At 51.7% G+C, this 56,194-nt stretch carries 58 protein-coding genes (1 of these 58 cut by a window edge); 25 read left to right on the forward strand and 33 right to left on the reverse strand.

Annotation, left to right across the window (positions count from 1 at the left end):
- The 5 genes from UNDYM_RS22715 to UNDYM_RS22735 all read left to right on the forward strand — a co-directional run.
- Positions 1–1,336: the 3' portion of a diguanylate cyclase gene (locus UNDYM_RS22715; RefSeq protein WP_370529364.1), read on the forward strand. The gene continues 215 nt to the left of window position 1, outside the view; the window shows 1,336 of its 1,551 coding nt (coding positions 216–1,551); its start codon lies off the left edge, out of view; its stop codon occupies positions 1,334–1,336.
- A 73-nt stretch (positions 1,337–1,409) separates the two neighbouring features.
- Positions 1,410–1,811, forward strand: coding sequence for a hypothetical protein (locus tag UNDYM_RS22720; RefSeq protein WP_162043147.1), 402 nt, complete (start codon positions 1,410–1,412; stop codon positions 1,809–1,811).
- 179 nt (positions 1,812–1,990) lie between these two features.
- The gene (locus UNDYM_RS22725) at positions 1,991–3,187 is read left to right on the forward strand and encodes a TolC family protein (protein ID WP_232063568.1); all 1,197 of its coding nucleotides are present in this window, start codon (positions 1,991–1,993) and stop codon (positions 3,185–3,187) included.
- 2 nt (positions 3,188–3,189) lie between these two features.
- Positions 3,190–4,551 (forward strand): efflux RND transporter periplasmic adaptor subunit, encoded by a 1,362-nt coding sequence (locus UNDYM_RS22730; protein ID WP_162043149.1) that lies wholly within the window; start codon positions 3,190–3,192, stop codon positions 4,549–4,551.
- Positions 4,548–7,673, forward strand: a complete 3,126-nt coding sequence (locus UNDYM_RS22735; protein WP_162043150.1) for an efflux RND transporter permease subunit — start codon at positions 4,548–4,550, stop codon at positions 7,671–7,673. Before UNDYM_RS22730 ends, UNDYM_RS22735 begins: the two co-directional genes overlap by 4 nt.
- Before the next feature lie 4 nt (positions 7,674–7,677).
- Here the strand turns inward: UNDYM_RS22735 and UNDYM_RS22740 are convergent, their stop codons facing one another.
- Positions 7,678–8,091, reverse strand: coding sequence for a hypothetical protein (locus UNDYM_RS22740; RefSeq protein ID WP_162043151.1), 414 nt, complete (start codon positions 8,089–8,091; stop codon positions 7,678–7,680).
- Between the two features lie 133 nt (positions 8,092–8,224).
- Positions 8,225–10,153, reverse strand: a complete 1,929-nt coding sequence (locus UNDYM_RS22745) for a phosphatase PAP2 family protein (protein ID WP_370529491.1) — start codon at positions 10,151–10,153, stop codon at positions 8,225–8,227.
- Positions 10,154–10,411: 258 nt separating this feature from the next.
- Here UNDYM_RS22745 and UNDYM_RS22750 point away from each other — a divergent pair, with 258 nt between their 5' ends.
- The 4 genes from UNDYM_RS22750 to UNDYM_RS22765 all read left to right on the forward strand — a co-directional run bounded on the left by UNDYM_RS22750 (position 10,412) and on the right by UNDYM_RS22765 (position 14,013).
- Positions 10,412–11,491: an endo-1,4-beta-xylanase gene (locus tag UNDYM_RS22750; RefSeq protein ID WP_197740945.1), complete on the forward strand. Its 1,080-nt coding sequence runs from the start codon at positions 10,412–10,414 to the stop codon at positions 11,489–11,491.
- Between the two features lie 168 nt (positions 11,492–11,659).
- Positions 11,660–12,463, forward strand: coding sequence for a DUF4019 domain-containing protein (locus UNDYM_RS22755; RefSeq protein ID WP_162043153.1), 804 nt, complete (start codon positions 11,660–11,662; stop codon positions 12,461–12,463).
- 13 nt (positions 12,464–12,476) lie between these two features.
- A complete protein-coding gene (locus UNDYM_RS22760; protein WP_162043154.1) occupies positions 12,477–12,986 on the forward strand; it encodes a hypothetical protein in 510 nt (169 codons plus the stop codon).
- 67 nt (positions 12,987–13,053) lie between these two features.
- Positions 13,054–14,013 (forward strand): hypothetical protein, encoded by a 960-nt coding sequence (locus UNDYM_RS22765; protein WP_162043155.1) that lies wholly within the window; start codon positions 13,054–13,056, stop codon positions 14,011–14,013.
- 276 nt (positions 14,014–14,289) lie between these two features.
- Here UNDYM_RS22765 and UNDYM_RS22770 read toward each other — a convergent pair whose 3' ends face one another.
- Positions 14,290–15,441, reverse strand: a complete 1,152-nt coding sequence (locus UNDYM_RS22770) for a hypothetical protein (protein WP_162043156.1) — start codon at positions 15,439–15,441, stop codon at positions 14,290–14,292.
- A 214-nt stretch (positions 15,442–15,655) separates the two neighbouring features.
- Complete coding sequence (locus UNDYM_RS22775; protein ID WP_162043157.1) at positions 15,656–16,684, reverse strand: saccharopine dehydrogenase NADP-binding domain-containing protein; 1,029 nt, start codon at positions 16,682–16,684, stop codon at positions 15,656–15,658.
- A 107-nt stretch (positions 16,685–16,791) separates the two neighbouring features.
- On the opposite strand from UNDYM_RS22775, the gene UNDYM_RS22780 reads away from it, so the two are divergent.
- From UNDYM_RS22780 to UNDYM_RS22790, 3 genes are all read left to right on the forward strand, one after another.
- A complete protein-coding gene (locus UNDYM_RS22780; RefSeq protein WP_162043158.1) occupies positions 16,792–17,385 on the forward strand; it encodes a TetR/AcrR family transcriptional regulator in 594 nt (197 codons plus the stop codon).
- The gene (locus tag UNDYM_RS22785; protein WP_162043159.1) at positions 17,385–17,837 is read left to right on the forward strand and encodes a hypothetical protein; all 453 of its coding nucleotides are present in this window, start codon (positions 17,385–17,387) and stop codon (positions 17,835–17,837) included. Before UNDYM_RS22780 ends, UNDYM_RS22785 begins: the two co-directional genes overlap by 1 nt.
- Before the next feature lie 120 nt (positions 17,838–17,957).
- Positions 17,958–18,404, forward strand: a complete 447-nt coding sequence (locus UNDYM_RS22790) for an NIF family HAD-type phosphatase (protein WP_162043160.1) — start codon at positions 17,958–17,960, stop codon at positions 18,402–18,404.
- Between the two features lie 72 nt (positions 18,405–18,476).
- Here the strand turns inward: UNDYM_RS22790 and UNDYM_RS22795 are convergent, their stop codons facing one another.
- From UNDYM_RS22795 to UNDYM_RS22820, 6 genes are all read right to left on the reverse strand, one after another.
- Entirely contained in the window at positions 18,477–18,713 is a 237-nt protein-coding gene (locus UNDYM_RS22795) for a hypothetical protein (RefSeq protein ID WP_162043161.1), read from the reverse strand.
- A 27-nt stretch (positions 18,714–18,740) separates the two neighbouring features.
- Positions 18,741–19,391 (reverse strand): YdcF family protein, encoded by a 651-nt coding sequence (locus tag UNDYM_RS22800; RefSeq protein WP_162043162.1) that lies wholly within the window; start codon positions 19,389–19,391, stop codon positions 18,741–18,743.
- 6 nt (positions 19,392–19,397) lie between these two features.
- Positions 19,398–20,093 (reverse strand): hypothetical protein, encoded by a 696-nt coding sequence (locus UNDYM_RS22805; RefSeq protein WP_162043163.1) that lies wholly within the window; start codon positions 20,091–20,093, stop codon positions 19,398–19,400.
- 91 nt (positions 20,094–20,184) lie between these two features.
- Entirely contained in the window at positions 20,185–20,325 is a 141-nt protein-coding gene (locus UNDYM_RS22810) for a hypothetical protein (RefSeq protein ID WP_162043164.1), read from the reverse strand.
- Positions 20,326–20,447: 122 nt separating this feature from the next.
- Entirely contained in the window at positions 20,448–21,449 is a 1,002-nt protein-coding gene (locus tag UNDYM_RS22815) for a M56 family metallopeptidase (RefSeq protein WP_162043165.1), read from the reverse strand.
- Positions 21,439–21,816: a BlaI/MecI/CopY family transcriptional regulator gene (locus UNDYM_RS22820; RefSeq protein WP_197740946.1), complete on the reverse strand. Its 378-nt coding sequence runs from the start codon at positions 21,814–21,816 to the stop codon at positions 21,439–21,441. The genes UNDYM_RS22815 and UNDYM_RS22820 overlap by 11 nt, the downstream gene beginning before the upstream one ends.
- Before the next feature lie 231 nt (positions 21,817–22,047).
- On the opposite strand from UNDYM_RS22820, the gene UNDYM_RS22825 reads away from it, so the two are divergent.
- On the forward strand, positions 22,048–23,700 hold the full coding sequence (locus UNDYM_RS22825; RefSeq protein WP_162043166.1) for a glycoside hydrolase 43 family protein: 1,653 nt from the start codon (positions 22,048–22,050) through the stop codon (positions 23,698–23,700).
- A gap of 120 nt (positions 23,701–23,820) precedes the next feature.
- On the opposite strand, the gene UNDYM_RS22830 is transcribed toward UNDYM_RS22825, so the two are convergent.
- A complete protein-coding gene (locus tag UNDYM_RS22830; protein WP_162043167.1) occupies positions 23,821–24,180 on the reverse strand; it encodes a hypothetical protein in 360 nt (119 codons plus the stop codon).
- A gap of 390 nt (positions 24,181–24,570) precedes the next feature.
- Between UNDYM_RS22830 and UNDYM_RS22835 the strand changes: the two genes are divergently transcribed.
- Genes UNDYM_RS22835 through UNDYM_RS22850 form a run of 4 tightly spaced genes read left to right on the forward strand, consistent with a single transcriptional unit; the run spans position 24,571 to position 29,126 of the window.
- Positions 24,571–25,293: a response regulator transcription factor gene (locus UNDYM_RS22835; protein WP_162043168.1), complete on the forward strand. Its 723-nt coding sequence runs from the start codon at positions 24,571–24,573 to the stop codon at positions 25,291–25,293.
- A complete protein-coding gene (locus UNDYM_RS22840) occupies positions 25,290–26,822 on the forward strand; it encodes a sensor histidine kinase (RefSeq protein ID WP_162043169.1) in 1,533 nt (510 codons plus the stop codon). Before UNDYM_RS22835 ends, UNDYM_RS22840 begins: the two co-directional genes overlap by 4 nt.
- The gene (locus UNDYM_RS22845; protein WP_162043170.1) at positions 26,819–27,085 is read left to right on the forward strand and encodes a DUF4212 domain-containing protein; all 267 of its coding nucleotides are present in this window, start codon (positions 26,819–26,821) and stop codon (positions 27,083–27,085) included. Before UNDYM_RS22840 ends, UNDYM_RS22845 begins: the two co-directional genes overlap by 4 nt.
- A gap of 4 nt (positions 27,086–27,089) precedes the next feature.
- A complete protein-coding gene (locus tag UNDYM_RS22850; RefSeq protein WP_162043171.1) occupies positions 27,090–29,126 on the forward strand; it encodes a sodium:solute symporter family protein in 2,037 nt (678 codons plus the stop codon).
- A gap of 123 nt (positions 29,127–29,249) precedes the next feature.
- Here UNDYM_RS22850 and UNDYM_RS22855 read toward each other — a convergent pair whose 3' ends face one another.
- Positions 29,250–30,110, reverse strand: coding sequence for a GlxA family transcriptional regulator (locus UNDYM_RS22855; RefSeq protein WP_370529492.1), 861 nt, complete (start codon positions 30,108–30,110; stop codon positions 29,250–29,252).
- A 27-nt stretch (positions 30,111–30,137) separates the two neighbouring features.
- Entirely contained in the window at positions 30,138–30,272 is a 135-nt protein-coding gene (locus UNDYM_RS31165) for a hypothetical protein (protein ID WP_255456498.1), read from the reverse strand.
- Between the two features lie 95 nt (positions 30,273–30,367).
- Between UNDYM_RS31165 and UNDYM_RS22860 the strand changes: the two genes are divergently transcribed.
- A complete protein-coding gene (locus UNDYM_RS22860; protein ID WP_162044754.1) occupies positions 30,368–30,979 on the forward strand; it encodes a LysE family translocator in 612 nt (203 codons plus the stop codon).
- Positions 30,980–31,061: 82 nt separating this feature from the next.
- Here UNDYM_RS22860 and UNDYM_RS22865 read toward each other — a convergent pair whose 3' ends face one another.
- Entirely contained in the window at positions 31,062–32,159 is a 1,098-nt protein-coding gene (locus UNDYM_RS22865) for an MBL fold metallo-hydrolase (RefSeq protein ID WP_174244962.1), read from the reverse strand.
- A 226-nt stretch (positions 32,160–32,385) separates the two neighbouring features.
- On the opposite strand from UNDYM_RS22865, the gene UNDYM_RS22870 reads away from it, so the two are divergent.
- Complete coding sequence (locus UNDYM_RS22870) at positions 32,386–33,021, forward strand: TetR/AcrR family transcriptional regulator (protein ID WP_162043172.1); 636 nt, start codon at positions 32,386–32,388, stop codon at positions 33,019–33,021.
- A gap of 740 nt (positions 33,022–33,761) precedes the next feature.
- Positions 33,762–34,028, forward strand: a complete 267-nt coding sequence (locus UNDYM_RS22875; RefSeq protein ID WP_162043173.1) for a hypothetical protein — start codon at positions 33,762–33,764, stop codon at positions 34,026–34,028.
- 18 nt (positions 34,029–34,046) lie between these two features.
- Here the strand turns inward: UNDYM_RS22875 and UNDYM_RS22880 are convergent, their stop codons facing one another.
- Both UNDYM_RS22880 and UNDYM_RS22885 read right to left on the reverse strand, forming a co-directional pair.
- The gene (locus tag UNDYM_RS22880; protein WP_162043174.1) at positions 34,047–34,502 is read right to left on the reverse strand and encodes a hypothetical protein; all 456 of its coding nucleotides are present in this window, start codon (positions 34,500–34,502) and stop codon (positions 34,047–34,049) included.
- A 77-nt stretch (positions 34,503–34,579) separates the two neighbouring features.
- The gene (locus UNDYM_RS22885) at positions 34,580–35,095 is read right to left on the reverse strand and encodes a MarR family winged helix-turn-helix transcriptional regulator (RefSeq protein WP_162043175.1); all 516 of its coding nucleotides are present in this window, start codon (positions 35,093–35,095) and stop codon (positions 34,580–34,582) included.
- A gap of 204 nt (positions 35,096–35,299) precedes the next feature.
- Here UNDYM_RS22885 and UNDYM_RS22890 point away from each other — a divergent pair, with 204 nt between their 5' ends.
- Together UNDYM_RS22890 and UNDYM_RS22895 are read left to right on the forward strand one after the other, a co-directional pair.
- Entirely contained in the window at positions 35,300–36,181 is an 882-nt protein-coding gene (locus tag UNDYM_RS22890; RefSeq protein WP_162043176.1) for an EamA family transporter, read from the forward strand.
- 36 nt (positions 36,182–36,217) lie between these two features.
- Positions 36,218–36,835 (forward strand): nitroreductase family protein, encoded by a 618-nt coding sequence (locus tag UNDYM_RS22895; protein ID WP_162043177.1) that lies wholly within the window; start codon positions 36,218–36,220, stop codon positions 36,833–36,835.
- Positions 36,836–36,850: 15 nt separating this feature from the next.
- Here UNDYM_RS22895 and UNDYM_RS22900 read toward each other — a convergent pair whose 3' ends face one another.
- The 5 genes from UNDYM_RS22900 to can form a co-directional block, all read right to left on the reverse strand.
- The gene (locus UNDYM_RS22900; RefSeq protein WP_370529366.1) at positions 36,851–37,561 is read right to left on the reverse strand and encodes an SDR family NAD(P)-dependent oxidoreductase; all 711 of its coding nucleotides are present in this window, start codon (positions 37,559–37,561) and stop codon (positions 36,851–36,853) included.
- A complete protein-coding gene (locus UNDYM_RS22905; RefSeq protein ID WP_162043179.1) occupies positions 37,561–37,800 on the reverse strand; it encodes a TIGR02450 family Trp-rich protein in 240 nt (79 codons plus the stop codon). Before UNDYM_RS22905 ends, UNDYM_RS22900 begins: the two co-directional genes overlap by 1 nt.
- A gap of 30 nt (positions 37,801–37,830) precedes the next feature.
- A complete protein-coding gene (locus tag UNDYM_RS22910) occupies positions 37,831–39,378 on the reverse strand; it encodes a cryptochrome/photolyase family protein (RefSeq protein WP_162043180.1) in 1,548 nt (515 codons plus the stop codon).
- 26 nt (positions 39,379–39,404) lie between these two features.
- On the reverse strand, positions 39,405–39,572 hold the full coding sequence (locus UNDYM_RS22915; protein ID WP_162043181.1) for a DUF2256 domain-containing protein: 168 nt from the start codon (positions 39,570–39,572) through the stop codon (positions 39,405–39,407).
- 115 nt (positions 39,573–39,687) lie between these two features.
- Positions 39,688–40,356 (reverse strand): carbonate dehydratase, encoded by a 669-nt coding sequence (can, locus tag UNDYM_RS22920; protein ID WP_162043182.1) that lies wholly within the window; start codon positions 40,354–40,356, stop codon positions 39,688–39,690.
- Between the two features lie 198 nt (positions 40,357–40,554).
- On the opposite strand from can, the gene UNDYM_RS22925 reads away from it, so the two are divergent.
- Positions 40,555–41,250, forward strand: a complete 696-nt coding sequence (locus UNDYM_RS22925; protein ID WP_162043183.1) for a transporter substrate-binding domain-containing protein — start codon at positions 40,555–40,557, stop codon at positions 41,248–41,250.
- A 38-nt stretch (positions 41,251–41,288) separates the two neighbouring features.
- Here UNDYM_RS22925 and UNDYM_RS22930 read toward each other — a convergent pair whose 3' ends face one another.
- From UNDYM_RS22930 to UNDYM_RS22940, 3 genes are read right to left on the reverse strand one after another with little or no spacing between them, the layout of a single operon-like run.
- A complete protein-coding gene (locus tag UNDYM_RS22930) occupies positions 41,289–41,861 on the reverse strand; it encodes a hypothetical protein (protein ID WP_162043184.1) in 573 nt (190 codons plus the stop codon).
- A 39-nt stretch (positions 41,862–41,900) separates the two neighbouring features.
- On the reverse strand, positions 41,901–43,040 hold the full coding sequence (locus UNDYM_RS22935) for a hypothetical protein (RefSeq protein WP_232063569.1): 1,140 nt from the start codon (positions 43,038–43,040) through the stop codon (positions 41,901–41,903).
- A complete protein-coding gene (locus UNDYM_RS22940) occupies positions 43,037–43,747 on the reverse strand; it encodes a glutathione S-transferase N-terminal domain-containing protein (RefSeq protein ID WP_162043186.1) in 711 nt (236 codons plus the stop codon). Before UNDYM_RS22940 ends, UNDYM_RS22935 begins: the two co-directional genes overlap by 4 nt.
- A gap of 165 nt (positions 43,748–43,912) precedes the next feature.
- Between UNDYM_RS22940 and UNDYM_RS22945 the strand changes: the two genes are divergently transcribed.
- The gene (locus UNDYM_RS22945) at positions 43,913–46,075 is read left to right on the forward strand and encodes a gluconolaconase (protein WP_162043187.1); all 2,163 of its coding nucleotides are present in this window, start codon (positions 43,913–43,915) and stop codon (positions 46,073–46,075) included.
- Positions 46,076–46,327: 252 nt separating this feature from the next.
- The gene (locus UNDYM_RS22950; RefSeq protein ID WP_162043188.1) at positions 46,328–47,041 is read left to right on the forward strand and encodes a hypothetical protein; all 714 of its coding nucleotides are present in this window, start codon (positions 46,328–46,330) and stop codon (positions 47,039–47,041) included.
- A 37-nt stretch (positions 47,042–47,078) separates the two neighbouring features.
- Here UNDYM_RS22950 and UNDYM_RS22955 read toward each other — a convergent pair whose 3' ends face one another.
- From UNDYM_RS22955 to UNDYM_RS22995, 9 genes are all read right to left on the reverse strand, one after another.
- Positions 47,079–47,891: a TOBE domain-containing protein gene (locus tag UNDYM_RS22955; RefSeq protein WP_162043189.1), complete on the reverse strand. Its 813-nt coding sequence runs from the start codon at positions 47,889–47,891 to the stop codon at positions 47,079–47,081.
- 22 nt (positions 47,892–47,913) lie between these two features.
- A complete protein-coding gene (locus UNDYM_RS22960; RefSeq protein ID WP_162043190.1) occupies positions 47,914–48,597 on the reverse strand; it encodes an ABC transporter ATP-binding protein in 684 nt (227 codons plus the stop codon).
- 24 nt (positions 48,598–48,621) lie between these two features.
- Entirely contained in the window at positions 48,622–49,296 is a 675-nt protein-coding gene (gene modB / locus UNDYM_RS22965; RefSeq protein WP_162043191.1) for a molybdate ABC transporter permease subunit, read from the reverse strand.
- Between the two features lie 14 nt (positions 49,297–49,310).
- The gene (gene modA, locus UNDYM_RS22970; RefSeq protein WP_162043192.1) at positions 49,311–50,069 is read right to left on the reverse strand and encodes a molybdate ABC transporter substrate-binding protein; all 759 of its coding nucleotides are present in this window, start codon (positions 50,067–50,069) and stop codon (positions 49,311–49,313) included.
- A gap of 385 nt (positions 50,070–50,454) precedes the next feature.
- Positions 50,455–51,078, reverse strand: a complete 624-nt coding sequence (locus UNDYM_RS22975) for a hypothetical protein (protein WP_162043193.1) — start codon at positions 51,076–51,078, stop codon at positions 50,455–50,457.
- 7 nt (positions 51,079–51,085) lie between these two features.
- Positions 51,086–51,721, reverse strand: coding sequence for a hypothetical protein (locus UNDYM_RS22980; protein ID WP_162043194.1), 636 nt, complete (start codon positions 51,719–51,721; stop codon positions 51,086–51,088).
- Between the two features lie 71 nt (positions 51,722–51,792).
- A complete protein-coding gene (locus UNDYM_RS22985; protein ID WP_162043195.1) occupies positions 51,793–52,092 on the reverse strand; it encodes a hypothetical protein in 300 nt (99 codons plus the stop codon).
- A 176-nt stretch (positions 52,093–52,268) separates the two neighbouring features.
- Positions 52,269–52,871, reverse strand: a complete 603-nt coding sequence (locus UNDYM_RS22990) for a chalcone isomerase family protein (RefSeq protein WP_162043196.1) — start codon at positions 52,869–52,871, stop codon at positions 52,269–52,271.
- Positions 52,872–52,941: 70 nt separating this feature from the next.
- On the reverse strand, positions 52,942–55,920 hold the full coding sequence (locus UNDYM_RS22995) for an EAL domain-containing protein (protein WP_162043197.1): 2,979 nt from the start codon (positions 55,918–55,920) through the stop codon (positions 52,942–52,944).
- Positions 55,921–56,194 lie beyond the last annotated feature (274 nt).

Consider the following 56,194-nt stretch of genomic DNA (forward strand, 5'->3'; position numbering starts at 1 on the left):
CACTATCCTGGTCGGCCTGGTTGAAAGACTGGAAGTAGATGGCATGGCAGAATCCACTCTGCCGCGCATGCATGCCCTGCTGGTAAAGCGGGTAGAAGAGCTGCCGCAATTGCACGGCCTTTTTGTGTATGACCAGAACGGCGACTGGGTAGTCAACTCCCAGCCGTCACTCAAGAAATCTGCGAATAATTCTGACCGCGAATATTTTATGTATCACCGTGACCATACTGAACGCGGTGTCCACATAAGCCCGCCAGTCAAAAGCAAATCGACAGGTGAATGGATAATCCCGGTTTCCCGCCGCGTTAATAAAAGCGACGGCAGCTTTGGTGGCGTGGTGTTGGCCACGATACACATGGATTATTTCAAGAAATTCTATGAGCAGTTCGACATAGGCGAGACTGGCGCGATTTTCGTTGCGCTCAGCAATGGCACAGTGCTGTTGCGGCGGCCTTTCGAAGAAAAGTCCCTGGGCAGGGATATATCGCAATTCCCCATATTCAAAGACTACCTCCCGGTAGCCAAAGTTGGCACCCAAACCTTTACTTCCGGCCAGGACGGCATCACACGCATCAACAGCTACCGGCAGCTCGACAACTACCCTCTGGTGGTTTCTGCCGCACTCTCCAGAGACGAGGCACTGGAAGAATGGAAGTCGAATGCCATCATCCATGCGACCGGCGTAGCATGTCTGGCACTGGGCCTGGCCATCATAGGATCACGCCTGATCAGGCAGATTTCCCTGCGCGTACAGGCAGAAGCCGAATTGCAAAGGGCGCGCAACTCGCTCGAACAATTAAACCGTACACTGGAAAAACTCGCCATGCAGGATGGCCTGACGGGTCTGGCCAACCGGCGTCAGTTTGATATTGCCCTGAAAGATGAATTCAGCCGCGCCATGCGCAATGCCAGCTCACTGGCACTGATCATGATCGATGTCGATTGCTTCAAACAATATAACGATATCTATGGTCATGCCGCTGGTGATGAATGCCTGCGCGCTATCAGCAAGGTGGTAGCCGCTGGCAAGCACAGGCCTGGCGATCTCAGTGCCCGCTACGGCGGCGAAGAAATGGCCATACTGTTACCCGGTACCGATGTTGCCGGAGCCATGAAGGTCGCTGAAAACATCAGGCAGGCAATTTACCAGCTGGAACTCAAGCATTCAGGCAATGCCACCGGCGTGGTCACTGTCAGTGCCGGGATAGATGCCTTCGTCCCCGTCAGGGAAAACAACCAGCCGCTGGAACTGATAGAAGCCGCCGACAAGGCACTGTATTGCGCCAAATCTCAGGGGCGCAATTGCATCCGTGTTGGCAACGGACATTCAATATGAACGATATGGATCAAGGCACGTCAATGAACTTGCGTTTATAATCGGTACTGTAAAACGTAAATCCTGTTTCTTCATGAAAATGTCCCGACCATCCCGTATCCTTGCGGTGTTTGTCATGCTGTGGAGCCTGCTATTCATGCAGTTCGCCATGGCAGCATACGTTTGCCCGGGAATGGCCACGTCCAGCACTACCGAAGTTTCCATTACTGCCAGTGTGGCAATGCCAAATTGTGCAGACATGGATCAGGATCAGCCTGCACTTTGTCATACCCATGCAGAAGATCCGTTTGGCAAGCAATCCGCCGATAAACCAGCATTGCCCGATGTATCCGCTTTTGTCAGTGCCAGCCTGCTGCTGATACTGCCTGCTTTTGATACGCTTCAAGCATCTGTTTCTACATCTCCTTCTCCAATCGCGCTGGCACACTCCACCGCCCCGCCGCTTGCCATACGCAACTGCTGTTTCCGCATTTAATTTCCTGAACGCCTGATTCATCGTCACCAGCTTTTGCTGGTGTACGTCCTGTTTCATCGTCTGGAGGTTTTATGATTTTGTTTTCTACATTGCCCTGTCGCGGGCACTTATGTCTTGCGCGCATTTCCCTTGCCATGTGCGCCTTACTCTCTATGCAAGCATACTCAGTTGAGCTGAGTATGTCGCAAGCCCAGCAACTTGCTCTGGCGCGCTCCAGACAGCTGTCTGCACAAGACTTCGCCATCAGCGCCGCGCGTGACATGGCCGTGGCGGCCAGCCAGTTACCTGATCCCGTACTCAAGGCAGGTATCGACAACCTGCCCGTCAGTGGCCCTGACCGCGGCAGCCTCACGAATGACTTCATGACCATGCGCCGCGTAGGTCTGATGCAAGAAATCACCCGCAGCGATAAACGCCAGCTACGCGCCGAACGCTATGAACGCGTCATCAATAAGTCGCAAGCAGAAAAAATGCAGACCACGTTCGGTATAGTGCGCGACACAAGCATCGCCTGGTTGGAGCGTTACTACAGCGAGAAAATGCTGGCGCTAGTCAGGGAACAGCTAAACCAGGCGAGGCTGGAAATCCAGGCTGCCGAGCTGGCCTACCGCAGTGGCCGCGGCAGCCAGGCAGATTTGCTGACCGCCCGCAGTGCACTGGCTCTAATGGAAGACCGCAACAGTGAACTGACAAGACGCGCACGCAATGCCAGCATCATGCTGACGCGCTGGACCGGCGAAACCAGCACTGACAGCCTGGGTGCATTACCTGCGATGGACCAGGTGGGGCTGGATATATCTGCACTGGAATCCACTCTGGAGCACCATCCACAAATCAACATCATGAACAGGCAAGTTGAGCTGGCGGATACAGAAGCAAAACTGGCCGAGGCAAACAAGAAGCCAGACTGGAGCATAGAAGTCGCCTACCAGCAACGCGGCCCTGCCTACTCCAACATGGTATCGGTTGGCCTGTCGCTGCCGTTGCAATGGGATCAGAAAAATCGTCAGCAACGCGAACTGTCATCACGTCTGGCCATGGCAGATCAGGCCAGGGCAGAACGTGATGAAGCCCTGCGCAGCCATATTGCCGAAGTCAGCAGCTTGCTCAATGAATGGCAAAGTAAACGCAGCCGCGTAGACCGGTATGGCAATGAATTACTGCCCCTGGCCGCGCAAAAAGTGCAAGCAATCCTGGCTGCCTATCGCGGTGGCAAATCCAGTCTGGGTGACTTGCTGGCAGCACAACGCAATCAAACCGACATGCATCTGCAAGCGCTGCAACTGCAGGCAGAAACAGCAAGCGTCTGGGCGCAGCTGCGCTACCTGACGCCGCTCAATCAAACAAGAATCACGCCAGACATGAACAGGGACTAAACATGAAAACCAGACAGATATTACTTATTACAGTCACCACCGGGTTCTTGGCTGGTGCTGCTTATGCCCTGTATCAACTGGGTAAACATGAAGGCATGCAGAATTCCTTATCAGATAAAAATGCCTGCCTGCAAGATACTGGCGCCAGTAAAAAAGTCTTGTACTGGCATGACCCCATGGTGCCCGGTCAAAAATTCGACAAACCGGGTAAATCTCCCTTCATGGATATGCAACTGGTGCCGGTGTATGCAGACAATGCTGATCCGGCAAGTGGAAATTCCGTCAGCATCAATCCGCGCATACAGCAAAATCTCGGCATACGCACAGCCAGCGTGGTAGTCGGCAAACTCAATGCCGTAGTGCAAGCGGTTGGCAGTGTTGCCTATAACGAGCGCGATGTCGCTGTGCTGCAAGCCAGGAGCAATGGCTTTGTTGAAAAACTTTATGCGCGCGCGCCACTGGACCTGGTGCGCAAAGGGCAGCCGCTGGCAGAACTATATGTGCCCGACTGGATCGCTGCGCAAGAAGAATTTCTGGCGGCGAAACGCATGCAAGGCCAGGCTATCGTTGGCTTGCTGGACGCAACCCGTCAGCGCATGCGTCTGGTTGGCATGACAGATGAGCAGATACACACAGTGGAGAGCAGTGGCCAGCTGCATGCACGCATCACCATTACTGCCCCGCTAAGCGGCGTAATGACAGAATTGTCTGTACGCGAAGGCATGAGCGTAAGCATGGGCACACCCATGTTCCGCATCAATGGTGTGGATACAATCTGGGTAAATGCCGACATCCCTGAAAACATGGCGCATAAAGTGCAGGTTGGCAACAGGATTGAAGCCAGGACAGCTTCACTGCCGGGCACAGTTTTCCATGGCAAGGTCGCAGCCATCCTGCCGCAAGTCGATAACAATATCCGCACGATGAAAGCGCGGATAGAACTCGCCAACCCAGCCAGCCCTGATGCGCGACTGCTGCCTGGCATGTTTGCCACCTTGAGCTTTACCGGCACAACGCCCAAGGACAGGTTGCTGGTGCCGAGTGAGGCCGTGATCAGTACCGGTGTCCGCAACGTCGTGATCCTGGCGCAAGATGACGGCAGGTTCCTGCCTGTCGAAGTCGAAGTTGGTGCAGAAAGCAACAATCAGACAGAAATACTCAAGGGCTTGCAAGCAGGACAAAAAATCGTGGCATCCGGCCAGTTCCTCATCGATTCAGAAGCGAGTCTGAAAGCGAGCATCACGCGCATGGAGGGTGCTGCTGTTTCTATTTCTGCTGCGGCTTCTGCTCCCGCTACCAGCGCCGCCGCCTCAGCCTCAAATTCAAAGTTGCCTGAGACTGTACTTGCTGGAGCAAAAAAATGATTGCACAAGTCATACGCTGGTCCATCTGCAACCGTTTTCTGGTCTTGCTGGCCACACTGATGCTGGCGGCATGGGGCATTTGGGCTGTGGTACGTGCGCCTGTTGATGCCATTCCCGACCTGTCCGATGTGCAGGTCATCATACGCACCAGCCTGCCCGGCCAGGCACCGCAGATTGTAGAAAACCAGGTCACTTACCCACTGACAACGACCATGCTGTCAGTGCCCGGTGCCAAGACCGTGCGCGGCTATTCTTTCTTTGGAGATTCCTTTGTCTATGTCTTGTTTGAAGATGGCACGGATTTGTACTGGGCACGTTCACGCGTGCTGGAATACCTGAACCAGGTACAGACCAGATTGCCAGCACAGGCTAAAACTTCATTGGGCCCGGATGCTACAGGGGTAGGCTGGGTCTATGAATATGCACTGGTTGATCGTAGCGGCAAAATGGATTTATCACAACTGCGCGCCTACCAGGACTGGTTCCTGAAATTTGAATTGAAGTCGCTGCCGAATGTGTCAGAAGTTGCCAGCATAGGCGGCATGGTGCGCCAGTATCAAATCCAGCTGTCCCCGGACAAGATGCGAGCCTATAACATCACCCATGGAAAAATCACGGATGCCGTACAAAAAGCCAATCAGGAAAGCGGTGGCTCTGTGCTGGAGCTGGGTGAAGCCGAATACATGGTGCGCGCTTCTGGTTACTTGAAGAATCTTGACGATTTTCGCAAGATACCGCTGATCACAACAAATGCCGGTGTGGTCGTAAGCCTAGGTGATGTTGCGCGCATACAGGTGGGGCCAGAAATGCGGCGCGGCATCGCTGAACTGAATGGCGAAGGTGAAGTCGCCGGTGGTGTGGTCATCATGCGCTCAGGTAAAAATGCCCTGGCAACCATAGCTGCCGTCAAGGACAAGCTGAATCAGCTCAAGCCCAGTCTGCCAGTTGGCGTGGAAATCATTCCCGTGTATGACCGCTCTGGCCTGATCACGCGGGCAGTCGATAACCTGCAGCATAAACTGCTGGAAGAATTCATCGTCGTGACCTTGGTCTGTGTCGCATTTTTATTCCACCTGCGCTCGGCTCTGGTGGCGATAGTATCGCTGCCTCTGGGTATACTCGCAGCTTATATCATCATGCATTACCAGGGCGTGAATGCCAATATCATGTCGCTGGGTGGCATTGCCATTGCGATTGGTGCCATGGTCGATGCTGCAGTCGTCATGATAGAAAATGCCCACAAGCATATCGAAACCTGGCAGCGTGCACACCCGCATGACAAACTGACAGGTGAACAGCATTGGCAAGTCATTGCAGAAGCCGCCGCAGAAGTGGGGCCAGCACTGTTCTTTTCTTTACTGATCATCGTCCTTTCCTTCGTCCCGGTGTTTACGCTGGAAGCACAGGAAGGGCGTCTGTTTGCCCCGCTGGCGCTGACAAAAACCTATGCAATGGCGGCAGCGGCCGGACTGGCAGTGACGCTAGTCCCTGTACTGATGGGATATCTGATACGCGGCAAGATACCGCCTGAGCACAAAAATCCCTTGAATCGCTTGTTGATTGCAATATACCGCCCCTTGCTGGAAAAGGTTTTGCAATTCCCCAGAATCACCCTGCTGCTGGCCGCACTGATAGCCGTACTGACAGCCTGGCCGCTGGCTCGCCTTGGCGGTGAATTCATGCCGCCGCTGGATGAGGGTGATCTGCTCTACATGCCTACTGCACTGCCTGGCCTGAGCGCGGGCAAGGTCAGTGAGCTCTTGCAACAGACCGACAGGCTGATAAAGAGCGTGCCTGAAGTACAAACCGTGTTTGGCAAGGCTGGACGAGCTGAAAGTGCAACCGACCCGGCACCGCTGGAAATGTTTGAAACTACCATACAGTTCAAACCACGTGATCAATGGCGCGCAGGCATGACACCGGCAAGGCTGCTGGAAGAACTCGACCGCAGCGTCAAGGTGCCTGGCCTGTCAAACATCTGGGTACCGCCCATACGCAACCGCATCGACATGCTGGCGACGGGCATCAAAAGTCCGGTAGGCATCAAGGTCGCTGGTGCAGACTTGAAGGAAATCGACAAGATCACCAGCGAGATAGAGCGCGTCGTCAAGAGCGTGCCGGGTGTCAGCTCTGCCCTGGCAGAACGCCTGAACGGTGGCAGGTATATTGATGTAGATATCAACCGTGACCTCGCTGCACGCTATGACTTGAATATCGCCGATGTGCAGAGCATCATCGCGGCGGCCATAGGAGGTGACAATATCGGTGAAACGGTGGAGGGTTTACAGCGTTTTCCCATCAATCTGCGCTATCCACGAGAGTTGCGTGATTCTGTAGAAAAACTGCGCCAGTTACCGGTACTGACGGCAAGAGGAGCAAAAATCAGTCTGGGCGATATTGCCAGCATACGCATCACTGATGGCCCATCCATGCTGAAAAGCGAAAATGCCCGATTATCCGGCTGGGTGTATGTCGATATCCGCGATCGCGATCTCAGTTCTGCTGTGCACGAGATGCAGCAACGCGTCAGTAAAGAAGTGCGCTTGCCTGCAACTTACTCCCTGTCGTGGTCGGGCCAGTTTGAGTACCTGGAACGCGCCAGCGCAAAACTCAGGATCGTGGTACCAGTCACCTTGCTGATTATTTTTGTCTTGCTGTACATGACATTCAAGCGGCTGGATGAAGCCGCCCTGATCATGGCTACCCTGCCCTTTGCACTCGCGGGTGGCGTCTGGTTATTATGGCTGCTGGGACATCAGTTGTCGGTCGCCAGCGGCGTTGGGTTCATCGCACTGGCAGGCGTCTCGGCAGAATTTGGGGTCATCATGCTTCTCTACCTGAAACAGGCCTGGGGGCAACGTTTGATGCAGGGTCAAAACAGCGAGCAGGATTTACTCGATGCCATACGCGAAGGTGCAGTGTTACGGGTGCGCCCCAAGGCCATGACGGTGGCCGTCATTGTCGCAGGGCTGGTACCCATCATGCTGGGCAGTGGAACAGGTTCAGAAATCATGCAGCGTATTGCCGCACCCATGGTGGGTGGCATGATCACAGCGCCGTTGCTGTCAATGTTTGTGGTACCAGCGGTGTACCTACTGATGCGCAGACGTGGTGTGGATTAAGGGGTTAAGACTTCACCTTCCTGCGCCAGATCGTGTAATAGATCAGCCAGAGCGGCATGATGAGTGCATTTGAAATCAGGAAGGCAAGACCAGGACTTTCCATATCACCATTGATGCTCATGCCTATCGCAAATAACTCTGCATAGACCAGTGGGCCAACAACAAACAGGGCAAACCAGGTCTTCTTGACCCAGCTTTTTTGGCTGCTGCTGATACTGGCAATCGCACGGGCTTCGTCTATTGATGCCTGGAAGGGATCATTCGGGCGATAGACGTATTGCGCTTCTTCCAGGGGTTCGGGTGTTTCCGGCTTGTCTGCTTTGACTGGCGCAGCAGCAGGGTCGGCGGAGATGGAGCTGCCCTTGGGCAGCTCCAGGTAAAAATCGCCTGCTTTAAAGCGTTGTGGTGTTTCGTTCATGGTGCAATGTGGTACAAATCTGTACTGTACGAGAGTGTCCACATCTTACACGCGTGCGCAGCAAAATTAAATCCTTGCCATACATTGCTACACAAACCCAAAAAAGCCAAAAACCAAACTGCACGCTAGCGCATCAGGCAGTCAGCTTCAATTGCAGACTGGTCGCAGTGTAAGTCGGCGTCGCGGTAAATCCATCCACCGTGATGCTGGTGAATTTGCCTTTCAGACTGCCTGCATTGATAACGGTAAGGGTATCGCCAACGCCGGGTTTGTAGCCATTCTGGAAGCGTATGCGCAAGCTGCCGCCAGCGATGGTGACTGTGCTGCCAACCTGCATCTGGCTTTGCGCGCTGCGCAGGTTGATCTCCAGTGTGCCGCTGGCTAACTGCGTGTATTTTCCTGCGATTGCCAGATTGCCTGCAGTATTGACGATGACGCCAGCGCCGCTATACACATCGCCAGTACCAAAGGCCGTGGCAGAATTGGCTTCGATTGTACCGGCATCAATTTGCGTGCCGCCTGTCCAACTATTATTGCCTGCCAGCTTCAATGTGCCGCTACCGAGTTTGCTGAGTTTGCCGATGCCATTGATGTCATTGCGCCAGATATCCATAATATTGAAACCACCTTTGGTGGCATCCATGTTGACAATGACATTGCCAACAAAACTGCCATAACCATCTGCAGCGGCAAACAGGTTGAGCCTGCCCCAGCCTTCGGCATCATCCATGATGGGGTAGCCGGATGACATGGCAGTGGTTTTCAGGACCACGCGCCTTTGCGCATCGCTCAAATAAGGCAAGCGGGTTTCCAGCAAGACTTCTGCACCCTTGGGCACGACAGGCGCGACATTAGTGGCAGCAATCGGCGCAAAGCCATAGGTCATGCGGCGCAGGTAGTTGGCCTTGTTGCTGGCATAGTCAGCAAAGCGGTCTGTCGTTGCAGTGGCAGAATGGGCATAGGCATTGAAGCTGTCTGCCGTGGTATTGGTTTGCGTGATCAGCGTAGCGTGTGCCTGTGCATAAGCTGCAGTTTTCTTCGCTGCATTGGCAGCATCATACAAGTTGGCGGCGGCTACGGCTTGTGCCTGTATGCGGCCACTCATGACGTCCAGTGGTGAATGCATGCCTGCCATGATGCGGTTCTCACCGAGTTCCAGGCCGCGGCTCAATAATTCCTGGAAACGCTCGGGCACCATATAAGCCATGGCAATGACGTCGCGGGTCGCTTCTGCCGAGTGGCCGCTGGTGAAACCACCATCGGTTGCCGGTGTCGTGCTCTTGGCTGGTACCAATGAAGGAGCAACGATGACCTGGCTGCTCCAGCGGTAAGGGCGGGCATATTTATAAAAGCGCTTGGCCGGTTCGGTAGAACCGTTATTGCCTATCAGCGACAACAGATCGACCGCATTGCCAAAGCTGGTATTGGCCGTGCCACCCACACCTGTATTATTGCCGCTGTCATTGTATAAAACCGTGCCAGCATCAGCCGGGATGGCAGTGATGCTGGTAGTCTGCTGGGCTGCGCTGCGCCATGCTGCTGTCAATGGGCCCAGGCCATCGGTAACGCTATAGCCTTTGCAGCGACGGTCGTCGAGGTAGGCAGCCAGCTCCTGCTCAGGCGTGCGTTTGCCAGTCAGGCTCGCAACGTAACTGATGTTGGCATCATGCACTGCACGGTTCAGGATGGTGCCGTCCGCTGTGCCATCATTAGGCACACCTGTCCACTTGGAAGTGGCTACTGCCGGGAAATTATCTACTGCTGGTGCGGTCACACCGGCATCCACGATCAGGGTCAGCGGCTGCCAGATGGCGAGAAAGCCGGACAATACGCGCACACCCGCATTGGTTTCCAGCGTCGCATATCTGGCGTCCCCACGCTGGTTGCTGGCGACATTATCGACAAAGGCGGGCACACCGGCAGGCACCGGTGCGCTATCGACTGTGCCAGGATCAGCAGGCGGTGCAGGAATCACCAGCGGACCTTCGACGACGACGGTATCGGTCGCCACGGTGTTCGAACCGCCACCGCAAGCCATTAGGGTAAGTGCGGTGCCGATCATTAAAGCCAGGGGCAGGCGTTTCAAGCAGTGTTTCAAGCAATAAGCAGAGGTCATGATGCAGGTCTGATCTGAAGTGGAAAAGTCCGGCGATCATAAGGTATGCACATGACTGTTGTATGACAACCGATCACAAAATGCGCTCAAATCACCAAACCTTAGCCAAAAACCCCGCCAAATTCCAGCAATAAAATTGCATTATTTGCCCACTTCACTGGTATTTTTATGGCAATGTTGTAGGATGACTACCTTGCAAATAACATGTACAAAACCATGCCGTACCGCTTCACCCTCACCCTGTTCGCTTTGATACTCTGTTTCGGCCAGCCTGAAAGCCGGGCGCAATCTGCAGCACCTGCCCCCGCATTGAAAGACAATGCCAGGTTCCCCATCGGGGTCGCATTGAATGTGGGGAATGAGCCTGGTGATATGGCCGACATCAAGGAAAACGCTGCACTGATCAACGCGCAGTTCAGCAGTATCGTCGCAGAAAACGGCATGAAAATGCGCTCCCTGCATCCCGCCATTGATACCTATGATTTTGCGGCGGCAGATGCCCTGGCAGACTATGCACGCACACATGGCATGATAATGCATGGACATACCCTGATCTGGCACCATGATTACCAGCTACCTGTCTGGATGAAAAACTATCAGGGTGACTGGCAGGCGATGCTGCGTGAGCATGTACAGCAAATCTGCAGGCATTTTGCAGGCAAGGTCAAAAGCTGGGATGTCGTCAATGAAGCGATAGATAACAAGCATCCCAAACAATACCGTGCCACCCTCTTTCTTGAAAAACTGGGCCCCGCCTACATAGAACAGGCCTTCATCGCCGCCCATGAAGCCGACCCCGCCGCAGTGCTGTACTACAACGACTTTAACATGGAGAGCAAGTCCGACAAATTGCAGTTCATGCTGGATATGGTGGATGACTTCCAGCGCCGTCACATCCCCCTGCATGGCATAGGTTTTCAAATGCATGTCAGTGTCGATGGCCCGGATATCGCGCAAATCAAAACTGCGCTGCAGGCGGTGGCTGCACGTGGCCTGCAGGTACGCATTTCAGAACTCGATGTCAGCCTGAATCAACAACAAAAGGCAGCCAGCCTGGACCCAGCACGGGCACAACTGCAAAAAACCAGATACCGGGACATCGTCAGTGCCTACCTGCAAAGCGTGCCGCCTGCCCAGCGCGGCGGTATCACCTTCTGGGGTTTGCTGGACAAGGATTCATGGTTGCTGGACGACAAAGCTTACCCGGACTGGCCACTGCTTTTCGACGACAAAGGACAGGCAAAACCAGCGTACTTTGGCGTACTGGAGGGTTTGCAGGAGTAACAATGGCCGGGGCATAGTGCCATCTGCTTTTCATATCTGTCTCCTGCTCAAAAATTCTGTTCTCCAGGTATGACGCAAGGCTCAGGTAATTTTTTGAAACAGTTTCGTGATTGTTAAATCAGGTCGCATCCCGTATCTTTGCTGGATCTTCTCTTATCACTGATTGCCATGACACCATCCCGCCTTGCCATTGCTGTAAGCACCTGCCTTTTCGTCAGCATCAGCGCCAGCCCGGCGTGGGCGGCTGACCTCGCCTATAAAAAACTCTCAGGCACAAGCTTTGAACTGGTGCTCAGCAGTGACACCAGCCTGACCGTAGATCAGGCACAAACCATGATGGCCGAACCTGCGACCAAACTATGTAATGGCAAAATACCAGAATTTGGCAAATACAAATTCAACCGCGATGAACCGCTGGCGGGGCAGGCTGCAGAGGGCAAGACCAGCTTCAACATGGTACAGATATTGAATTGCGTAGCCGACATCCCGGAACGCCCCAAGCTGGCCAGCAGCAAACTCAGTGAAGATGACATCGCCAGATTCAAGATAGAAGGCAAAAAACTCAGCAATGCCTATATGTCAGCCATCGACAATGGCTACTATGAAGTTGCCTACAATATGCTGAGCAAGGGTTTGAAAAACACCAGCACGCTGGAAGAATGGCAAACCCGTACCTCAGCCTACCAGGCGCAAATTGGCAAGCAAGTGAGCCGTGACCTCTGGCGCATCACCGTCTATGACAACCCTGCCAATGCGCAGCAGGCGGGCACCTATATCGCCGTCGATTATGAAACCAAACAAAGCATCGCCCCTATCACTTGTGGTTACCTGATATGGTTTCAGCCAGCCGGCACAAAAAATAACTTCACCCTCATGCGTGAAGAATATGGACATATATCTGAAGACATCCTGAAATCAACAGCGGCAACTGACATGGGTAAACTGCGCAAGCAGATGAAGTGCAAGACATAGAGTTGAACAATCAATGACACGCCTCTATCACTACGTTGGCCCGGATGAAATTGCCACCGCAGTTGCAGCCATCCCCATAGGTTTTGCGATTCGCCAGTTGCAGGATGTCATGCGCTGGATAAAGGAAACTGAACAGCATATCAACCGTGACGGCAGCATAATTGCGACCTTCACCATTGACCAGCACGGCACCCTGCACCTCGCTGACCGGCACAGCGAACATGTCGCTTGCGCCGGTGGCAACCCGGTATTGTCTGCTGGTGAAATCACTTTTGTCATCAATGGAGAAAAGCTCGAAGTAAGTGCCATCACCAATCAATCCACTGGCTATTGCCCGCAAGCCTCGTCATGGCCGGATGTGGCAAACGCCTTGCAACTCGCAGGCCTGGCTGCGCCCGGACATTTCAGCAGCAGCTATGAATTTCGACGTTGCAGGCTATGCCAGGCTATCAACATCATCAAGGATGGTGTGCTTGAATGTGCGCTGTGTGAAACTGCATTGCCTGAAGATTGGAATTTTTGACATAGTGGGGCACTATATTGCTTAAAATGCTGTGACTTACTCCCATTCTTAAAAAGACAATATCCCATTGAAGAATTTTCAAAGTCATTTCCTGAGAAAAGCGATTTCATCCATCACCTTACTCTCTTTAACTCTGTACTTGATTCCTGCTTTTGCGCAATCGCAAGTAAGCAAGTCAACTGCCAATCAGACAGTATGCCTGAACAGGCTGAGAGACAGGGAGGCCTGTACTGACCCATGGCGTCAAGTTCCTATCAAGTTGCTTGAGCTTGCCGACTATCAAACTCAATGCCAGCAAGCAGGCGATCGCGGTGCCTTCGAATATTACGAAGGGGCACTGCGTAAGCTCTGGTATCGATCTGAACAATATGATGCAGCCATTGATCGCGGCATAGCGAGTATAGAAATATCGCTGATGAATGGTGGACGAGGTGGCGTATATGGTTCGCCCTTCTTTTTGTCCTATCTTGTTCCTCCTGAGATGAGAGAGATAAATGGCGCAGGTATTTCCGCTGATGGCAATAAAGCACTAATAGATGCCTATGCAGGATTAATTCCAGGTTTCAAGCATTGGGTCAAGGCTGGTATTCCTGTCATTGAGAAAGATGTATGCGTACGCAAGGCCAACCAGGCGATTTCTGAAGCACAAAAACTGCTTCAACTGCCAACGGCGACAATGGCAGAATTAGAAAAACACACTGAGCAGTTCGGAAAAATTCTTACGCTGGCAGAAAATGTCAGCGCCTGTTCCTCTAGTGCATCCGATGGAATTGAATGGGGTGATTTCTTTGATTTTTATGAAGCTACTTGCGAAGGATGTATTACAGAGATCAGTGATCTGGCCAGGAGGCAGCTTCGTTTGGAAATTAAAGCATACAAACATCTGATCTTGGGAATGGTAAAAATCAGGGCCAAGAATGAGAAACCGCCGTCCTGCGAGACGCTGGAAGAGCGAGTCACACATTTTAAAGACCACGTAAAAACACAACTGGTGCGTGGCACTTGGATTCCATTAGATGAAAAGTAGTAAGCCCAGAAACCAAAGATCATGACATCAAACAATTAATCTTCAACATCCCCGGCTGTTGTGTCTTGTTTCCGACGCGGCGATACCAGGCTACTTCCGGCGCATTGGTTTTTTCCCTACGTCTATCTGCTTCAGCGACATCTGTTTGCCATCATAGAAAATCCTGTCGGCAGCATGGACAGATGTTGCAGCAAGGGGTAGAAAGCAGATGACTGCTTTCTACTTGTTGGTGAGCTTGTTCATTTTTTCATCTTCCTGTTTGTACAGAGCGCAGCCTTAGCCCTTATCGTCTACTGTTAACCTGTTATGCCTGAACCACTCAGCAAATCCCTGATCTTCAAGCGCATAGATGCCGCGCGATTGTTTCCACACCAGGTTTTTTTCGCGTAAGCCGTCGATGGCTGTTTGCACCGTTGCCTTGGATAAGCGTCTGGTTTTGGTGATGGCCATATAGGCCGCCATGGATTCATCAGAAAATGGTATCCACTGTTCGCCCTTGCTGATGAGCACGCTGAGCACGGCTTTTTGTATCGCTGTCAAGGCATCGAACTCGCTGGCGAATTCTTCCCACAGTCGGTTATTGATTTTGCGGGCACCGTCTTCGAGTATTTCTGACAGGCTTTGTGCCTGACCTTCGAGGGCGATGTGGGCAATCAGGTCGCGCAGCATTTCTGGCCGGTTGCCCAGCAACTGGAATGCTGCCCACACACTCTCGGCGCGTAGCTTGTTGCCCCTGGCAAGATTGCCATTCGCCCATTTGGTGAAGGCATCGGTGTATGATTTGTTGAGCAAGGGAAAAGCCGTGATACTCGAACCAAAGAAAGGCTGGGTGCGGTTCAGCACGAGGTGAGCGAGTTTGTCACGGTTGGAGCCAGTGAACACCAGCATCAGCGCAGGCAACTCGGCGCTCAGGTTCAGAGTGTCGCGTGCAGACTTGAGTGCAAACATGGCATTCAGGCCTGCTGTCGTGCTCAGTGCATGCTGGGCTTCATCAACGATGAGCACGATAGGTTTTTTAACCTGATGACTGAGCTCGGCAATCACATCTGACAGCGTGACATTGTCTGGCAAACCCGGCTGGTTAATGTCAATGGTCAGCGTGCCCATGACATTGACTTTGGACAGACCGACTGCCTTGGCAGCCTTGCTGATGATACCCAGCGTATCAGCCAGGTGCTTTTTGATGGCCTCTGTAATGATGAGGGCAGGGTCGCGCTCTTTGTTGGCCCACAAATCCACATACACTGGCAGCCAGCCGCGTGCGCTGATCTCTGGCACAAGATCTTCGCGCAGGAAGGTGCTCTTGCCGACCCGCCTTGGGGCCGCCAGGAATAAACCTGAGCGTGCATCGCTCAAGCTCTTGCCTTGCAACCGGTTGCAAAGCTCCTGCGCCAATTCAGGGCGGCGAAAAGTAAAGGAAATGCTCATGGCTGATGCCCCTTTTTATCTCTAATCTTTTTCTATTATGCTTTATTATGTCCAGATACATAAATTATGTACTCAAGCATAATAAAGCATAAATTGTAGCAAATACAAGATATTTTTAAGGTCTTGCCACTGCAAAAGATGATGTACCTACGCCTTATCAGGTTTGATGCATGTGCAGCACTAGCGAGTGAGCAGTGACAATTTCAACCGCCAATCACACCGCTTCAAAAGTGCAGACCAGCTCAGGCGCAAGCGCATGCAAAAAGCTGCGTGTATCAAAGACTGCACCTGGTGCATGCGCTCCACTACGTTGCGTCACTTCACCTTGCAAAATCCGCTGCACTGCCTCGCATATCAAGGGTGCGGTAAAGCCATAGATGTCGCGCCCCTGCGCCACCAGCTTGCGGGTTTGCCCATCCCTGCTTGCGATGATTTCAACCAGAAATATCTGGGCAGACTTGCCGCTTTCGTCTGCTGCAGCGGGTGGTGGCGTCTGCGGGTCACGTATATCCTGCAGGGCAGACAGGTTCAGATAGGTATGCAATTGCCCTATCCGCAAATGCTGCGTCATCAAAATGACTTCCGAGAACGGCACTTCTATCGCATCCAGCCGCCCGAAGGGTTGGGCATAATCCCAGGCAATTTCTATTGCAGGCAATATCATGGGCACCAGCTTGCCATCACTGACCACCAGGCGATGAGCAGTATTGCGCGCGCCGGTGATGCGTGTGCCTTCGGTTGGGTGCCAACTGTCGAGGGCTATGCCTATACGGACGTCATCAACCGCATCCCAGCCGTCTGTCACTGCAGTAGCCAGCAGGTCTGCCAGGCCACCGTAAAAGCCCATGGCGGGCAGAACCAGTACACCTGCTTCACGCGCCGGGCTGTCAAAGTTCTCCAAGGTATCATGGGCGCTCATTTGCTCTGCGCTGACATCGAGATAATGCACGCGATTGCGTATGGCTGCGGCAGCAAGCTGGTTGGCTGTTTCCAGGAAGGGGCCAGAGCAATTGATCAGGGCGGCAACGCCTTGCAAGGCCTGATTCAGCGCGGCATCATCAGCGATTGAAACGCAGCGGGTCTGGATGCCGCGACTTTCAAAGCCAGCAGCGGCCAGCTTGCCGCTATCGCGGGCCAGGGCGACAGGCACCATGCCGCGCCGGATCAGTTCATCCACCACAAAGCGACCGGTATGTCCGGTAGCACCAAAAACAGCAACTTTGTTATTGACTGGGGTATTCATATGTTGACTCCATGTTTGTTATTCAATTTCTACGATACAGACCGGTATGTTTTATAAGATACATACAGGTCTGTAGCATGTCAAGCAATCATGCTATAATTTTTTCCATGAATACTTCAAAGACCGCCAGCGCGTCTGCACCCTCAGAGGTAAAAGAACGCATACTTGAAACAGCTTCCCGGCTTTTCTATAGCCAGGGTGTCAGGGCCGTGGGCGTGGATCTGGTGGCAGAGCAGGCTGACGTCGCAAAAACCAGCATCTATCGTCACTTTGGTACCAAGGACGATCTCATTGCCGCTTTTTTACAACGCGAAGATGAAAACTTCTGGCAATGCTGGGGCGATGTCCACCAGCGCCATGCTAATGATGCCGCTGCCGAGCTTGATGCGCATTTCCAGTGGATAGGTGAACGGGTGGCCCGCCCTAACTACCGCGGGTGCCCGCAAATCAATGTGGCGGCAGAATTTCCTGACCAGGACCACCCTGCCCGCCAGGTTGCCTACAAACATAAACATGAGCTGCGGCGCAGGCTCAAAGATATCGCAGTACGCCTGAATGCCAAACGCCCGGATGAACTGGCTGGCCAGTTGGCGGTGCTGATCAACGGTGCTTTTGTCAGCTCACAAATGTTTTTTGAAGGTGAAGCCACAGCGTTGCTAACTGCAACAGCACATGCGCTGCTTGCGGCGGCCAAAGCCTGATGGACGAAAGTTCATCGACAGGCGCTGCGATAAGAACCTGCCAGAATTTTTACCGACACTGGATGCAAAATGCAGGGCTGGAAATGCTGGCCCTGCCAGATGCTGCCAACAGATTACACGCAATCACACACCCTTTGCCACTCGCATTGACAGCCTACTATCTTTGCGCCGGCAACAGCCCTGTCAACACTGCATACAATGAACTTTTGCAGCCCGAAGATTTATATGCAGAACAAGAACACCTGATCTTCATGCACGAGAATCAGGGTGTGGTCGATTGGGGCATACGTCTGCAAGACCTGATGCAAGATGATCCCATCGTCTGGCAAAGAAATAATGATGACGGAGCATGGTACGCAGAAGATCATCATCTCAGCAGTTTCTTGATGGCTTGCTGGTATTGGGCGGAATTTGGTGAAGACAGACCTGAGGAATTTTTTAGACTCAGATAGCGCGTTCTGTCGGGTGCGCCATGCGCACCATTGCCAGCTGTAACTTCAAACACAATGGTGCGCACGGCGCACCCTACAAAAATTACGGCGATTGACCAGCGCCCCATCATCTTTCATCAAATGAACAAAACACTACCTACCTTACTCGCACTCGACCTTGAAGGCACGTTGATCTCCAATGCCATGAGCCAGATACCACGTCCTGGCCTGCATGCTTTTCTCGAACGCTGCGCTGCATTATTTCCACGCATGGTCATGTTCACGACCGTGAAGGAAGACAAGTTCAGGCAAATCGCCCGCTTGCTGGTGGAAGAAGGCATGGCACCAGCCTGGTATGCAGACATAGAGTATGTGCATTGGCATGGCGACACCAAGAATCTGGAATTTGTGCCTGATGCAGCAGTCAGCGATATCATCCTGGTGGATGATTTTGAAATCTATGTCCATCCTGGCCAGGAGGCGCAATGGATGCAGATAGCGTATTTTGATTATCCGTATTCTGAAGACGACAGGGGTTTGTTTGTGATGCTGGAAAAGCTGGAGATGTTGTTGGCAGACAGGGCTTGATAAAGGACGGCAAGTCCTCGATGCACTTACAGAAAGCGCTATCACACGGCTTTATGCAGCCAATTTCTTACCTCAGCGCCTGTCAGCCCGCCATGCCTGCCATATCATCAGCATTCCAATGACTATCATCCCCAGCCCCAGCAAACTGACTCCGATATGCCGGCCAAACAGCATGACCAGCAGATGTTCGAATTCGCAACCCTGCCGGCAGGGCAGTTGCACACTATCAGTGACAAACAGCATGGTCGCGCCTGCCAGCACAGCGAGCAAACCCAGCACGGTAAAACCGCTCTTCAAGAATACATTCATTTGATCACTCTCCTTTGCTGCGACTGTTCAACAAGCATGATCTTCCTCTCGCAACAATTGATGCTTCGCACAAAAGAAGCTCTCATACAACAATGACTTCGTTTTTGAACGCCAACTCACATAACGACTGGTCGGTGTAGCGGCGGAAATAGCATGGAGTTGCAGTCCATTCGCCATCGTCATCGCCCGCTTCATGTGCAAAGGGTCACTGACTATCATTACCTTCTGCAATTGATGCGCGCGCATGAGTTTGCAGGCCTGCACCAGATTTTGATGGGTATTTTTGGATACCTCTTCTGTCAAAATCTTTTCAGCAGGAACACCCTTGGCAATCGCATATTGGCGGGCTGCGGCTGATTCAGAAAGAGTGTCACCTTCACTCAAGCCACCTGTGAAAATCAGATACTGCACCTGACCGTTTTTGTACAGGTGTATGCCATGCTTGATGCGCTCTGCAAATACGGGCGATGGCCTGTCCTTCCATACCGATGCACCTAACACTATCGCCGCATCAGCCTTGATCTTTTCAGGTATGGCAGATTGTTGGGCTAGCATTGCGGGATAAAGAGCAATGCTCAGCATGACCTGAATAAAGCCAGCCAGCGCGATGATCAATGCCAGCAGCAGAATATACTTGATACGGAAGTAGCGGTGCAAACCAGGAAAATGAAGCTTCACGCCGGCCTACTGCTTTCTTAACACGCGCCAGGGCTTGCTGGTTTTTGGATCGACGGGCACACGTTTTTCATTACTTGCATAATCGTCTTCAAATACAAGCCATGCGTCACCACGCCTGATCAGATACCAGAATGGCAGCTTGCGGCCTTCAACACGCAAGGGCGTGCCATACAAATCCAGCTCAGACAAATCCAGGGACAAGCTGGCTTTATCCGGTTTGCCATTGATGCTGAGCTTGCCGTCTGCGAAACACCATTGCTCTTTTTCTTCGCTGACAAAGCAGCCTTGTATGATGCGTGCCAGATAAAGATCGGCCTCGTTCTGCTCAAGCGTGCCCAGGCGTTGATAAGGCCCCTGCTCTGCACTGTGCTTGCCGTCACCCACTAGCCAGATTTTATCGCCAGCTACGCGCAGGCAATATGCAGTCTCATCACCTTCATGCCAGGCCAGGTTTTGTTTGATGCGGCCATCCTTTATGCTCAGGGCAACTTGCTGACTATCAGTGGCTGTCATGGCCCCAGTCCAGTTGCCATGTTTTTTCAGCTGGCGCAGAAAATGAGTGGTGGTCCAGTAACCATCCAGCTTGTTCAGGGCGGCGTCGCCTGTGCAGATTTTAGTTGGTGCTGCGATAGTAAGAGAAGTGCATGACAGCAACAGGGCAAATGACAACAGGGCAGCTAGTCTGGAAAATCTGGATTGCATATAATGCCTGCTCTTTTGCTATCAATAAGAATTGAATATTTTACCAGAGCAGGCTGGCGATTCCTGACTAAAGCTACACGTATCATTGCGCCTATTTGACCAAACTAGCCGTCATCGCAATATCAAAGTCCTGCTGTTTGTCTGGCGTTTCTTTTTGCAGCTTCGCTTGCTGGCCCAGGCCGGTGATCAGTTTTGGCTTGGCGATCACTTCATCGCCTTTTTTGACGATCATGTCTATGACGACCGAATTTTTATATTTGTCTGCAGGTGCCGGAGTGAGTGTGAAACTGAAGTTCCATTTTGCCTGACCGTCTTCAGACTGTATGCCGATGGCGGCTGGCGTACCTTGCTTGACTACAACACGGGGGAACTTTTTATACCAGCAACCTTGATATCCATCGCCACGGAATAACTGCCCACTTCTGACTTGTCCGCGTCCTGGCCAGTCTGTATGGGTGTTGCAACACTGCTCACTGGTGTCGCAGCCCAGGCGCTGTAAGCACTGACACTGCACAGGCAGCTCAATACCGCGTAGGCGACGACACGTTTCAATTTACTCGGATTGTTCTGTTGCAATTGCATGATTCTCTCCTTTAAGGGATGACGGGAAGGCCAATGGCAGGCCAGGGCGCTGGGGGTGACACTTAACTGGGTTTTGAGCATGGCTTCGGCATAGGTGCGCCTGGCCTGTGGCTCTTGCGCAATCACGCTGGCATCGCAGGCCAGCTCCTGGTCGAGGCGAAAGCAGCGGGCAGCGACATGCACGAGCGGGTTGAACCAGAACAGGCATTGCAGCAGAGCAAACAGGGTATTGGCGATGACATCACCACGGCCTTTGTGCACCAGTTCATGGCGGATGATGAGTGCCTGCTCTGCTTCGCTGTAACGTTCATAAAAATCGGCGGGGACGATGATCTTTGGCCTGAAGCAGCCTGCTAGCGCCGGGCCGGTATCAACATCGCTGGCGAGATAGACACCCTCGATCTCGGTCAGTTTGCCGAGCCTGCGCAAAAAATGCAGGTGCTGCATGCCAAGCAGACCCAGCAGACAAAGGCTGCCTATGAGCCATACACTGACAAGAATTATTGGCCAGATGCTGGCAGGCTGTATCTCCAGCAGAGTTGTGCCGGAGATGAGATGGTTTGCGGGTGCCATCGACTTATCAGCCATGTCCAGGTATTGCCGGTGCGGCAAAAACATGGCGAGCAGGGAGAGTGGCAAGACCGCCCAGAGCTGGTAGGCAATACCGGCACCTGCCAGTTTGCGCAAAGGATTTCTGACCAGCAGGATGAGCACGATCAGGCCGCTGATGACGAGGCAGGCGAGTATTGCTGACTGCAAGAAATTACTGATCATCACCGAGCTCCTTGATCAGACGTTTGAGTTCAGCGATATCCTGCTTCGATAGTTTCTTTTGCTCGCTGAAGTGCGCCACCAGCGGTGCGATGCGGCCATTGAACATGCGGTCGAGAAAGCCCTTGCTCTCGGACATCAGCCATTGTTCACGCTGCAAGACGGGTGAATACAGAAAACGCCTGCCATCCTTCTCGGCGGCGACCGCACCCTTTTTGAGCAAGCGGTTCAGCAGGGTTTTGACTGTGGCTTCCTGCCAGTCCTGTTGCTGCGCCAAAGCGGCGCTGACCTCTTCGGCTGACTGCGGATGCTGTTTCCACAGGGTTTCCATGACTAGCGATTCTGCCTCGCTGATGGCGATGTTTTTCATTGCAGGCTCCAGGGCGAAATTTGCATACTGCGTTCATTTACAGATGTAATCGACGATGAATGATTACACGCGTAATCAGTGAAGTCAACAAGAAATTGCAATCAGCTGACTTGCACAACATCCTGATTTTTGCCTTCCATCTGCAAACCATGCTTGCACACCAAGGCTTTGCCCCGCATAATTGGCCTTACCAATTTACAACTGGTCAACCAAACTCCAAGGTAATGCGTGATGACAAGAAAAGCCGGATTTTTGCCTCAACTGTTGACAGCGTGCCTGCTACTGCCTGTTCTGAATACGCCAGCGCATGCCCAACATACTGCCCATGCCGACCGGGCGCAATACCAGAACCCCATCATCCACGCCGATTATTCCGACCCCGATGTGATACGCGTGGGCAAGCGCTATTACATGACGGCTTCGAGCTTCAATAGTGCACCCGGCCTGCCCTTGCTGGAATCGGCAGACATGGTGCACTGGCAACTGGTGGGCCATGCCCTGCCCCAGCAATTGCCACTCGCGGATTTTGCCCGGCCACAGCATGGCAAGGGAGTGTGGGCGCCCTGCCTGCGTCATCACGACCAGCGCTTCTGGATTTTTTATCCCGACCCTGACCAGGGCATCTTTGTGATGACGGCAGAAAATTTCAGTGGCCCCTGGACTACACCTCACCTGCTGCTGGCAGGCAAGGGCATCATCGATCCTACGCCCTTGTGGGATGAGGATGGTCAGGCTTATCTGCTGCATGCCTGGGCCAAAAGCCGCGCCGGTATCAACAATATGCTGAGCCTGCGCCGCATGAACAAGGAGGCGACACAGATACTGGATACCGAAGGCAAGGTCGTTATCGATGGCAACAAACTCCCTGGCTACAAGACACTGGAAGGCCCCAAGTTCTACAAACATCAGGGCTATTACTATGTATTCGCCCCGGCCGGTGGCGTGGAAGAAGGCTGGCAATCGGTATTCCGCTCACGCCATATTGAGGGCCCGTATGAAGACAAGATCGTTATGGCACAGGGCAAGTCAACCACCAATGGCCCGCATCAGGGTGCCTGGGTACAGACACCAGCAGGCACTGACTGGTTTTACCACTTCCAGGACAAGCGCGCCTATGGCCGTATCGTGCACCTGCAACCCATCCACTGGAAAGATGGCTGGCCCGTCATCGGTGACGATGTCAACAATACCGGAACAGGTGAACCCGTGCTCAGGCACGCGATGCCGGTATCTGGTATCTTCCCGCAAATACAGCCTGCGACTGGCGATGAATTCAAGGACAGCAAGCTGGGCTTGCAATGGCAGTGGAACGCCAACTGGAAACCAGAGTGGTATTCATTGACAGCCAGGCCACAGCACCTGCGCCTGCACACTCAAGCTGACAGCAGCTATGCAGAACGCAAGAACCTGTGGGACGTGCCTTCGCTACTATTGCAAAAACTTCCTGCCGAACAATTCACGGTAGATACAAAATTCGACATCAGTCACCTGCAAAACGGCAGCAGCACTGGCCTCATCATGTATGGTTTCAACTATGCCTGGCTGGGCGTGCGCCAGCAAGACAAGGCAAGACAGTTGCTCATATCAACTTGCGACAAGACAGAAGCAAAATGCGCAGAAGTGATACGCGCCAGCCTGCCACTGGACAGCAACACAGTCTATTTACGCATGGTGGTTCAGGCAGGTGGCAAAACGCAATTCTATTACAGCGCCGACAATCAGCAATTCAATGCGATTGGCGATGAGTTCACTGCGACAATGGGACGCTGGGTTGGTGCGCAGATGGGTTTGTTCAGCGTGCGGCCTGATGCATCACCTGCTGCTGAGGATGATTATGTCGATGTGGATTATTTCAGAGTAACGATAAACAAGCAGTCACCATAACTCTAACGCCAGACGGTGCGTCAAGACGCACCCTACCTATTGCCGTGCCCGTAGGGTGCGTCTTGACGCACCGGTTCTGGTTTTGGAGTTTGCTTTCTACAAAGCTGAATGTGACCGGGGTCAGACTTCTGATGATGCATTAATTTTTTCCCATAGCGCCCGAATCAAAATCGCAGAGGCACCATCGGCATTGATATAAAAAGAAGCGTTTTCCACTTCAAGCACGCCTGGATAGCCTGGTTCATGAGCTGCAACAAGATTCAGCAGTTTTTCTGCATCAGGTTTCCAGAGCTGCAGATGAGAGCGGATTTTTGCGCCCAGAGTCAGATGTGTCTGGCTTATTATTTCCTCTTTTGAAAAAGAGGAAATCAATTCCATTTCACTGGGAGTCAAACTGCTGAATACATTTTCTAAAACTTGTTCAAACACCGAAAGATCGTCACTTTCAGCACTGTTTTTAAGGGGCTCATCATTATTCATTAAACATATCCGAATATCTGCGTATTCTTTAATTCTATGCCATCGCAGTATATGAACACGTTTTTAACTTGCATGCTTCATCTGAAGATGTTGAACCCACGAAAGTACAAGCTCCAGCGCTCATCACTCAAAGGTCTCCTACCGTTAACAGCCTGCCAACACATCTTAATATCACGCTCCCCTGATGCCCCTCAACGACAAATCCTTGTCATGGCGCAAATATATCCCCGCGTAACTCCAGCAAAACCTGATATTGAGGTAAAGTTGATCCTGCACGCAGCGCAAATCTCAACTGCGTGACAAAATAGAAAGAGATGTCGCCGGGCAAAGTCCATTGCCAAGTATGCGGACATCCAATAACAGAGACAAACCACGTAAAACGAATTCATCATGCGTATTTTGCTAGCAGAAGACGACAGCGTACTGGCCGACGGCTTGACCCGTTCGCTCAGGCAATCCGGCTATGCCACTGATTGTGTCAATGACGGGGAAGCGGCAGATACCGCGCTGACTACCCAGGATTTTGATTTGCTGATACTTGACCTGGGCCTGCCCAGATTGAGCGGGCTCGAAGTCTTGCGCCGTTTGCGCTCGCGCAATTCGCGTTTGCCAGTGCTGATACTGACAGCGGCAGATTCGGTCGAACAAAGGGTCAAGGGTCTGGACCTGGGCGCGGATGACTACATGGCCAAACCCTTTGCGCTGTCTGAACTCGAAGCACGCGTGCGGGCACTGACGCGGCGTGGCGCGGGTGGTGGGCCTACCGTCATCAAGCATGGGCCGCTGACTTATGACCAGGTAGGGCGTATCGCCTATATCCATGAACAGATGCTGGACTTGTCTGCGCGTGAGCTGGGCCTGCTCGAAGTACTGTTGCAACGTACCGGACGGCTGGTATCCAAGGAGCAACTGGTCGATCACCTGTGCGAATGGGGTGAAGAGGTCAGCAACAATGCCATCGAAGTCTATGTACACCGCCTGCGCAAGAAAATAGAGGTGGATGGCGTGCGTATAGCCACGGTACGCGGTCTTGGTTATTGCCTGGAAAAATTCTTTGTTCCTGCAACTGCCGCGGCAACAAGCTCTGCTACCGCCAGCACTGAACAAAAATGAGTCAACAGCCAGGCAGGGACGAAAGCGACGCAGCAGCGCCTGACAGCCTGGCTGGCAAGCAGCCCGAAGAAAAAACGCAACGCTCCCTGTTTGGTGAAATCCTTGACTGGATGCTGGCACCGCTCCTGCTGTTATGGCCGATGAGCATCGCCATCACCTATCTGGTGGCAAAGTCCATCGCCAACCAGCCTTTTGACCGTGCGCTCGAAGACAATGTGCTGGTATTGTCACAGCAGGTCAAAGAAATAGATGGCAAGGTCGTCACCCAGATGAGCAATCCGGCACGCGATATTTTGCGGGCGGATGACCTCGACAATATCTATTACCAGATCAAGATAAGCAAGGACAAGCTTATAGACGGTGACCGCGACCTGCCCATGCCCATGGATGAAGAAAGACCAGCCATAGGCACAGTACAGTTCAGGAATGCAGTATTACGCGGCATAGACATACGTGTTGCCTACAGCTATATCGATCTCAACAAGGCTGACCGACCCGACCGAAACAAAGACCACCACCTGGCCCTGGTGCAGGTTGCGGAGACACTGGAAAAACGTGCCCTGCTGGCGAATGAAATCATCAAGGGCGTCATCCTGCCGCAGTTCATTATCCTGCCGATTGCCCTGGCGCTGGTCTGGTTTGCCCTGAGCCGCGGCCTGTCACCCCTGGCAGAGTTGCAGCAGCGCATACGCGCGCGCAGGCCGGATGACCTCAGCCCCATCGATTCACGCCATGTGCCGGAAGAAATCACGCCCCTCGTCAAATCACTCAATGAAATGCTGGAAAGGCTGGCGCAAACCATCGCTATCCAGAAGCGTTTTATCGCCGATGCAGCACACCAGATGAAAACCCCGCTGGCCGGTTTGCGCATGCAGTCAGAGCTGGCCCTGCGCCAGACTGACCAGCAAGAGATACATCAGTCGCTGACACAACTGGCCACCAGTTCGGAAGCCGCCACACGCCTGGTCAATCAGTTGCTGACACTGGCACGCGCAGAAAATCTGGCCCCTGCCAATCAGCCGCGCGAACAGATAGACTTGAACATCCTGGCCCGTAATGTCGTGCAGGACTGGATACAGACCTCATTCGCAAAAAAAATAGACCTGGGTTTTGAGCAGGAAAAAAATGCGGTACTAATCTTTGGTAGTCCGCTGATGCTGCGTGAAATGCTCAGTAATCTCATCGACAATGCCTTGCGCTATACCCCGCAAGAACATAGCGTGACCGTGCGTGTGCGCATGGACCATGAGCAGGCACTGGCAATACTGGAAGTGGAGGACAATGGCCGTGGCATACCGGCAGAAGAGCGCGGGCGCGTGTTCGAGCGCTTTTACCGCATACTGGGTAGCAATGTGCAAGGTAGCGGCCTGGGTCTGTCCATCGTGCGCGAGATCGCCAGCCAGCATGAGGCAAGGATAGAAATACTCGATAATCCGCAACCACAGGACCCGGCCTGCCCCGGCTGCGTATTCCGCATTTCTTTCCAGTTGAATCCTTACGATGAACTTGCCATGGAGGGCTTGTCATGAGCACAGCACCTGAGCAGGCTGGCAGTGTCAGCAAACAATACTGGCGGCATACCCGGCGACTGACCGTGGCCCTGATGGCTTGCTGGGCAGTGCTGTGCTTTTGTGTGCTGTTCTTTGCGCGTGAATTGTCCAGCGTTGTTTTCTTTGGCTGGCCGTTTTCTTTCTACATGGCGGCGCAAGGCCTGACGCTGAGCTTTGTGCTGATACTGGCTATCTATTCACTCAGCATGGGCTGGATAGGCCGCAGGCAGACCGGGGACTGATCGCATGGCACAAAAGCGTTTTACCCAAAAACTGACGGTTTACTATCTCTGGTACACCCTACTGTTTTTCATCTTCCTGATCAGCCTGGCCATCCTCGAAAAAGAAGGCGTGCCACGCGCCTGGATAGGTTATCTGTTCATGTTTGCCACTATCGTGCTGTACGCAGGCATAGGTGTAGTCAGCCGCACGTCGGATATCAGCGAGTATTATGTCGCCGGGCGGCGCGTGCCTGCGGTTTTCAATGGCATGGCAACGGCAGCCGACTGGATGTCTGCCGCGAGTTTTTTGAGCCTGGCTGGCGGCCTGTATTTGCAGGGCTTTGATGGCCTCGCCTACATCATAGGCTGGACCGGCGGCTTTTGCCTGGTGGCGATGCTGATCGCACCTTACCTGCGCAAGTTTGGTCAATACACAATCCCAGATTTTCTCGGTGCACGCTTTGCCGGTAGCCCGGAAAACAATATGGTCAGGATACTGGCAGTCATTGCCACGGTATTCATTTCTTTCATCTACGTGGTCGCGCAAATCTATGGCGTGGGCCTGATCACTTCGCGCTTTACCGGCGTGGATTTTTCTGTTGGCATCTTCCTCGGCCTGGCCAGTATACTGGTGTGTTCTTTCCTGGGTGGCATGCGTGCCGTAACCTGGACCCAGGTTGCGCAATACATCATTATCATCATCGCCTTCCTGATCCCGGTTGCCTGGCTGTCAGTCAAACACACCAATAACCCGGTCGCGCCGCTCTCGTATGGGGCGGTGTTACCAGAGCTAAGCAACAAGGAAAAGATTTTTGAGTCAGATCCAAGGGAAAAAGAAGTCAGGGCCATTTACCGCCAGCGTGCCGACGAGTTGCAAAAGAAAATTCAACAATTACCGCAATCATGGGAAGATGGCCGTTTTGAATTGCAGCACAAACTCGAAGAATTAAAATCAGGCAATGCCTCGCTGCTGGAAATCAAGGCAGCTGGCCGCGTGCTGGCGAATTATCCCAAGTCGCCACAAGAAGCGCAAAACCGCTGGAATGAGGTACGCAATAATTATCTCGCCAAGGCACAACCCGGCTTTTCCAAATACACGCCCTATGCAGCAAAGGACAAGAAAGAGTCTGACAGCAAGCGCAATAATTTCATGGCACTGGTGCTATGCCTGATGATGGGTACTGCCGCCCTGCCGCATGTGCTGGTGCGCTACTACACGACACCCACGGTCAAGGAGAGCCGCGACTCGGTTTTCTGGTCACTGTTCTTTATCATGCTGCTGTACATCACGATACCGGCGCTGGCGATACTGGTTAAACACGATATCTATAATTCCCTGGTCGGTACAGAATTTTCCAAACTACCCGCCTGGGTCACTTACTGGGCCAATATAGACCGCAACAACCCGCTCGTGAATATCACCGACATCAACCATGACGGCATAGTCCAGCTAGCCGAGATTGTGCTCGACGGTGACATCGTCGTGCTGGCCACACCCGAGATTGCTGGCCTGCCGTATGTGGTGTCTGCATTGGTGGCTGCGGGTGGCCTGGCGGCGGCGCTCTCTACCGCAGATGGCTTGTTGTTAACGATATCGAATTCCCTGTCGCACGACATCTATTACAAAATCATAGACCCGCAAGCCTCAACACAAAAGCGGGTGACGATATCCAAGCTGCTATTACTGGTGGTGGCACTGGTGGCTGCCTATGTGGCTTCACTCAAGCCTGCGGATATTCTTTCATTGGTCGGCGCTGCATTTTCAGTGGCTGCTTCAGCGTTGTTCCCTTGCCTGGTACTGGGCATATTCTGGAAACGTGCGAACCGCCAGGGTGCTATCTGCGGCATGATTGCTGGCTTTGTAGTGTGCGTGTTTTATATGCTGTATACCCACCCGTTATTTGGTGGCAGCCCGGCGAATCAGTGGTTCAGCATTGCGCCCATATCGGCAGGTGTATTCGGCGTCCCGGCGGGGTTCGTCACCATGCTGGCAGTGAGTTTTTTCACGCCCAGGCCGGATCAAAAGACCTTGGATCTCGTGGATTTTATACGGCAGCCGTGAGAGCAGGACATGTCTGGCATTGGTAAAAAAGTAGATGTCGTAGGGCGCATTGCAATGCGCCCCAACCTCACGGACTTTCTAATACCATCTGCTCATCATCGCCCACACGCATGATTAAAAAAACTAAGGCATTGGCGGCACACCCGGTGATGTCTTTCGAAATAGCGCTGGCGACATGCCAAAGCGCTTGCGGAATATCTTCCCCAGATAGCTGACATCGGCTATGCCTGCTTCATCTGCGATGACAGCAATACTGTGGGCAGAATTGAGCAAGCGCCATTGCACATGCTGCAGGCGCAACTCATTCCAGTAGTTCTTTGCCGTCATGCCAAGCTCAGACAAAAACTGGCGGTCCAGCTGCCGCCTGCTGATACCGACCATGCCCGCAAGTTCATCGATGGTCTTGCTGGCGCTGAGCAGGCTGCGCATCAGGGCAATGGCGCGGCCGGTATGACGACTTGTCGCGGCTTCCGTATCGAGTGAGCGTAGTTGATGACTGCTGCTGCGCGCCTCATCGACCAGCATGTCGGCCAGGCCCTTCAGCGCACGGCTGCGGCCGCAGGCACGCGCCAGCATTTCTATCGCCAGGTCTATCGCTGCCATGCCACCGGCGCATGAAATTCGTTCACCGCGCTCGCCATCAAAACAGTACATTTGCCCGCTGACGACTTCTATACGGGGGAATGATGCCCGGAATTCAGCTTCATGCCGCCAGTGCAAGGCAACTTTATGCCCAGTCAGCAAACCACAGGCAGCCAGCAGGAAGCAGGCATTATCAATACAGACCAGCTTCACGCCATGCCCTGCCGCTTTACGCAGGATGTTTTTGTAGCGGGGTGCCAGCGCCTGCGTTGCCTGCGCGTTCCTGCCACCAAAAACTACCAGGTAATCAAAGTCTGCATAATTAATTTCTGCCGGTGTAAGCTGGACTTGTACATCGATGCCACTGCTGGATTTGATACTGCCCGCTTCCAGGCCGAGGATTTGCCAGGTGCAGTACCGCTGGCGGCTCTAGTCTGCCTCATCTGCGGTAAAGCGCAGCTTGTCCAGAAATCCCCCAAACGGCAGCATCGCAAATTCTGGCAAAGGCATGATCAGCAGGCGTATGTCTGCCACAGTCGTTTCAGTATGCACATAGCTTGGCATGATCGATGTCCATAATTTACCTTAATAAGTCTAGATATTACCATTTATAAAACATGATACTGTTTACACTGACTGCATGGAAAACGGGAGAAAACATGGCTTTGAACATCTGGATTATTTACGCAATCACAGTATTGGGACTGTCGCTGACACCTGGCCCAAATGGCTTGCTTGCAATGACACATGGCGCGATGTATGGCGCAAGAAAAGCCTTGTGGACCATCACTGGCGGCGTCGTGGGTTTTACTGCCCTGATTGCCTTGTCCATGTTTGGCCTGGGCGCCTTGCTGCAGGCATCTTCACATGCCCTGCTGGTGCTGAAGGTAGGCGGTGGGCTTTACCTGGTCTGGCTGGGCATACAGTTATGGCGCGCCCCCGCCCTGCATCTCTCGCTGAAAGAAAATAAGGGCAGTGCACATGGCTACATTCTGTTCCGCACCGGTTTGCTGACCGCCATTGCGAATCCAAAAGTGATCCTGTTCTATGGCGCTTTCTTGCCGCAGTTTATTGATCTGCAGCGCTCTTTGCTGACACAATTCCTGATCATGACAGCGACATTTGCGGGTATGGAATTTGTGGTCGAATGCCTGCTGGCCAGATTGGCCCACCAGATACGCCCCTGGCTGGAGCGCGGCGAAAAGCTGTTCAACCGCTCTTGCGGGACTTTATTTGTGCTGGCTGGTGCGGCCCTGCCAATCATCAAGTAAGGCCAGATTTTTGAATAAAAACCTGGCCCTGCCTTTGTAATCGTATTATGTGTGATCGTCTCTGCGCGCTTGCTGTGTAATATCACTCGGCAAGTGCTGACTGCAAGGACACAGGCTTGCTGGCCTGGACCATAGGAAACAGCCACCAGCGTTTGCCCGTTTGCGGTTCGGCAATATCGACTTCCTCGCCCATCTGCGGCGTACTGATTTTCACATCATGTTGCTTGGCAAGTGCGACAATACGCTCGAAGGGTTCGAACCAGCTATGCATGGACAGATCAAAGGTGCCATTATGGATAGGCAGCATGGTCTTGCCACGCAAATCGATATGCGCCTGCAAGGACTCTTCTGGCTGCATGTGCACATCAGGCCACATCTTGTTATAGGCACCGGTTTCTATCATGGTCAGGTCAAAGGGGCCGTATTTGTCACCTATCTCTTTGAAGCCCTTGAAGTAGCCAGTGTCGCCACTGAAAAATATTTTCAGCTCAGGCGTGAGTATGCTCCACGATGCCCACAGGGTCTGGTCACGGTCATGCAGGCCACGGCCAGAAAAATGCTGTGCAGGCGTCGCCACAAACTGTATGCCATTGACCCAGGTGCTTTGCCACCAGCCAAGTTGCTGGATTTTGTCTGCAGCTATACCCCATTTGATGAGGCGCTCACCAACACCTGTCGGTGTCAGGATGTGCTCAGTTTTTTTCGCCAGTTGCAAAATAGCAGCGTAATCAAGGTGATCATAATGGTCATGCGACAGGATGATGCCCTTGATAGGCGGCAGGTCAGCAATGCTGATAGGCGGCTGGTGAAAACGCTTGGGGCCCATCCACTGGAAGGGCGAAGCACGTTCAGAAAACACCGGGTCAGTCAGCCAGAATTCACCCTGCAACTTCATCAGCATGGTTGAATGTCCAAGGCGGTAGAGACTATTGTCCGGTGCAGCCAGCAACTGCTCTTGAGTCAGATCAAACACGGGTATGCTGCCACCCGGTACAGTGTCTTTGGGCTTGTCAAAGAAAAACTTCCACATGATTTTGAGGCTGCCCCACAAGCCGGGTTCGCGCATCTCTTTGTCATTGACAAAGCCGCCTGTAGCAGCGGGGGCCGGCGTTGCTGGCGCAATTGCAGTAGCAACGACGGGTAAATTCTGGGCATTGCTGGGATAAGAAACATAAGCCATGATGATCAACACTCCTGTCATGAAGAGACTGAATACAAACCGCGAAATTCGGGGCATAAATGATTGCGCCTGATGACTGCATAAAACTACACAAGAAAAATGCTGCGTCGAATATTTACACTACACAGTGTAGTTTCTAAATCTGAAAAAGTAAACTACTTAGTGTAAAATTCTTTTATCGCAGCCAGACAGGCTCAACCAGCACATCAGATAATAAAATTACAAAATGTCAGAACCCGTACGCCAGACCGACCGCAAGCGCGAAGCCATATTGCAGGCAGCCATCCATGAATTTCGCCTCAATGGTTTCGATGCAACCAGCATGGACAAGATCGCCGCCACAGCGGTGGTCTCCAAACGCACGGTGTACAACCACTTCCCCAGTAAAGACGATTTGTTCGCCGCAATATTGTTAAAATTGTGGCAAAGCGCTGTTTCTCAGGATGATTTTCGTTACCAGGCCGATAAAAACCTGCGCGAACAACTGGAAACTTTCCTTGGTAACAAGATGCGCCTGATGAGCGACACCAATTTCATCGACCTCGTCCGCGTCGCCGTGGCCGCCACCATCCACACCCCGGACCGCGCCCGCGACATGGTCGAACGCATGAGCAAACGCGAAGAAGGCATCGTCGCCTGGATCAGGGCAGCGCAAGCCGATGGCAAGCTGAAATCTGGCGACCCCTATTTCATGGGCGACATGTTGCAAGGCCAACTCAAGTCCCTGGCCTTCTGGCCGCAAGTCGCGATGGGGCAGCCTATGCTGGAAGAGCAGCAGCAAAAGGTGTTGATAGAACTGACGGCGGGAATGTTTTTGGGGTTTTACGGGGTGGCTGCTGATACCATGCAAGAAGATCGATAATTAGCGATAGCGCAAAATGTCAGACATCAAAAAAATGAAGTTGATCGCGGCACTCTACTTCGCTTACTTATTTATATGCTTGGCGGTAAATGCACTTATAGGTTGGCGACCACCGCTGCCATTCATGCCATACGGAGCTGGTATGATGATCGTGCTCGTTATCGGCATTATTTCAGGGTATTTGTTACACTCGCTCAAATCAAGACCAACCGTATTTCTTCACTTATTCAATTTTTGTTGCTTCCTGTACGCCTGCTATTTTGCGGTGACGATATTTATGCATATCAGGCTTGGTGACAATATTTATTGGATACGTACAATAGTCAATCTCCCGTTATTTTTTTTAGGCTGGTATGTTGTTCTGAACCTTAAAAAGATACAGCTGATGTTATTGAAAAAATTTGAATCATCGAGCAATTGAAAGCCGTATCCAATATGCGTGATGCAGATTGTTGATATGCTCAACTTTCAGTAGTATTTCAATGCTTATCAATTTCCTGACACGAATCATATCGCTCTTAATTTGGCATTACCAGTAAGCCTGGCTTACTATGACATGTCCACCTCGTAGGTGCGATTTGAGCGTAGCTTAATCACAGCTACGCGAGCCACAACAAATGATCAGCTTCACTCATTCTCTGAACAAGCAAATGAAAATTCAATACAAGCTTCTGCCACTTTTATTTTTTTCCCTTTGTCTGAGTGCATGCCATTCCTTGCTCAGAGTGTCGGGCAAGGTCGTGGATGAAGAAGGCAAGGCTGTCAGCAAAGCCTCTGTTTTCATTATTTATGGGAACTGGGTGAGTGAATCGACCACGCGTGAGGACGGTACATTTTCCAACGCGCAGGTGCATGGCGGGACTGAGAATCTGCAACTGCTGGTTTCCAAAGAAGGCAAGCAACTTTATTTGGAAACGCTGGATTACCACACATCCCCTGTCAGCAAGACCATAGTCCTGAAAAAAGGAACGCAGTCAGAATTGCAAACACCAGAGCATCATTCATAGACTTCTAATTCAGAAACATCAAACAACTTGATGGTTCAAATTCTCGTATGCATCTGCCAATTTCTGCCAGCTCTCATCGCTAAAGCTTTCGCGTCCAACAATAATAAATTTTCTTTTGCCATTCTTTTCCCACACGCAGGTAAAAGTATCGTCATTAAAATTTTTTTGCTTAAGAGACTGGAAATCAATCGTATCAACGATCTCACCACCTTTCATGACTGTAAGTTCACTTGGAGTGAAGATCAATTGATCACCCCATCTATTACGTCCAGAAAACTGCCATGGCATTGCGATGCATAAGGCTACAATCAGGCAAGCTGGCAGTACCCATGATTTATAAAAGTAGATATTCATGAGTATGACTCCGACTACAAGCCATAAAGGCATGGATTTTCTCAAACCACGAAAAAATGCCCCTTGCTGCTGGTCTTTCAGTATATGTATTTCTGTCATAATTTTTGGTGATGCTTGCATTGAAATGGATTGCAATCATAAGCTAAAACCCAGAGAACTCCGCTTTCTTGCTTGCTGATTTGGGGCCTGAACAGTGTTTAGATATCCTCTCCACTCCTCTCCAACACCGCCAACATCGCCCGCAAGCCCTCATTCAAACGCTTCAAATCCGCAGCATTTAAACCCGCCATGATGCGTCTCTCGTTCTCTACGTGAGCAACCAGCGCACGATCTACCAGATCTTTGCCGGTATCTGTCAATTGCACCAGCATGCTGCGGGCGTCGTCGGGGTTTTGCAGGCGTAGTATCCAGCCGCTGGCTTCGAGTTTTTGCAGTCTGTGTGTCATGGTGCCGGAGGTGACCATGAGTTTGGAGAACAGGTCAGTCGGGCTCATGCAGAAGGTGGCGCTGGAGCGGCGCAAGGTGGCCAGCATGTCGAATTCCCAGGCGCTCATGCCGAAGGTATTGAAGGTACTCTCAAGCGCGCGGCTCAGCAGGTCGCTGCAACGGCGCAGGCGGCCTATGTTTTCCATGGGGCTGCAATCAAGGTCTGGTCTGGCATTGCGCCATTGCTCCAAAATCTTGTCGACTGCATCCATCGTTTTTTCCGCCATCTTGCTCCCCTGATTATTCATTCGCGCATCAATTATTCGTTTGCGTATAGGTCGCCATTATATGGGTAGCCCTTTGGCGATTCATGTATTTACGCTCTTTCACCTCTTGCAGCGACCTTAAAGACCACACAAGGCATGTGCATTTATCTTGATATCAAGATAGTTTATGCTAAGATGAATTTATCTTGAACTCAAGACATTATCATGAAAACTGCGAATGCATCTTCACGTCTGGGCTTTTGGCTCGACACCTTGCTGACTGCCCTTGCCCCTGCCATCTGGGGCTCCACGTATATCGTTACCACTCAATTCCTGCCGCCAGACCGGCCATTTACTGCCGCCCTGCTGCGCTGCCTGCCTAGCGGGATTTTGCTGGTGCTGTTTTGCAAGCGCCTGCCCTTGCCGCGTGAATGGGGTCGCTTGCTGGTACTGGCTGCACTGAATATCGGTTTCTTCCAGGCGCTGCTGTTCATTGCTGCTTACCGTTTACCAGGTGGCATGGCAGCGGTGATTGGTTCAATACAGCCCTTGCTGATTATGGCAATGGTCTGGTTAATGGACAGGCGCAGGCCAGCCGCGCTGGCGATCACGGCCAGTGTCTGTGCCGTACTGGGGATGGCGGCGCTATTGCTATCAGCCACGGCGGTCATTGATGCCGTGGGTCTGGCAGCTGCTGCGGCCGGGGCGATCTGCATGGCGGGTGGCACTTATCTGTCGCGACGCTGGCAAAGCAGTTTGCCGGTATTGGCGTTCACAGGCTGGCAGCTCTTGCTCGGAGGTTTGATCCTGCTGCCTTTAAGTCTGCTGGTAGATGCCCCGCTGCCTGCACTGAACATGACGCAGATTTTGGGTTATGCCTATCTGTCCGTCGTTGGTGCCTTGCTGGCCTACAGTCTGTGGTTTCGCGGCATAGCACGCTTGTCACCGGTGGCCGTGTCTTCACTGGGTTTGTTAAGCCCCATCACCGCCGTCATCCTGGGCTGGATTGTGCTTGATCAAAGCATGCGCGGACTCTCGCTGGCAGGTTTATTGATCGTTCTTGCCAGCGTCATCGTTGTGCAAAAAAGCATGCGTAGCCAGGCTTGATTTTCTAATCACCATTCGTTTAATTGAGGAATAAAAATGCACGCATCCATACAAGAAATTATTGAATCCCGCATTTCTGCGAATAACTATGACAGCAGCCGCAAGCTCAGCCATGACGAGATCAGCGAGCTCGTGCGCCTGGCGACACTGGCACCTTCTGCCTATAATTTTCAGAACTGGAAATTCCTGGCGGTTGTCAGCGACGAGGCTAAGCAGCGTTTGCAGGCAGCAGCTTTCAACCAACAAAAAGTCAGCGATGCTGCGGTGACTTTCATCATCTGCGGCACCTTGAATGCCCACACCCAACTGGAACCCGCCTTGCGCCCCTCCGTAGATGCTGGGATCATCGATAACAAGATGCTGACAACATGGGTGAGCATGGCTGAACAAAGCCATACCAATAATGCGGTGCTGCAAAGGGATGAAGCCCTGCGCTCAGCATCGCTGGCGGCAATGACCTTGATGCTGGCAGCACAAGGCAAGGGGCTGGCATCTTGCGCGTTAAGTGGTTTTGATGCAGATGCGGTGACGCGTGAGTTTGATCTGCATGCCACAGAAATCCCGGTCATGCTGATCACGGTGGGCTATGCCGCCACAGGCAACTGGCCGCAAAAACCACGCAAGCAAGTGCATGAAGTGATGCAACTGGTTTGAGAGCCTGTTGAGGATTTACCAGGGCAGCGTCTCACCAGCATAAGTATAAAACTCACCCGATTGTGCAGGCTTCATGCTGTTGATCACCGCCAGCATTTCACTGGCTGCCTGCGTGACAGGGCGGCCTATGCTTGCGCCGCGAAAAGGTTGCGACAAGGCGGTGTTGACCGTGCCGGGGTGCAAGGCAAATAAGACTGCATCAGGATGGGTGCGTTTGAGTTCTATGGCGGCGGTCTTGATCATCATGTTCAGCGCCGCCTTGGATGCGCGGTAGCTATACCAGCCGCCGAGGCGATTGTCTCCTATACTGCCGACCTTGGCAGATAGCATGGCCATGACACCTCTCTGTTTGTCGAGCAGAGGTGCGAAGTGACGCAGGAGCAAGGCAGGACCAAAGGTGTTGACGAGAAAGGTCGCCTGCATTTGTGCATATTGCAAATCGGCCAGTTTTTTCTCGGGCATGAAGTCAGCAGTATGCAATACACCCGTCGCATTGATGATGAGATGAAAAGGGCCATGCTCTTTCATCACAGTAGCGGCTTGCGCGATACCTTCTTCACTGGCGAAGTCCAGCGGCGGCTGGCTTTGGCGATGCAGACTTACAACCAGGCCGCAATGTTCTTGCGCACGCAATAATTCTACAAATGCCGCACCTATGCCGCCAGATGCACCGATGACTAACGCCCTGAAGCCCTGCGGGAAGGAGCTTAGCAAACTATCCGCCATCATAGCCACCCTTGCTTCCACATGGTCGTGTCAGCCAGTTCCCGCCAGGCGATCTTGCGTTTGGCCTTGGTATACACGGCTTCAAGCTCAACAAATTCTACCTGGGCATTCATGACAAGCTGCCCTTCTTGTTGCTCAGGCAAATAGACTTTACTGACCAGAAAATGCTTTTGTTTGGCGACGACTTCTACCGCAGTCCATTTGGAGAGCATGAGCTTGTTTGGCTGTATGGGATTCATTTTCTGGCTTTCAAATGGTGCTATATCTACTTAAAGATCATCGAGCCTGGCACGTATATCTGTTGCCCTGTCGCGCAGCGCCTGCAAGACGTCTTTATCCATTTTCCTGAGTTGCGGATATACCATGCCTATGCGGGGGTTACTGGATAACTTGTCTTCGTTGCGCGCAAAAAAATCCCAGTACAGGGCATTGTAGGGGCAAGCTTGTTCGCTTGTACGTTGCTTTTTATCGTAATGGCAGCCCTTGCAATAATCACTCATCTTGTCGATATAGGCTGCGGCGGATACATAGGGTTTGGTGGCCAGCATACCACCGTCAGCAAACTGGCTCATGCCCAAAGTATTGGGCAATTCTACCCACTCAAACGCATCGATATAAACACCCAGGTACCAGCGATGAACTTGCTGCGGCTGCAAGCCCGCCAGCAAGGCAAAATTGCCGATGACCATCAGGCGTTGAATATGGTGGGCATGGGCTTGCTCCAGCGACTGGCTGATGGCACTGGAGAGGCAACGCATTTTTGTTTTACCAGTCCAGAACCATGCTGGTAATTCTGCCTCATGGCCAAAGAAATTATGTTCTTCATAGCCTGGCATTTGCGCCCAGTAAATGCCGCGCACATATTCTCGCCAGCCCAGTATCTGCCGTATATAGCCCTCTACTGCAGGCAGTGCGGCATGGCCGGCCCAGAGTGCCGCCTCTACCTTGCTGACCACTTCTTGCGGCTGCAGCATTTTGACATTCAAGGCGAAAGAAATCAGTGAATGAAACAAGCGCCATGACTTGCTGCTCATGGCATCCTGAAACTCACCAAAATGCGGCAAGGCATGCTGGATGAAAGCATCAAGTTGCGCCAGTGCTTCTGCTCGATTCAGCGGCCAGGCAAAATTACTCGCGTTCGCCTCACCAAAGCTATTGATGCCTGCCTGCTGTATGGTTTCCCACAAGCCTGAATGATCATGCCGTGGCCGGAAGTCTGCCGGTTCCCAGGGTATGCCGGGCCAGGCTTTGCGGTTGTCGTGGTCGTAATTCCATTGCCCGCCGACTGGTTTGTTGGCTTCTTCCAGCAAGACCTGGTGCTTGACCCGCATGTGGCGATAGAAATTTTCCATCAACCATTTCTTGCGGCCTTCAAACAGGATGGCGGCTTCATCACGGCGGGTAAAAAAATGTTCACTACTGCGCATGCGGCAATTGATCTTGCTGGCATCGCAATAGGCGGCGAGTTGTGCATCAAGCCTGAATTCATCAGGCTCCTGGTATTCAAACTGACTGCATTGGTAATGTGCCAGCAGCCAGTCAAGATTGGCTGTCAGAGATTGCGTATTGTCTGCATCATCGATAGCCAGATAATGCAGGCGATGGCCAGCAGCCTGGAGTTGCGCAGCCAGCTCGCGCATGGCGGCGAAGATGGCGATAATTTTTTGCGCATGATGGAGAACGTAATCTGTCTCTTGACGGATTTCCATCATGACATAGACGACATCGTCAGAAGCTTGGCTAAACCAGCTATGCGCAGGATAGAGCTGGTCACCGAGTATCAGGCGCAATGTCGTTGCAGGTGCAGTAGATTGCATGGTGCTTTCCGATCTGATAACGGCTCTCAAGTCTGAGACTTGCTATTGCGATTGCTCTGGCTGTTGCTGCGGCAGCGCTGGGAACAGTATTTGACCTCGTCCCAGTTTTTTTCCCATTTCTTGCGCCAGTTAAATGGCAGGCCGCAAGTCTGGCAAAGCTTGCTGGGCAGGTCGGCCTTTTTGCGCATTTTCATTTGAATCCGCCTCTGAATAAGACCATCGGGGAGATGCCTTGATCATGCAAATGAAGAGATGGCTGCATTGTGCAGCCATCTGTATTGCCACTAACTGATTCCAAAAATGGCGTCTTTATTGATCATAACGTGCCAGGCTGGCTTCGAGATGCGGGGTCAGCTCATCAGCAGAGCTGATGGTCATGCCAAGTTCACTCAGCAAACCGTCGCGCAGACCATACACCCAGCCATGCACAGTCAGTGACTGACCACGCTCCCAGGCGTCTTGTACGACAGTGGTGCGGCAAAGATTGACCACCTGTTCAATGACATTGAGCTCGCACAGGCGTTCGCTTTTCTCTTGCACAGACAATACCTCGCCCAGGTATTTCTCATGTTTTTGATGCACGTCCTGCACATGGCGCAGCCAGTTGTCGGCCAGGCCAACACGGCGGTTGGTCATGGCAGCATGCACGCCTGAGCAGCCATAATGGCCGCAGATAATGATGTGTTTGACACCCAGTACATCAATCGCGAATTGCAATACAGACAGGCAATTGAGGTCAGAATGCACAACCACGTTGGCGATATTGCGGTGAACAAACAGTTCGCCAGGCAAAAGGCCCAGCAATTCATTGGCTGGAACGCGGCTGTCAGAGCAGCCTATCCATAAGTATTCAGGGCTTTGCTGTGCCGCCAGCGTCTTGAAGAAGTTGGCGTCTTTTGCCGTGATGGCAGCAGCCCATTTGCGGTTGTTTTCAAATAATTGCTGTGGAGTCAATCCAGTGTTGCTTGTTGCGTTCATGCTCTCGCCCATTTATTCTAGACAGGCGAGATTCTACCTGCAATGTGCACTGGCTGCTTGATTAAGCCCTAATATATCCGGGCATGGTCTATCTGACATGAGCGAAATATTCATATTGCATGACAATCCTGTATCGGCAATACTTGATAAAAACCAATACTTGATAAAAACCAACACCCGGAAAACGGAGTTCAGGGCATGACCTCAGGCAAGTGTGGCAAAACCGTTGCGAAGTGGCTAGTTGCATTCAGCATTTTTTGTCTGCATGCTGCCTGCCCTGTCCTTGCGCAGCAAGAGAGCATACGCATCGCCACCTTTGGCCAGGGCGGCCCCATGGAAAAAGCTGCAGCAATTCATCTGACCGAGTGTTATAAAAAGCTCGGCATGCAGGTCGAGTTCGTCAACCTGCCCGGCAACCGCGCCTTGCAGGAATCAAACAGTGGGCGCCTGGATGGTGAACTCATGCGCAAGACGGGCCTGGGTGTGGAATATCCCAATCTCCTGCAAATCATGGTGCCGCTGGCAACCACTAATACCGTAGCCTTTGCCATGGATAAAAACATCGATCTCGACAAAGGCTGGGCCAGCCTGAAAGAACATACGTTTTCTTATGAAACCGGCACCAAGGTCATAGAACAAAATACCCAGGGCTTCAGTACCGGCCATGCCGAACATAATATCAAGGCGGCTTTCAGGCAGATGCTGAACCGCCGGGTAGAGCTCATTGTCATTGACGAACAGGCAGGTTTGCAACTGGTCAAAGAGATGGGTCTCGAAGGCACAGTGCACATGCTGACCCCACCCATCAGCACGACACCGCTCTACCATTACCTGCACAAGAAACATGCAGACCTGGCCAACAGGCTGGAAGCTTTGCTACGCAAGAATCATTGAACCAGGTAGGCGCGTATTTTGCCTGCATGGGTCAAGAATCAGTGGCAGAATTCCTTCATCATTTCATTCAATCTCAATGGCAGCCCGGCATCAAGCCTTTGCTCGTCGGTGATGTCGGGATTAATGGTGCACACCTTGAAAGGTGTTTTTGACACCAGTTCCAGCCCATAATCCCTGGGTATTCCGCTGGCTTTCAGATAGCGGTCAATACGGCCAACCATGCTTCCGGCCTGCTCAAATAAGCCTAACCTGGCAGCCTTGCGCGCCATAAAGAAACTCAGCAAGTGATTTTCCTGTGAACGCCAACTCTCGTTTTCTTCGGATTCGCCACCGGTATTGGTGTGCTGAAAAACAACCGACACCAAAGCAAAATCCCTCGCTGTCCAGGGCAGCTCATCGACCATCATTTCAAACAGGCGCATGCGGTGGGCAGCATCTGATTTCAACTCTGCGGGCCTGTCATAAACATCGCCCCGCTTGAACAGAGAACGCGTCTTTTGGTCTTGTTGATAGATTTTTTCAATTTCGGCAGACCTGCTCATGCTTTCAGCGCTGGCAGCAGCATTAAAAGCAAGGGCTAGTAACAATAATCCGGTTTTTAATATCGTCATTGGGTGTCTGCTGGTTGATATCCTGGATATGTACAGAACTCAAGGTGATGCTTCGAAAGCCAATGTCTTACCTGCCCCGCGCCACTGCCCCAGTAATTTATTGCCTTCCCGGCGATAACTGATGGTTGCGCTTGGTTTGCCCTTGCCGTCAAATTCAGTCAGCTCGGTTACATCCTTCTTGCGCGCTGCTTTGAGCGGTATGGCTTGGCGATGTTTGTCATAAAAGTAGCGCGAGCTTGAGTAATATGCACCTTCAACACTATCTGTCAGCATCAGGGTAATGGGCGTATTGCCATTGATCTTGCCGTGAAAAACCTGGGCATAGGGATTGATGTCAGCAATCGCTCCATCCCCCTCATCGAGCAAAATATATTTCCCATAGCTGCTGAGGTAAGCTGTCAATTGCGGTGCTTTGAGTGTCATGACCAGATTGCCCAGATCATCAATGGCGCGGTTCACATGTGCTGAACACGTACCGCTATCAAAACTCAGTGCACCATCAAGTATGCTTATCTGACCGGGATACTTCAGATACAAATCATAGAGACTGCCAGATTTGGTATAACGTTCTTCCAGGCAACGCTCGTATAGTTCGATCTGATCAGCCACCGTTTCTTTGTCGCGCTCTTTCGTACCCTTGTTACGCAATTTTTCCAGACGAGCTATTTCAGTTCGCAAACGCCTCGCATTGGTTTTTTGCGCCAGTATCGCCAGGGCCTTTTTACCAGGCTCGCTTAATAATTCCAAAGGCGTGATGACACGCCCTGTCCTTGCATCAAAGTCAAAACGGATTTCATTCAAGCTGCAATATGCGCCACAGCCCTCAGTACTGACAACGATAGCATATTGTCGCTTGCCGTTCAGCAGGCCCGAAGATGCTGGCTCCATGGACTCAAGAGGAAGCTCCAGCTCTATCAGTGCCATCTTTGCAGCAGTGTTTTCTTTCGCAGGTGGCAAAGTATTCAATAACTGTATATGCAAAAAGTTATTGATACGATCTGCCACCTGCCGATCCTCAGTCGAGATGAAAGGTATCGTCAGTTCTACCTTCTCTCCCATGTTGTTCTTGCTGGTGTACTTGAGCGGTTTGTCGCTGAAAGTAGCACCCAGGCAAGTGCCAGACAATAGCAAGGCACTGCCAAAGAGACTGAAGAGCTTGATATTTTTAGCGAACATCATCCGCGTGCCGGTATCAACAAGCCCCGCTGCACCGCCGGGCGCCCGACAAACTCGGCCAGGGCACGTTGCACATGGGGGAAGTCATTGATACCTACCAGCTCGCCTGCCTCATAAAAACCGATGAGGTTGCGTATCCATGGGAAGATCGCGATATCGGCAATGGTATAGGTATCGCCCATGATCCATTTGCGGTCGGCCAGGCGTTGATTGACGACGGCCAGCAGGCGCGTGGACTCTGCCACGTAGCGGTCGCGCGGGCGTTTGTCTTCATAGGCCTTGCCTGCAAATTTATTGAAGAAACCAAGCTGCCCAAACATCGGGCCTATGCCACCCATCTGGAACATCAGCCATTGCAGACATTCATAACGCTCAGCCGCATCGGCGGGGATGCACTGCCCGGTCTTGTCTGCCAGGTAGATCAGGATGGCACCGGATTCAAACAGGGCCAGTGGCTTGTCACCGGGGCCTTGCGGGTCAATGATGGCAGGGATTTTATTATTCGGGTTCAGCGACAGGAATTCTGGCGACATCTGGTCATTGGTCTCAAAGCTGACGAGGTGGGGTTCATAAGCCAGGCCGGTTTCTTCGAGCATGATGGAAACCTTGACGCCATTCGGTGTCGGCAGTGAATACAGTTGCAGGCGCTCAGGATGCTGGGCTGGCCATTTTTTGGTGATGGGGAAATTATTAAGAACAGAGCTGGACATGGTGTTTCCTTCCTGGGTTAATCTTAGAGCGGCCTTTCAGGCGCAGAAACCAGATGCTAATCCATTTATGAAATTTCTGCGCAGGGCCATCATATCTGTGATGGCGAGTGGACGACATTTGGGCTAAGCTGCACGACTTGTGCAGTACATACTATTATTTGCCTCATGCTCAGAACCATCCTCATACGCCTGCTGTTTGTTATCGCCTTGATCGCCATAGTCCTGGGGCTGGCACGCTATCTGGGCAAAGACAGCAGCAATGTTGCGCCCGATAACTTGCTGGCGAAAGTAGGTATCATCAAAAAACCGGCAGCAACTTCATTTGACTGGCAGGCTGAACTGAATGTGTATGCAGGCATGCATGACGTCGATAGCAGTTATTTTTCTGACCCTTATGCAGTCGCGATAGACAAGCAGGGCACTATTTTTGTCAGCGATGCAGGTGAGCATAACCAGATCTTGAAGATCAGCGTTGATGGCGCAGTTGCGCCCTATGCCGGTTCTGTCGAAGGTTTTGCCGACGGCAAGACTGATCAGGCGGCTTTCAATACCCCTTCCGGCATTGCATTGGATGGCAAGGGTAATTTGCTGGTGGCCGATACCGGCAATCATGCAATACGCAGCATCAGCCCTGAAGGCGTGGTGACGACATTAGCAGGCAATGGCAAACCCGGCTACCGCGATGGCATGGGTGCTGAGACACAATTCAATGGCCCGGTCGGCATAACGGTAGATAAGGCGGGTAATATCTACGTAGCCGACACTTACAATGACCGTATACGCAAGATCAGCCCGGATGGCCAGGTCAGCACACTCGCCGGTGGCAATGGCTCTGGTTATCTGGATGGAGCAGCCGCCGCTGCCCTGTTTGATACGCCAACTGGACTGGCAATCAATAGCAAGGGCGACATCCTCATCGCCGACAGCAAGAACGACGCCATACGCAGGCTGAGCAAGGATGGTCAAGTCACCACCCTGGCCCGTGCCCTTGATGATGAAGAGAAACCCCTGATGCGCCGCCCTTTGAGTATTGTTACCACTTATGACGATCATCTGTACATAGGTGAAGGTGGCAAGGGGCGCATCTTACAGATTTCTCCCACAGGTGAAATGCGTGGTCTCACAGGTGTGGGCATCAGCTTTGAAGCCGGGGATGAAAAGGCCATACGCTTCCAGCAGCCGACAGGCATAGCATTGAATGACAAAGGTGGTCTGCTGGTCAGCGATTCCGCCCGCCTGCAATTGGTGAGCCTGCATAGCAAAGGCATGCCGGACAGCATGTCTGGACAAAAACCGGCAGCGCCAGCCACTATGCAGGAAATAAAAAATACCCGTCTTGATGACGAAATCAAATCCTATCCATGGCCCATCAAGCCGCAAAAATCACCGCACGAAGTCGTTGGCACCATGGGTGAAGTGCGTGGCAATTATGATGGTGAAAGTCGCGACCACTTCCACGGTGGCCTTGATGTACAGGCCAACATGGGCACGACCGTATATGCCATCGCCAGTGAAAAAGTGCGCGGCACCAGCAGTAGCTGGGGTTATGCCGGACTCAGCGAAGGCATCAAGCTCGACAGCATGGCTTATATCCACATGAAGGTCGGGCGCACCGCCAAAGATGCGCTGATTGATGACGATAAATTCCAGCTACAAACACTGGCAGATGGCAAACCCTATGCAGTGCGGGTCAGGCGCGGCACCCGCTTCAAGACTGGCGAAGCGCTGGGCAGTATCAACCGCATGTTCCATGTGCATCTGGAACATAATCATGCAGGTCTTAAAATCAATCCTTTGAAATTGAACTTCCCCGGCCTGGTCGATACCATCGCACCGCAGATAGAAGACATCACTATCGTTGATGGCAGCGGCAAAGAGATCAAGGACAAACAACAGGGCCGCCTGCTCCTGTCCAGCCAGGTCAAAGACTATGGCATCGTCGTCGATGCCTATGACCAGGTCGATGGCAATGCCAAACGCCGTCGTCTGGGCTTGTACCAATTGGGTTATCAACTCTTGTACACCGACGGCAGCCCCGTGCCCGGTTATGAAACCCCACGCATGACGATGGAATTCAATGCCCTGCCACCCGACCGTGAAATGGTCAAATTATTGTATGCAGAAGAAAGCGGCATTACCGTGCATGGTGCCAAGAAAACCCGCTTTTTGTACATGGCAAGCAATACGGTCAAGGATGGGATTGCGAAGAAAGGCAGCTGGGATATCAGCAAGCTGGCGCCTGGCAATTATGTCTTGCGTATCCATACAGCGGACTTTGCGGGGAATGTGGCGAAGGACAATCGGGATTTGGGGTTCAGAGTAGAGTAAGGACAAACTTGTTTCAATGAGCCCTGTTTTTGAGAATGCGATTTTCACGCATGCTAAAATAAAAACAGTACTTATGGCACTTAGCCAGCACACCATTTACCTGAATAATTTGCATCCTTATGAAATTCTATAAATCCTTGCTCAAGCTGATCAATAACAAGTTCCTGCAATTCAGCATCAGCTTGATCAGTATTTCACTATTATCGGCTTGCACACTGCCCAGGTGCTGAAAGAAACCTCACGCAAACCCGGATGATTACTCACTTAGCCCGCTCGCTATTTCTCGTTTTTCTGAGTCAGCTAGCTTGCCCTGCATTTGCAGAAATTGTTCCAGAGTCAGCTGGACATGGTCTGGTTTCGTTCGGTGGCTATCAAACAAAACAAACAAAATCACTGGCAGATCTCCCACAGCCAGTGGTAGCGCGATTGACCGGACATCTTAAAAACCGCCTGGGTGAAACACAATACGCTCATTTGAAATTTGCTCGTGCTCAGTTGCTGGAAGCAGATTTTAAAAATGAGCATGTAAAAGTTCCGGCCTATATATTGCAGTTCGATTTTGAATTACCTGGAACGCCTAAAGTCATTTTTCCTGCTGAAATCTGGCTCCGCTCTGATGCGAGTGTGCTCAGGGAAATCAACCTTCCTGCTTATGCCAGCTCACCTGACAAGCAAGTGTTCCATGCATTTAAAGAATTCATCCCGCTGATTGCCAAAAGAGGTTTCCTCGAAAAAAACATGGCTTACATCATCGAACACGATGAAGATAGTGGCCTCATCAAGAAGGGCATGTTTGAAAGAGACATGACTATCAGGCTTGAATACAATGAGAAATTTGATGCTTTGATCTGGACATTCATCAAGACCTTATCGGATGACAGCTTTACCGCAGAGATGAAATCCATTGTGGTCAATGCTCATACAGGAAGAATCATACGTACCAAGAAGTCGCATACGCTTCGTTGAACTGAGATGTCAGGCCCGGCATCTCTTGCATGGATTATCAGCCTGCCACGCCCAAAATCACACTGGAAGCCTTGAACAGGCCAGTCACCGTGCCACCTACGACGAGACCCATGCTGGTCGCGCTTTCATTGGTGATGATGGCAGCCAGTGTTGCGCCACCTGGCAATTCAAGCACCACTTCGGTATTGACTGCACCTGGCAGGATGCGGCTGATGGTGCCGGTGAGCTGGTTGCGGGCTGACAGCCTGGCCTTGGCATCTTCTTCCATGAGGATGATGGAAGATGCTTTGATGAGTGCAAAGGCTTCTGCACCGATTTGCAAACCCAGCTCCTGCGTGCTTTCATGGGTAATGATGGCGACAATCTTTTGGCCACCGGCTATTTCAAGTTCAATTTCATCATTGATGGCACCGGGTTTGACCTGGCTGACTTTGCCGAGGAACTGGTTGCGTGCACTGGTTTTCATGTTCATTTTCCTGATCAATAAAAAATCGTCAGCAATGCCCTCTGCCTGCCTGTCTAGCTGGGCAATGAAGTCGCGGTGTTCTTGTTCTATGATCTTGAAATTGCTGACCAGTTGTTCACCACGCTTGGTCAGTCTTGTACCACCGCCGCCTTTGCCGCCGGTCAGGCGCTCTACCAGGGGTTCGCCTGCGAGATTGTTCATGGTGTCGATGGCATCCCAGGCGGCTTTATAGCTCATCTTGACGGCTTTTGCGGCCTGGGTAATTGAGCCACTTTCGGCAAGCTGGGCCAGCAAGGAGATGCGGCTTTGGCCTCCAAGGTTTTCTCCATCTACGGTCATCCAGACTGCGCCTTGCAGAGTAATTTCTTTATTCTTTGCATTCATCTGCTACAGTCCTCATTGGCTTTCATGCTGCATATTTTGTGCTTTCGACGAGTCTGCCATCCTGCAAATTCAATACATGCTCACCAAACACCTGGGCGTCTTCTGCATCATGGGTGATGAGTATCATGGGGATATTCAATTGCTTTTGCAGACTGTCCAGCTCTTTGCGCATGCTGATGCGCAGGGGCTGGTCGAGGGCGGCAAAAGGTTCATCAAGCAAAAGTGCACGCGGCTCGGCGATAAGGGCGCGGGCCAGGGCTGTTCTCTGTTTTTGTCCGCCGGATAATTCATGCGGCATTTGCCTGGCCAGGGCTTTGATGTGCAGTGCTTCGAGCCAGTAATCGACTTTTTCATTCTGTACTTTGGCAGATGGATTGCGCCAGCCATGACTGAGACCAAAAGCAATATTCTGCGCCACGTTCAGATGCGGGAACAGGGCGTAGTCCTGGAACAGGTATGCAAGCTGGCGGCGCTGTGGCGGCAGGTTGATACGCGCAGTATGGTCGAACAGGGTATTACCTGCCACATGGATATAGCCAGTATCGGGCGTCATCAAACCGGCGATGGCTTTGAGCACCAGACTCTTGCCCGCGCCAGACGGGCCAAGTATGACGAGGCGCTGGCTATCGCTGCGAACCACAACATCCAGTTCAAAGCGACGCTGGCCAGATTGCAGGCTCTTGTGTATGTGCAGGTCAAATTGCATTTTATTTGCTCATATTCAAAGACGTCACATGCGGTTGGCGATGCGGCCAGGCGCGAGCCTGCCTGCCAGCAGCAAGACCACAATACAGACTGCCGAAGTCAGCAAGACCAAGGTATTGGCGACATCGTCCTGCCCGGCCTGGACCGCTTCATACACAGCAATCGACAAAGTCTGGGTCTTGCCGGGTATGCTGCCAGCCACCATCAGGGTAGCACCAAATTCACCGAGGGCGCGGGCAAAGGCCAGCAATACACCCGCCAGAATGCCGCGCCATGCGAGTGGCAAAGTCACGCGGAAAAACACGGCCATTTCAGAAATACCCAACACCCTGGCCGCCTGCTCCAGTTGCCCATCGACCGCTTCAAAAGCCGCCCGTGCTGGTTTAAATACCAGCGGGAAGGCGACAATGGCTGCCGCAATGACCGCACCCTGCCAGGTAAAAATAAAGCTGAAGCCAAAATGATCTTGTAACCATGCGCCGAGCGCACTACGCCGCCCCAGCAAGACCAGCAGGTAATAACCGAGTACCGTGGGCGGCATGACCATGGGCAGGGTCAGTATGGTATCGAGCAGGTCACGGCCAGGAAAGCGCTTGCGTGCCAGCAGATAGCCCACGCCTATACCCAGCATCAGGTTCAGCAGCGTGGCCCAGCCCGCGACTTTCAATGACAATAGCAGGGCTGTCCATGCTGGGTTCATCTATAACCTTTTTTTTATGGCTTCTGGAAGCCGTATTTAGTCAGGATAGCCTGGCTTTGCGGCAGGAACAAAAACGAGATAAAACGCCTGGCTTCTTCCCCATTGTTGCTGGCCTTGATCTTGGCGACAGGATAGGTGATGGGTATATCCAACGGCACTTCCATGGCGACCTTGACCTTGTCTTTTATGATGGCAGCATCGGTCGCATACACAAAGCCACTTTCAACTTCGCCACGGGCCACATAGTCCAGAGACTGGCGCACGTTCTGGGTATAGATGGCCTTGGCTTCCAGCGCGGGCCAGAGTTTGGCTGCCGTCAGCGCATGCTGGGTATAACGTCCGACCGGCACGCTGGCTGGGTTGCCGATGGCAATGCGCTTGACGCCAGCCTGGCTCAAATCTTCCAGGCGCTTGATCGATAAAGTGCTGTCTACAGGCGCAATCAGCACCAAAGTATTTTTGACGAAATCGCGACGGTCTGCGGCTATAACCAGACCCTGCTTCTGTGCTTCATTCATGCTCTCCTGGTCTGCCGAGGCAAATACATCGACCGGAGCACCTTTGGCAATTTGCTGCAGCAGCGCACCGGACGCACCAAAGTTCAGCGCCACCTTGGCCTCAGGATATTGCGCCTGGTAATTTTGCGCGATTTCTTTGAAGGCATTGGTCAGGCTGGCAGCGGCAGAAACTGTGACTTCTGCAGCAAGGCTGCTGGCTGAGATTGTGCAGAAAGCAATACTGGCAATGAGTTTGCCCAGGGTCTTGATTTGCATAAGGTATCCAGAAGAATAAGTGTCGAACAAGAAGCGTAATATACACTTATATATAGCGATAGAGAAATAAGCAGGTTTGAATACTTGATATGCGTCATGAAAATACCCGCTTCCCGGTATTTCTGCGCAAAAAACATGTGATTTTTACAGGAGTGAGCAATTAAGAATGCATGAGTCTGCACTTTTGCGTTTTTTGCAAGAAGCTAAAGTCCAACAGTTGCGGGACTGCCTCTCAGCATGCTCTTCTTTATATTTCGGTTTTTTGAGGACTAGTGGGTGTCCAGTCTTTGTGTAAGAACGACATTGCTCAGCTATGTATCGTCATGAACAAAGTCCTGGCATTTAAACTTAAGCAGTGCGCTGTCAGGCTGATGAAGCCAAATCATCATTCTTTCTTTATATCCAGTTTATCCAAAACAAAACCAGATATTGGAACAGGTTTGTTCTTTCTCCCATTGCTAAAAAAAGCATTCGTATCAGAGGAACTGGATTCCCGATAAATCGCTATACCGCCAATATCATCTCCAACTTCAAAAAGTCGGTCAAAAAAACTGACTGGAATTTTTCCTTTGCTGTGTTTCTCTATCAAACCAAAAATTCTTTTACTCTCATCAATAAGAAACTCATTGTCATCGCTCAACAAAGGATGCAATATGACAACCGTCACCTTGCCAGGGTCCGGCTTTAATAAGGTCTTATTACTCCCGAGCATAAATAAAAGCGCACATTCTCTGGCACAAACTCCTTTGACCGCCGTATTAAATTTCATTCCATCAATTAGATTCACCAATCCATTCAATTGACTGATGTTTTTGCTTTTCATGCCATAGCAATTACGAAATTCAATCGTTTTATTATTTGGCAGCGTCGAAATTTCCGATTCAATTTTTAAAACTTTCTGATCGTCAAGAATGCCATCAATCACATAGGCCTCATCTGCAAACACCATAGGCATTTGAAATGTAAGCACAATAAAAAAAATAATTTTCAATATTCTGATTAAAAACATGTTTTTGTCATTCTATGGTTATGCCAAGTTTATCTATCGTGTAAGGCGAAAGAGGGACGAGGGTCGCACCATACTTTTCCTGAAAAAAAATCTGCCCGCCCGCTTTTTTGACATCCCTGAAAACCAGAACACCGCCAAATCGATCTTTGACTTTGTACATCCAATCCAAGACCTTTAAATCAGGGTATTCTGAATTTCTAAGTAAAATTTCATGAAGGATTTCCTGTGTAGAGCTCGCGTCTGTCTGATCATTAAATATATAGGCCACTGGATGAAAATGAAGAAATGTCTTACTCCCTTCATTCGCCGCTAAAAAAATTTTTTTCTTTCCAAACAAAAAAATAGCGGCGCAAGCAGAAGAACAATTCCCTTTGACGTAGGTAGGTAATTGATGGCGCACGATTAACTCGCCATATTGTTTGATAAGAAGTGGAGCCCAGTCTGAAGCACCGTTTGAGTCATGCAATTCTATGCCAAGTACATTCCCGGCGTTCACCGCAGACTGAAAAGTATTGAAGCTAGCTTGAGTGATTGGCCCAGTATGAATGAAATTTTTTTCTATGGATTCAGCCAAGCAATTCGGTGTGACGAATATGCACAGACAAGCAGCGTATATACCTAAGGTACTATTGAAATATTTCATCTATTTTACTTCTTGCGTACGTAGCAAAATGTTCGCTGCGCACGCAAAGCTATTCCACAGCAATCAGCTGATCAGAGTCCATTAAGCCAATACTGATACTCGCGCTCCATACATTCAAGATCTCCTTTGCAAGAACCTAAGTTCTGTTCCATTTTACCTCGATTTGGCCACTCTCCGTAGCTATTTTGACCTGTCTCACGAGTAGCTGCAGCATCCCCACCACTAACAATTTGAACTTCCATGTTTTCTAATATACGCATATTTTTATCTCCATTTTTTAAAAAAGTCACTGCCTTAAGACAGTGAAAAAAATTATCTAATATAAAATAAATAATGTCAATTTTTATACTTATAAAAACATTATTTGGCATCCAACAAAACGAGCATGTTTTGCAAAATGCATGAGTGTAAGACCTGCTTTCCTTTTTTCCACTCCTTCTACAAATTGCTCAAGCTCTCAATGGCATGAAGCACGCAAATGGTACAGGCGTAAAAAAACGCAAGGATTTGCATCCCTGCGTTTTTTCCCATTACCTAAGTTGAAAGATCAACGACCGCGTGTATCTTCCTCAGCCAGCATGGCTTTCTTGAGGCTGCGGTCTACCGGGGATTCTCCCAGCCAGATACGCAGCAGGGCATTGTAGAAACCGAGGTCCGGGTAAGGATCGCCCATTTTCTTGCCGTTCAGTGAAACGACCGTGCCTACTCCGGGTATCCAGTCATTGGTCATGACATCGCCTTTTTTGAGTTCGGGCACAGAGGCAAACAATTCACCGAAACGGATGAATTGCGAAGTCATTTTGGACTTTTCTGCCTTGTCGGTGTTTTGTTGAATACCGGTCATGAAGCCACGACCGAATTCTTCATTGCTGAGGTCGCGCAACATGACGATAGTCACGCGGCGTGGTCCTTGTGATGCCAGTACTTCTGGTACTGTGGTCTTTTTCTCTTTCAGATACAGTCCCGCTGCATAGACTTTGAAAATGGCCTTGTAACGTATGCCTGCACCGTTCAACTTCAGATCAGTGCCGCCTACCTGTACGTTTTCATCAAACTTAACCCCGGCAACTTCGGTGGCACTGGCCTGCACACTCATGCACATGACCAGCGCCAGACCTGCCAGGCGCATTACTGTTTTGTTCAATCGCATTTGTCTCCCCTTTTATTTTAATACCACTTGAAAACTGCCCGCCTCGCTTTGGGTTACGAAGGCGGTGCCACTAGCTTACCTGAATTTCAACTTTTGGGCTGTCGGCTTTTTGCAGCGCGTGGCGGGTACTGATGAATCGGTCAAATTCGTCTATGGGAATAGGTTTGCAGAACAGGTAGCCCTGATAAGCCTGGCAACCAGCCTGCAGTAAAAATTCGCGCTGCTGTTCGGTTTCCACACCTTCTGCAATGACGTTCAAATCGAGGCTGGCACCGAGACTGATGATGGTGCGCACGATGTTGGCATTGTTCACATCGTCTGGCAGGTTATGCACAAAACTGCGGTCTATCTTGAGCTGCGTCAGTGGCAAACGTTGCAGGTAAGAAAGGGATGAATAACCAGTGCCAAAATCATCCATGGAAAAACCGACACCAAGTTTCTTGATGGCATGCATTTTTTCTATGACGATGGCGACATCTTCGAGCACCACGCTCTCGGTCAGTTCCAGTTTCAGCAAGACCGGGTTGGTCCCTGTTTCCTGCAAGATGCGTTTGACGTCATCAACAAAACCCGGATGGCGGAATTGGCGGGCACTGACATTGACGGCCAGTTGCATGCCGGATTTGACGGGGTCGTCGGCCCAGATGGCGATTTGCTTGCAGGCAGTTTCCAGCACCCACAGGCCTATCGGCAGAATAAGACCAGTTTCTTCTGCCAGCGGGATGAAGTCCAGCGGCGATACCAGGCCACGTTCAGGGTGATGCCAGCGTAACAGCACTTCCGCACCTATCGGATCACCGAGGGCACTGACCTGCAATTGATAATGCAGGACAAACTGCCTGTGCATGAGGGCATGGCGCAAGTCGGTTTCCATGGCGGTGCGGAATTCCAGCGCGGCCTGCATGCTGGGGTCAAAGAAGCGCACACTGTTTTTACCGAGCGCCTTGGCCTGATACATGGCCATGTCAGCGCGGCGCAATAATTCATCGATGCCAACAGCTTCGGCACCAAACATGGTGATACCTATGCTGCCTGAACTTTCATAATCAATATGTCCAAGATTGATGGTCTGGCTCAGGGTAATGCGGATTTTTTCTGCGACGTTTTCAGCCAGGCCTGCAGCATATTGCAGATCTTCATGCAGGCCTTCAAGCAAGACCACAAATTCATCACCACCGGTGCGCGAAACGGTGTCGTCCGCCCTGACGCAGGCATGGATGCGCTTGCCTATCTGGGTCAGCAGCAAGTCACCCATATTATGGCCCTGGGTATCATTCAGGGTTTTGAAATTGTCCAGGTCTATCATCAAGATCGCACCATAGCGCTGGTGCCTGCGGCTCAGCGACAAGGCGCGCGCCAGCCTGTCGAGCAAGAGCCTGCGGTTAGGCAGGCCCGTGAGTGGGTCAAAGAAAGCCAGCTGATGAATTTTTTCTTCCGAGACCTTGTGCTCGGTGATGTCGTTAAAGGAACCGACATAATTGCTGACCTTGCCGTCTTCATCGAGTACGGCAGAAATGACCAGGCGCTCGGAATAGATTTCACCGTTCTTGCGGCGGTTCCACAATTCTCCCTGCCAGCGGTGATTGCGGCGTATTTCTTCCCACATCTGGCTGTAAAAAGATTCGTCATGACGACCGGATTGCAACAGCCTGGTGCCCTGGCCTACGGCCTCGCTGGCCTCATAACCCGTAATGCGGGTAAATGCCTTATTGACACGCAGGATGACCAGGTTGGCATCGGTGATCAATATGCCTTCTTCTGTTTCAAAGGCCATGGCGGCAATTTCAAGTTCCTTGTCGGCCAGCTTTTTGTCGGTGATGTCGCGCAACAGGGCAACGTATTGTTGCAGGCTTGCTTGCTGGTCATACACGGGTGTCAGCAATAATTCCAGCCACAGCAGCTGGCCATTGGCTGCCTGGCGGCTGTATTCCAGCGTCAGTGGTTTTTGCTCCTGATTGTCTTGCGCCTGCATGGCGGCAACTGCAGATGTGAATAAGTCACCGAGTTTTTTTTCATATAAGGCATGCTCAGCATAGCCACTTAAATGACAGGCAGCTTCGTTGACGTAGTTGATATGGCCATCGCGCGCGGCGATCATGACGCCTTGTGAAGTTGCACTCAGGGCTTCATTGCGCAGGCGCAGCAGGGCTTCGCTTTCTCGCAATTCTTCGGCATTGAGCTCACGCTGGCGGCGTTTGATGGTCGATTGATAGCTGAGCATCCATGCCATCAGGCAAACGATGAGGCCAAAAACCTCAATGAATCTGGATAACCTGGTCGTACCTTGCCAGCCACCATGAGGCAAGGCAGCCAGTTCCCAGCTGCCACCTGGCAGTATGATGCTCTGCCTGACGGCATCGCCAGTAAACAAATTGGCTTCACCGAGAAATACTTCTCCCTTGCTGCCCTTGGCGTCGCGGCCACGTATGGCAAGATTGATTTCATTTTGCACCTGGGCGATGCCAGCCTGCTCCATCAATTGGTCATAATTGACCACCATGGCGACCGATCCCAGGAACTCGTCGTGGTTTTCATGCTGATAAACAGGAATACGTACCACCAGCCCGACACCACCCTGCACCAGGGTCAGTGGCCCGGCTATCTGTATGCTGTGTTCTTCTATCATGCGCTGATAGACTGGCCATTGCTTGGGCAACTGGCGGTAATCAACGCCGAGGATTTTTTCATTCCCTTTGTAGGGATAAACATAGCTGGCCACCGTACCCTTGACGAGTACCAGGTTGCGTATGCTGGGATTGGCACTGGCCACTTCTGCCGCCAGCACCTTGAATTCCTCTTCAGACAGATTGGGTTTGGTGGCAAACGTAACAGCCAGTACCCGGGCGGCAGAAATATTGGAGGTCATGCCGGTACCGAGCTTGGTACGCAGCACCACCAGTTTTTCTATGACATCGACTTTTTGCTTCTGTATCGCCAGTTCGCGTTCATTATTGTCTATGGCCCACAAACCCAGGAACACAATCAGAGACACACCCAGCGCAAAAAGCCTGGGATATCTGGATGACAAGCCGATATATGATTTATCCATCAAGGCGATAAGTGTCCTGAAAACAGGCTGAATGTGCCGCTTTCTTGATTTAAGCCATTGCTCGCTGCTGAATTCTTACTTATTTTATGCCTGCTTCTGATCAATCTTTTAACTCAGGAGCAACAATAAGCTGTTCTTATCATAGTAGCAGAATGCCATATCAGTGACAGGCAGAATTACACCCATGATGTGCAAGAAATGGTTAAGCGGTCTGGCAACAACAAAAAAGCCTGTCCAAACAAGTTTGAACAGGCTTTTTCAGTTTGTTTTGCAG

This window comes from Undibacterium sp. YM2 (genome assembly GCF_009937975.1).
Taxonomy (GTDB): Bacteria; Pseudomonadota; Gammaproteobacteria; order Burkholderiales; family Burkholderiaceae_D; genus Undibacterium.

Bases quoted from the DNA above. Each gene is read 5' to 3' on its own strand.
- UNDYM_RS22825 (WP_162043166.1), top strand. From the start codon at position 22,048: ATGACAAGAAAAGCCGGATTTTTGCCTCAACTGTTGACAGCGTGCCTG.
- UNDYM_RS22870 (WP_162043172.1), top strand. From the start codon at position 32,386: ATGTCAGAACCCGTACGCCAGACCGACCGCAAGCGCGAAGCCATATTG.
- UNDYM_RS22925 (WP_162043183.1), top strand. From the start codon at position 40,555: ATGACCTCAGGCAAGTGTGGCAAAACCGTTGCGAAGTGGCTAGTTGCA.
- UNDYM_RS22945 (WP_162043187.1), top strand. From the start codon at position 43,913: ATGCTCAGAACCATCCTCATACGCCTGCTGTTTGTTATCGCCTTGATC.
- UNDYM_RS22960 (WP_162043190.1), bottom strand. From the start codon at position 48,597: ATGCAATTTGACCTGCACATACACAAGAGCCTGCAATCTGGCCAGCGT.
- UNDYM_RS22955 (WP_162043189.1), bottom strand. From the start codon at position 47,891: ATGAATGCAAAGAATAAAGAAATTACTCTGCAAGGCGCAGTCTGGATG.
- UNDYM_RS22830 (WP_162043167.1), bottom strand. From the start codon at position 24,180: ATGAATAATGATGAGCCCCTTAAAAACAGTGCTGAAAGTGACGATCTT.
- UNDYM_RS22950 (WP_162043188.1), top strand. From the start codon at position 46,328: ATGATTACTCACTTAGCCCGCTCGCTATTTCTCGTTTTTCTGAGTCAG.
- UNDYM_RS22930 (WP_162043184.1), bottom strand. From the start codon at position 41,861: ATGACGATATTAAAAACCGGATTATTGTTACTAGCCCTTGCTTTTAAT.
- UNDYM_RS22985 (WP_162043195.1), bottom strand. From the start codon at position 52,092: ATGCCAAATAATGTTTTTATAAGTATAAAAATTGACATTATTTATTTT.
- UNDYM_RS22770 (WP_162043156.1), bottom strand. From the start codon at position 15,441: ATGAGCATTTCCTTTACTTTTCGCCGCCCTGAATTGGCGCAGGAGCTT.
- UNDYM_RS22780 (WP_162043158.1), top strand. From the start codon at position 16,792: ATGAATACTTCAAAGACCGCCAGCGCGTCTGCACCCTCAGAGGTAAAA.
- UNDYM_RS31165 (WP_255456498.1), bottom strand. From the start codon at position 30,272: ATGCCAAGCTATGTGCATACTGAAACGACTGTGGCAGACATACGCCTG.
- UNDYM_RS22885 (WP_162043175.1), bottom strand. From the start codon at position 35,095: ATGGCGGAAAAAACGATGGATGCAGTCGACAAGATTTTGGAGCAATGG.
- UNDYM_RS22760 (WP_162043154.1), top strand. From the start codon at position 12,477: ATGACACGCCTCTATCACTACGTTGGCCCGGATGAAATTGCCACCGCA.
- UNDYM_RS22850 (WP_162043171.1), top strand. From the start codon at position 27,090: ATGGCACAAAAGCGTTTTACCCAAAAACTGACGGTTTACTATCTCTGG.
- UNDYM_RS22810 (WP_162043164.1), bottom strand. From the start codon at position 20,325: ATGATCGTCAAAAAAGGCGATGAAGTGATCGCCAAGCCAAAACTGATC.
- UNDYM_RS22915 (WP_162043181.1), bottom strand. From the start codon at position 39,572: ATGAAAATGCGCAAAAAGGCCGACCTGCCCAGCAAGCTTTGCCAGACT.
- UNDYM_RS22785 (WP_162043159.1), top strand. From the start codon at position 17,385: ATGGACGAAAGTTCATCGACAGGCGCTGCGATAAGAACCTGCCAGAAT.
- UNDYM_RS22845 (WP_162043170.1), top strand. From the start codon at position 26,819: ATGAGCACAGCACCTGAGCAGGCTGGCAGTGTCAGCAAACAATACTGG.
- UNDYM_RS22910 (WP_162043180.1), bottom strand. From the start codon at position 39,378: ATGCAATCTACTGCACCTGCAACGACATTGCGCCTGATACTCGGTGAC.
- UNDYM_RS22835 (WP_162043168.1), top strand. From the start codon at position 24,571: ATGCGTATTTTGCTAGCAGAAGACGACAGCGTACTGGCCGACGGCTTG.
- UNDYM_RS22990 (WP_162043196.1), bottom strand. From the start codon at position 52,871: ATGCGATTGAACAAAACAGTAATGCGCCTGGCAGGTCTGGCGCTGGTC.
- UNDYM_RS22890 (WP_162043176.1), top strand. From the start codon at position 35,300: ATGAAAACTGCGAATGCATCTTCACGTCTGGGCTTTTGGCTCGACACC.
- UNDYM_RS22750 (WP_197740945.1), top strand. From the start codon at position 10,412: ATGTACAAAACCATGCCGTACCGCTTCACCCTCACCCTGTTCGCTTTG.
- UNDYM_RS22860 (WP_162044754.1), top strand. From the start codon at position 30,368: ATGGCTTTGAACATCTGGATTATTTACGCAATCACAGTATTGGGACTG.
- UNDYM_RS22735 (WP_162043150.1), top strand. From the start codon at position 4,548: ATGATTGCACAAGTCATACGCTGGTCCATCTGCAACCGTTTTCTGGTC.
- modB (WP_162043191.1), bottom strand. From the start codon at position 49,296: ATGAACCCAGCATGGACAGCCCTGCTATTGTCATTGAAAGTCGCGGGC.
- UNDYM_RS22730 (WP_162043149.1), top strand. From the start codon at position 3,190: ATGAAAACCAGACAGATATTACTTATTACAGTCACCACCGGGTTCTTG.
- can (WP_162043182.1), bottom strand. From the start codon at position 40,356: ATGAACGCAACAAGCAACACTGGATTGACTCCACAGCAATTATTTGAA.
- UNDYM_RS22725 (WP_232063568.1), top strand. From the start codon at position 1,991: ATGTCGCAAGCCCAGCAACTTGCTCTGGCGCGCTCCAGACAGCTGTCT.
- UNDYM_RS22820 (WP_197740946.1), bottom strand. From the start codon at position 21,816: ATGAAAAACATCGCCATCAGCGAGGCAGAATCGCTAGTCATGGAAACC.
- UNDYM_RS22755 (WP_162043153.1), top strand. From the start codon at position 11,660: ATGACACCATCCCGCCTTGCCATTGCTGTAAGCACCTGCCTTTTCGTC.
- UNDYM_RS22840 (WP_162043169.1), top strand. From the start codon at position 25,290: ATGAGTCAACAGCCAGGCAGGGACGAAAGCGACGCAGCAGCGCCTGAC.
- UNDYM_RS22895 (WP_162043177.1), top strand. From the start codon at position 36,218: ATGCACGCATCCATACAAGAAATTATTGAATCCCGCATTTCTGCGAAT.
- UNDYM_RS22995 (WP_162043197.1), bottom strand. From the start codon at position 55,920: ATGGATAAATCATATATCGGCTTGTCATCCAGATATCCCAGGCTTTTT.
- UNDYM_RS22880 (WP_162043174.1), bottom strand. From the start codon at position 34,502: ATGCAAGCATCACCAAAAATTATGACAGAAATACATATACTGAAAGAC.
- UNDYM_RS22745 (WP_370529491.1), bottom strand. From the start codon at position 10,153: ATGATCGGCACCGCACTTACCCTAATGGCTTGCGGTGGCGGTTCGAAC.
- UNDYM_RS22720 (WP_162043147.1), top strand. From the start codon at position 1,410: ATGAAAATGTCCCGACCATCCCGTATCCTTGCGGTGTTTGTCATGCTG.
- UNDYM_RS22975 (WP_162043193.1), bottom strand. From the start codon at position 51,078: ATGTTTTTAATCAGAATATTGAAAATTATTTTTTTTATTGTGCTTACA.
- UNDYM_RS22935 (WP_232063569.1), bottom strand. From the start codon at position 43,040: ATGATGTTCGCTAAAAATATCAAGCTCTTCAGTCTCTTTGGCAGTGCC.
- UNDYM_RS22900 (WP_370529366.1), bottom strand. From the start codon at position 37,561: ATGGCGGATAGTTTGCTAAGCTCCTTCCCGCAGGGCTTCAGGGCGTTA.
- UNDYM_RS22790 (WP_162043160.1), top strand. From the start codon at position 17,958: ATGAACAAAACACTACCTACCTTACTCGCACTCGACCTTGAAGGCACG.
- UNDYM_RS22815 (WP_162043165.1), bottom strand. From the start codon at position 21,449: ATGATCAGTAATTTCTTGCAGTCAGCAATACTCGCCTGCCTCGTCATC.
- UNDYM_RS22980 (WP_162043194.1), bottom strand. From the start codon at position 51,721: ATGAAATATTTCAATAGTACCTTAGGTATATACGCTGCTTGTCTGTGC.
- UNDYM_RS22795 (WP_162043161.1), bottom strand. From the start codon at position 18,713: ATGAATGTATTCTTGAAGAGCGGTTTTACCGTGCTGGGTTTGCTCGCT.
- UNDYM_RS22740 (WP_162043151.1), bottom strand. From the start codon at position 8,091: ATGAACGAAACACCACAACGCTTTAAAGCAGGCGATTTTTACCTGGAG.
- UNDYM_RS22940 (WP_162043186.1), bottom strand. From the start codon at position 43,747: ATGTCCAGCTCTGTTCTTAATAATTTCCCCATCACCAAAAAATGGCCA.
- UNDYM_RS22805 (WP_162043163.1), bottom strand. From the start codon at position 20,093: ATGCAATCCAGATTTTCCAGACTAGCTGCCCTGTTGTCATTTGCCCTG.
- modA (WP_162043192.1), bottom strand. From the start codon at position 50,069: ATGCAAATCAAGACCCTGGGCAAACTCATTGCCAGTATTGCTTTCTGC.
- UNDYM_RS22865 (WP_174244962.1), bottom strand. From the start codon at position 32,159: ATGGCTTATGTTTCTTATCCCAGCAATGCCCAGAATTTACCCGTCGTT.
- UNDYM_RS22775 (WP_162043157.1), bottom strand. From the start codon at position 16,684: ATGAATACCCCAGTCAATAACAAAGTTGCTGTTTTTGGTGCTACCGGA.
- UNDYM_RS22905 (WP_162043179.1), bottom strand. From the start codon at position 37,800: ATGAATCCCATACAGCCAAACAAGCTCATGCTCTCCAAATGGACTGCG.